Consider the following 41750-nt stretch of genomic DNA (forward strand, 5'->3'; position numbering starts at 1 on the left):
CAAGATCTCCGCAACTCCCCCGATGTTGCTGCCTCCGACACGCGGGAGACAGCAACATCCCTGATGTTGCTCGGATCTTGACGACGAACCCCGCCCCCGAGGAGACCGGACCCCGGTTTGGCCGCCCACTGCCACCAAGATCGCACTCGAACCAGGATGTAGTGGCCACGGAACGCCAGGAAGCCACTACAACCAGGATGTTGCGCGATCTTGCCGGCAACAGCGGGCGGACGGCGGCGCGGGCGGCCAGCGGCGCGGGCGGACGGCGGCACGGACGCACGGCGGCACGGACGCACGGCGGCACGGACGCACGGCGGCACGGACGCACGGACGCACGGACGCACGGACGCACGGACGCACGGACGCACGGACGCACGGACGCACGGACGCACGGACGCACGGCGGCACGGACGCACGGCGGCACGGACGCACGGCGGCACGGACGCACGGCGGCACGGACGCACGGCGGCACGGGCGGCAAGCGGCACCGGACACATGGAGGCCGGCGGCGCGGAGGCACGGCGGCGCGGGCGGCCGTCGGGGGGTTGCTCTTGTTGTGGGGGTCAGGTGGTGCGGGCCAGGTGGGTGGTGATCGCGGTGGCGAGGCGGTCGGGGGCTCCGTCCGCGTACCCGATGAAGAGCGACGGCTCGGTCAGCTCCAGCTCGACCAGAACCGGTTCGCCGTCCGGGCCGGGGATCAGGTCGACCCGGGCGTAGAGCAGCTGTCGGGTGCCGCCGGGCACCGTCGCGAGGGTCTGCTCGGCCACCGCCAGCTGTTCGGGGCGGGCGGTGCGGGGGGTGATCTCTTCGGCCTTGTAGAGCCCGTCGGTGCCGAGGTCCGGCCCGGACAGCATCGGACCCTTGCGGATCGCGTGGCTGAACGCGAGCCCGTCCGGGCCGGCCAGGAAGAGCAGGGCCGTCTCGCCCTCGGTGTCGACGGCCCGCAGGTACGGCTGGACCATGGTGACCCGGCCGGCCTCGGAGAGCCGGCGAACGTGTGCGGCGGCCAGGTCCCGGTGCTCCGGGTCGGCCAGGTCGTACCGGCCGGTGTCCTGGCTGCCGGCGCTGGCCGCGGGCTTGAGCACGTACTCGCCGGTCTCGGCGGGCAGCTGCCAGCTCTCCCCCGGCTCGATCCACGACGTCGGCACGGTTGGCACCCCGGCGGCGCTCAGTTCGGCGAGGTAGCGCTTGTCGGTGTTCCAGCGGACCACGTCCGCGGGGTTGACCAGCCTCGGCACTGTGGCCGCCCAGGACACGAACTCGTCGCGGCGTAGCGCGTAGTCCCAGGGTGAGCGGAGCACGACCAGGTCGTAGGACGACCAGTCGACGTCGGGGTCGTCCCAGACGACGGACTCGACGGCGACGCCACGGGCGGCGAGCGGGGCCAGGACCAGCCGGTCGTCCGGGTCGAGGTCGGCCAGGTCTGAGCAGGTGACGAGAGCGACCCGGGGTTCCCCCCGGGTCGACTGGTGATATGTGGTCAATTCAGCTGTCTGTTCAGCGGGCCATCGTGCGCCGGGCCATCGACCGCCAGAGGTCGTTGCTCGGACGCATCTGGTCCATCAGTTCACGCTCCCAGGCGTTCTCGACGGTGACTCCCGCCTTGGCGCACGCCTCCCGGGCGGTGACGGTGTCGTCGGCGAACTGGTCGCCCCACTCGCCGTCGGAACCCACCAGGACGATCCGCGCGCCACGCTTGCCGACGTACTCGATGACCGCCTTCGCGCCGCCGTGTCCGGCCGCGAACGCCTTGAGGCCCGCGACCAGGCCCTGGGGCGCCTGCTCGCCGGCGGTCTGCTCGGCCGTCAGCGTCGTATCGGAACCATCTGCCATGACGCGAAGCCTAAGCAGAGTTGCACCCTGTCGCGCGAGAACCATGAACCTTTTGTGATGCCAATTACCTACAGGTTTAAGGACGACCACAGGTTGACTGTCCGTTTATTTACCGACTTTTGCGCTCAAAGCACGTCGGGAAATCGCCTCCGAACCGACCCAGGTTGAGCCGATCCGACTCATGCTGAAAGTTACCCTGATGTGACATTAAACCCGGACAACTCATCCACGTCCATGATTAGTCAGTAGATCATCGGCGCCATTCCCCGCCGGGCAGGGCCACGGCGCGACAACTGACGCACGACGCGAGGGCCGCCGAGCCGCAGCGCGCAAGAAAGCCGCGGTGCCCCAGGGAGCCCGGTGCCCAAGAGAGCCCGATGCCAAGGAAGCCGCGGTGCCCAAAAGAACGCGGTGCCCAAGGGAGCCCGGCCCAGGGCGCCCGGTGCCCAAGGGAGCCGACAGCCAGCGGAAGACGGCGGGCGGAGACCACTGCCTTGGACGCGAAGGGGCACAGAGCCGGGCAGCGCGGGAGGGGTCAGATCAGCGCGTCGAGCGCGACGGCCACGAAGACGATCGTCAGGTACGTCGTCGACCAGTGGAACAGTCGCATCGGCTTGACCGCCTCGCCGCGCGTCGCGCGCCGGCAGAGTCGGTGTGCCTCGACCACGAAGATGGCACCCACCACCAGGGTCGGCACCCCGTAGATCGCGCTGAGCCCCAGCGGCCAGACGGCCAGGGAGGTGAGCACGGTGAGCCACGCGAAGATCAGGATCTCGGCGTTCACCCGGCGGATCGAGGCCACCACCGGCAGCATCGGGATGCCAGCCCGGGCGTAGTCGTCCTTGTACTTCATGGCGAGCGGGTAGAAGTGCGGCATCTGCCAGAAGAAGACCACCGCGAAGAGCCCCCAGGCGGCCGGCGCCAGCGAGCCGGTCACTGCCGCCCACCCGATCAGCACCGGTGCCGCCCCGCAGGCGCCGCCCCAGAAGGTGTTCGTCGGGGTGGAACGCTTGAGCCACAGGGTGTAGACGAGGTCGTAGTAGGCGATCGCGGCGAGGGTCAGCCCCGCGGCCAGCAGGTTGGTGAACGCCGCCATCAGGGCCACTGACACCGCCGCCAGCACCAGACCGAAGATCAGTGCGCTTCGCGGCGACACGGTGTGTGCCGGCAGCGGCCGACGCTTGGTGCGTCGCATCAGCTGGTCGATGTCGCGGTCGATGTAGCAGTTGAGGACGCTGGCCGCGCCGGCGGCGAGCGAGCCGCCGATCAGCACGATGGCCATCAGCCACAGCGACGGCAGCCCACCCTCGGCGAGCATCATCGCCGGGACGGTGGTGACCAGCAGCAACTCGACGATCCGCGGCTTGGTGAGCGCCACGTACGCCGAGAGGACTGCGCGTACGTCCCGCCGGGCCACCGGGCCCTCGGCCGCCCGCGCCGGGTGTGGCCCGGCCGGGTTGCTCGCGGGGCGCTCGGTGATCATGCTCACGGATTGCCACCTTCCGGCATCGGGCACGGGGAGATCGGATCGGTCGGGACCACTCGGGTCCGCATACCGCCCCACACACTACGCGTCGTCGTTTTGGCTGCCCGGCCGACCCGACAACGGTGCGGGCCGTCACACCACCGGGTTGAACCGAGCATCCGGATGGTCACGTAGCGCACACCATGCGCAGATCCCCGGGCGCACGTTTAGGGACGCTCGATAAGGTCATCGGTGAGGGTTCCGCCCATCTGCCGAGGAGCACAACCATCGTGGCTGTTAAACGACCCGAGCACTCCGCACTGAACTGGTCCGACCTCGATCGCCGGGCCGTAGACACCGTCCGCGTGCTGGCCATGGACGCCGTAGAGAAATCCGGCAACGGTCACCCGGGCACCGCGATGAGCCTCGCGCCCGCGGCGTACCTCCTCTTCAACCGCGTCATGCGGCACAACCCGGCCGACCCGAACTGGCCCGGCCGCGACCGGTTCGTGCTCTCCGCCGGGCACTCCAGCCTGACGCTCTACATCCAGCTGTTCCTCTCCGGTTACCCGCTGAGCCTGGACGACCTCAAGTCGCTGCGGCAGTGGGGCTCGCAGACGCCGGGGCACCCCGAGCACGGGCACACGCCAGGCGTGGAGACCACCACCGGCCCGCTCGGGCAGGGTCTGGGCAACGCGGTCGGCATGGCCATGGCGGCGCGCCGCGAGCGCGGCCTGTTCGACCCCGAGTCCGAGCTCGGTGCGTCCGTCTTCGACCACGACATCTGGTGCATCGTCTCCGACGGTGACATCGAGGAGGGCATCAGCCACGAGGCCAGCGCCCTCGCCGGGCACCAGCAGCTGGGCAACCTCACGGTGATCTACGACGACAACGAGATCTCCATCGAGGACGACACCCGGATCGCCAAGAGCGAGGACGTCGCCGCCCGCTACGAGGCGTACGGCTGGCACGTGCAGACCGTCGACTGGCGCAGCGGCGACGCCGACCAGGGCGACTACCACGAGGACGCCGAGGCGCTGTACGCGGCGCTGGTGGCCGCCAAGGCGGAGACCGGCCGCCCCTCCTTCATCGCGCTGCGCACCATCATCGGCTGGCCCGCGCCCAACAAGCAGAACACCGGCAAGATCCACGGCTCGGCGCTCGGCGCCGACGAGGTGAAGGCCACCAAGCGGATCCTCGACTTCGACCCGGAGCAGACCTTCCAGGTCGACGAGGAGGTGCTCAGCCACGCCCGCACGGTGATGGGCCGCGGCTCCGACGCCCAGCAGGAGTGGACCACCGCGTTCGACGCCTGGAAGAAGGCCAACCCGGAGCGCACCGCGCTCTACGAGCGGCTGGCTGGTCACGTACTCCCCGACGGCTGGACCGACGCGTTGCCGGTCTTTCCCGCGGACGCCAAGGGGGTGGCCACCCGGGCCGCCTCCGGCAAGGTGCTGGAGGCGCTCGCGCCGGTGCTCCCGGAGCTGTGGGGCGGCTCGGCCGACCTGGCCGAGAGCAACAACACCACCATGAAGGGCGAGCCGTCGTTCATTCCGGCCGCGCACGCCACCAAGGACTTCCCGGGCCACGAGTACGGCCGCACGCTGCACTTCGGCATCCGTGAGCACGCCATGGGCGCGATCCTCAACGGCATCGCCCTGCACGGTGGCACCCGCCCGTACGGCGGCACGTTCCTGGTCTTCAGCGACTACATGCGCCCGTCGGTGCGGCTGGCCGCGCTGATGAAGCTGCCGGTGACCTACGTCTGGACGCACGACTCGATCGGCCTCGGCGAGGACGGCCCGACCCACCAGCCGGTGGAGCACCTGACCGCGCTGCGCGCCATCCCGGGCCTGGACGTGGTCCGTCCGGCGGACGCCAACGAGACCGCCTGGGCCTGGCGGCAGGCGCTGGAGCACACCGACCGGCCGACCGCGCTGGCGCTGAGCCGTCAACCGCTGCCGACCATGGACCGCGACGTCCTGGGCGGCGCGGAGGGCGTGGCCAAGGGCGGCTACGTGCTGGCCGAGGCGTCCAACGGCAAGCCTCAGGTGATCATCGTCGGCACCGGTTCCGAGGTGCAGCTCTGCCTGACCGCCCGGGAGCGGCTGGAGGCCGACGGCACCCCGACCCGGGTCGTGTCGATGCCCTGCCAGGAATGGTTCTACGAGCAGGACGAGGCGTACCGGGAGTCGGTGCTCCCCCGCGGGGTAAAGGCACGGGTGAGCGTGGAGGCGGGCATCGCGATGTCCTGGCGCGGGATCGTCGGTGACCTGGGCGAGAGCGTGAGCCTGGAGCACTACGGAGCGAGCGCCCCGCACACCGTGCTCTTCGAGCAGTTCGGGTTCACCCCCGACCGGATCGTGGCGGCAGCGCACGCCTCGCTGGCCCGGGTGGGCGACATCACCGGTTTCACGACCGGCAACTGAGGGAGCGTGGATGGCATGACGGACAAGTTGAATGAGCTCACCGCCGCGGGTGTGGCGGTCTGGCTCGACGATCTTTCCCGGGTGCGTTTGAGCTCCGGCGGGCTGGACCAGCTGCGCCGCGAGAAGCACGTGGCCGGCGTCACCACCAACCCGACGATCTTCGCCAAGGCGCTGAGCGACGCCGACGAGTACAACTGGCAGCTGCACGACCTCGCCACCCGTGGCGTCGAGGTCGAGGAGTCGGTGCGCATGCTCACCACGTACGACGTGCGATGGGCCTGCGACGTGATGCGCCCGTCGTACGACGGCAGCGACGGTGTCGACGGCCGGGTCTCGATCGAGGTGGACCCCCGGCTGGCCCACGAGAGCGACCGGACGGTGGCCGAGGCCAAGGCCCTGTGGTGGCTGGTGGACCGCCCCAACCTCTACATCAAGATCCCGGCCACCGAGGCCGGCCTCCCGGCGATCACCGCCACCCTGGCCGAGGGGATCAGCGTCAACGTCACGCTGATCTTCGGCCTGGACCGCTACTCGGCGGTCATGGAGGCGTTCCTCGCCGGTCTGGAGCAGGCCAAGGCGAACGGCCACGACCTGTCCAAGATCGGCTCGGTGGCGTCGTTCTTCGTCTCCCGGGTCGACTCCGAGGTCGACAAGAGGCTCGAAAAGGTTGGCTCCGACCAGGCGAAGGCGCTGAAGGGCAAGGCCGCGGTCGCGAACGCCCAGCTGGCGTACGAGCGCTACACCGAGGTCTTCTCCTCCGACCGCTGGAAGGCGCTCGCCGCCGCCGGCGCGCACCCGCAGCGGCCGCTGTGGGCGTCCACCTCGACGAAGAACCCGGACTACCGGGACGTCATCTACGTCGAGGAGCTGATCGCCCCCGGCACTGTCAACACCATGCCCGAGTCGGTCATCCACGCGTACGCCGATCACGGCGAGACCCGAGGCGACACCATCACCGGCGCCTACGACGCGGCCCGGAAGGTCTTCGCCGACCTGGAGTCGGTCGGGGTGGACATGGACGACGTGATCGTCACCCTGGAGCGCGAGGGCGTGGAGAAGTTCGAGGCCAGCTGGCAGGAGCTGCTCGACGGGGTCCGCAAGTCGCTGGAGGCCGCGGCGAAGGGCAAGGGTGCCCCGAACAAGGCCGCCAAGGGCAACGCCAAGGCCGCCGAGAAGGCCGGTGGTAACGCATGAGCGAGCGCAGCGAGCGAATCAGCAAGCTCAGTGCGAAGGTGCCTCATGACGGCACGCAGCGAAGCGGAGTGACGGCATGAGCGACCTACTTAGTGGGCCGGTGGAGGCAGCCGCCGGGCTCGCCGTGTACGGCGCGGACGCGGTCGACAAGGCCGCGCCCGCCTCGACCCGGGACGCGCTGGTCAAGGCCGGCGTCCCGGGCAAGCTGGCGGGCAAGGACGCGAGTCTGTGGGGTCCGGACGCTGAGGCCGAGGCGAAGATCCGGCTGGGCTGGGTGGACACCCACCGGCGCAGCCGTGAGCTGCTCGTCCAGTTGGCCGAGCTGACCGCTGAGCTGGCCGACCTGGATCATGTGGTGCTCGCCGGCATGGGCGGCTCGTCGCTCGCGCCCGAGGTGATCACCCGGACGCTGGGTCGCCCGTTGACGGTGCTGGACACCACCGACCCGGGCCAGGTCCGGGCGGCGCTCGGTGACCGGCTGGAGCGCACCGTCGTGGTGGTGGCTAGCAAGTCCGGGTCGACGGTGGAGACCGACAGCCACCGGCGCGCGTACTGGCAGGCGTTCCTGGACGCCGGGATGACCGAGGCGGAGGCCGGCCGGCACTTCGTCATCGTCACCGACCCGGGTTCGCCGCTGGAGGCCACCGCGGTCGAGATGGGCGCGTTCACCGTGATCGCCGACCCGAACGTCGGCGGCCGGTACTCGGCGCTCACCGCGTTCGGTCTGGTGCCCTCGGCGCTGGCCGGGGTCGAGGTCGCGGAACTGCTCGACCAGGCCGACGCGCTGGCCACGTCGCTCGGCGCGGACCAGAACAACCCGGCGCTGGCGTTGGGCGCCGCCCTGGGCGCCGCGGCCACGCTGGCCCGGGACAAGGTCGCCCTGGTCTCCGACGGCACCGGCATCGACGGGCTCGGCGACTGGGCCGAGCAGCTGATCGCCGAGTCGACCGGCAAGGCCGGGGTGGGCATCCTCCCGGTGGTCGTGGAGTCTCCGCAGAGCCCCGGCGCCACCGGCGCGGACGTGCTGACCGTCAGCTACGGCGGCGCGCTGGCCCCCGGCGACATGCCGGGCGGCGGGGCCAACCCGGACGTGGCCGTCAACGGCCCGCTGGGCGCGCAGTTCCTGGCCTGGGAGTACGCCACCGCGGTGGCCGGCGTGGTGCTCGGCATCGACCCGTTCAACCAGCCGAACGTCACCGAGTCCAAGGAGAACACCAACAAGATCCTGGCCTCGGGCCTGCCGGCGGAGACGCCGTCGTTCACCGAGGGCGCGATCGAGGTGTACGCCCCGCAGGGCGCCCCCGGAGACCTGGCCGGTGCGCTGCGCTGGCTGCTCGACGGGCTGGGCGACGACGGTTACCTCGCGGTGATGGCGTACCTCGACCGGTTCGCCGACGCCGACACGGCCCAGCTGCGGTCGCTGCTGGCTCAGGCGAGCGGCCGACCGGTCACCTTCGGCTGGGGTCCGCGCTTCCTGCACTCGACGGGCCAGTACCACAAGGGCGGCCCGCAGGTGGGCAGCTACCTCCAGGTGACCGGCGCGGTCGCCGAGGACCTGGCGGTGCCGGGCAAGCCGTACACCTTCGGTGAGTTGCAGGCGGCGCAGGCCGCCGGTGACCGGCAGGCTCTCGCCGGTCGGGAGCGGCCGGTGCTGCGGTTGCACCTGACCGACCGGGCCGCCGGTGTCGCCCAACTACTGGACGCGGCCGGTGATCTGCGGGCGTGAGGATGGACGACGTGACTGAAGCGGAGCGAGGAGGCGGTTCGGTGAACCCGCTGCGCGACCCGCAGGACCGCCGGCTGCCCCGGATCCCGGAGCCCTGCGCTCTGGTGATCTTCGGGGTGACCGGCGACCTGGCCCGCAAGAAGCTGCTCCCCGCGGTCTACGACCTGGCCAACCGGGGGCTGTTGCCGCCGGGCTTCGTGGTGCTCGGTTTCGCGCGCCGCGACTGGGGTGACGGCGACTTCGAGACGTTGGCCTGCGAGGCTGCCCGCAAGCACGCCCGCACCCCGTGGCGCGACGAGGTGTGGGCGCGGCTGGCCGGCAACATCAAGTTCGTCGGCGGGTCGTTCGACGACGACGCCGCCTTCGACTCCCTCGCCTCGACGCTTGACGATCTGCGTCAGACCCACGGCATCACCGGCAACGCGGCGTTCTACTTCTCCATCCCGCCGGCCGCGTTCCCCGTCGTGCTCAAGCAGCTGGCCCGCACCGGGATGGCCGACAACGACAAGTCCGGCGGTTGGCGCCGGGTCGTCGTGGAGAAGCCGTTCGGCAACGACCTGCCCTCGGCGAAGGCGCTCAACGACCTCGTCGACGACGTGTTCACCCGGCAGGACGTCTTCCGGATCGACCACTACCTGGGCAAGGAGACGGTTCAGAACATCCTCGCCCTGCGGTTCGCCAACAACCTGTTCGAGCCGCTGTGGAACTCCAAGTACGTCGACTCGGTGCAGATCACGATGGCGGAGGACGTCGGCATCGGCACCCGCGCCGGCTTCTACGACACCGTCGGCACCGCCCGCGACGTGCTGCAGAACCACCTTCTCCAACTCCTCGCCCTGGTGGCGATGGAGGAGCCGACCAGCTTCGACGCCGACGAGATCCGGACCGAGAAGCTGAAGGTGCTCAAGGCCATCACCCTGCCCAAGGACGTCGCCCGGGACACCGTGCGCGGTCAGTACCTGCCGGGCTGGGTCGGCGGTGAACGCGCTGTCGGTTACCTGGATGAGCGGGACGTCCCCGCCGGCTCCACCACCGAGACGTACGTGGCGGTGCGGTTGGGCATCCAGAACCGCCGCTGGGCGGAGGTGCCGTTCTACATCCGGGCCGGCAAGCGGCTGCCCCGGCGGGTCACCGAGGTCGCCATCATCTTCAAGAAGGCGCCGCACCTGCCGTTCAACGACGCCGACATGGAGTCGCTGGGCAACAACCAGCTGGTCATCCGGGTGCAGCCGGACGAGGGCGTGGTGCTCAAGTTCGGTTCGAAGGTGCCGGGCACGACCATGGAGGTCCGCGACATCGCGATGGACTTCCAGTACGGCGAGGCGTTCACCGAGTCCAGCCCCGAGGCGTACGAGCGTCTGGTGCTGGACGTGCTGATCGGCGACCGCACCCTGTTCCCGGACGCGGCCGAGGTCGAGCAGAGCTGGCAGGTGATCGACCCCCTGGAGCACGCCTGGGAGGGCACCACCCCGGAGCCGTACCGGGCCGGAGAGTGGGGCCCCCGGGCCTCCGACGAGATGCTGGCCCGCGAGGGCCGCGCCTGGAGACGAGCATGATCGGGCTGTGGGACACCACCGGCAACGAGGTGGTCAAGGCGCTCGCCGCCGAGCGGCGCAGCGCCGGCGGGGTGGCCAGCGGCATGGCGCTCACCCTCATCGTGGTCGTGGACGAGAAGCGGGTCCGGGAGGCGGAGGCCGCGGCGACGATCGCCGCCGCCGCGCACCCGTGTCGGCTCGTGGTGGTGGTCCGCTCGGAGATCGAGCGGGACCGCAACCGACTGGACGCGGAGATCGTGGTCGGGGGCCGGCTCGGCCCGTGCGAGGCGGTGGTCACCCGGATGTACGGCCGGTTGTCCCTGCACGCCGAGTCGGTAGTGATGCCGCTGCTCGTTCCCGACGTACCGGTTGTCACCTGGTGGCACGGTGAGCCACCGGCGGAGATCGCCACCGACTTCCTCGGGGTGGTGGCCGACCGGAGGATCACCGACTCCGCGCAGGCCGCCGACCCGGTGGAGGCGCTGCGGCAGCGTGCCCGTGACTACGCCCCGGGCGACACCGACCTGGCGTGGACCCGGATCACCCCGTGGCGCACCCTGGTCGCCGGGGCGTTCGACACCACCAGCGCGAAGGTCACCGAGGCGACCATCGTCGCCCCTCCCACCGACCCGACGGCGGCGCTGATGGCCGGTTGGCTGTCCAGCCGGCTCGGCATCACCCCACGCCGGGTGGACAGCAACGAGTTCCCTCGGATGCGGGAGGTGCAGCTCAGCTGCGCCAACGGCGACCAGCTGACGCTGACCCGCGAGGACAGCCTGGCCGTGTTCCGGCGGACGGGCCAGGACGACCGGGCCCTGCCGCTGGTGCGCCGCCCGCTCGGCGACGAGCTGGCCGAGGAGCTGCGCCGGCTGGACGCCGACCAGGTGTACGCGGAGGCGCTGGGCGCGACGGTCGGGCTGCGAGGGCTGGAGCAGCGCCCCGCGCAGCGGGTCCACGTCTGGAAGGATCCGGCCACCGCGCAGCGCGCCGAGGCCGGCGTGACCGCGCACGTCGGCACGAGCGGCGAGGGCTGAGCCCAGCCGGGGCACAACGTCGGGCAGGGCCGGTACGCACCGGCCCTGCCCCGCAATCTCCGGGGTTTTCGCCCCACCACCTCGGGCACACCGCCCCGGGCACGACAGCGACCGCCTCGCGGTCGGGAAACGAAGGCGTAACCATGAGTGAGGCGAGTGTCGCCGTCCACGCCGACGCCGACCTGCTGGCGCAGGCCGTGGCGGCCCGGTTGCTGGTGAAGCTGCTTGACGCCCAGGCCGACCGGGGCGAAGCCTCGGTGGTGCTCACCGGAGGTCGGGTCGCTGCGGCCGTGTACCGGGCGGTGGCGACGCTGCCGGCCCGCGACGCGGTGGACTGGTCCCGGGTCGACGTGTGGTGGGGCGACGAACGGTTCCTGCCCGCCGGTGACCCGGACCGCAACGAGACGCAGGCGCGGGCCGCCCTGCTGGACGTGGTGCCACTGGATCCGGCCCGGGTACACGCGATGCCGGCCTCGGACGGCCCGGCCGGCAACGACCCCGAGGCGGCGGCTGCCGCGTACGCGGAGGAGCTGGTCCGCGCCGCCCGGCCCGGGCACGCCACCCTGCCGCACTTCGACGTGCTGATGCTGGGCGTCGGCGAGGACGGCCACGTGGCCTCGGTCTTCCCCGAGCACCCGGTGGGCTACGAGACCCGGCCGGTCAGCGCGGTGCGGGGCAGCCCCAAGCCGCCGCCGACGCGGACCACCCTCACCCTGGCGGCGATCAACACCGCCGAGGAGGTCTGGCTGGTGGCGGCTGGCGCAGACAAGGCTCGCGCGGTGGGTATGGCGTTGGCCGGCGCCGGCCCGGTGCAGTTGCCGGCGGCGGGCGTGCACGGCGTGAACCGCACCCGCTGGCTGCTGGACCGGGCGGCCGCAGCCGACGTACCTGTCCGACTGCGCAGCCTGCGTTGAGCGCGGGGAGGAGCCCGCTACTCGCCGCGTCGGCGGCGTAGTGCGGCGAGCGCCTCGGCGAGCAGGGCCTCCCCCTCCTCGGCGGTGCGCCGCTCCTTCACGTACGCCAGGTGGCTCTTGTACGGTTCGGCGCGGACCCGACCCGGCGGGTTCTGGGCGTCCCGACCGGCGGGTAGGCCACAGCGGGGGCAGTCCCACAGGGGTGGCGGTTCGACGTCCGCGGCGATCCGGATGTCGACCCGGTGGTCGTTACGGCACCAGTAGCTGACGTCCTGTCGGGGGGCGGGTTGGTGCCGCTCGTCCGGGCGCATCGGTGCGGACCCGACCCGGGCTCCCCGGATAACGTTGCCATTCGGCACGGCTGCTCGCTCCTGTCGTCGGAGGGGACCCGCCGTCTTCGGGGGTGGAGCGGCGGGCGACGCGGTGCAGCGGAGAAAAGCCTGCGCGCGGCCCGTCGAGTGACGAACCGCGCGCAGATTGTACGACTTACTGAGCCTGCTCAGGCGCCGCTGTTCATTTGGAGGCGCAGCCAAAGCCCGAGGCCGACGATCGCGGCGAACCAGACGACGCTCACCAGAACGGTGTAGCGGTCCAGGTTCTTCTCCGCGACCGAGGAGCCGGCGAGGCTGGAGCTGACGCCACCGCCGAACATGCTCGACAGACCGCCACCCTTGCCGCGGTGCAGCAGGATCAGCAGGGTGAGCAGAATGCTCGTGATGACCAGCAACACGATCAACGTGTATGCGAACCAGATCGGCATGGCTGGGGTCAGTTCCTCTCGTAGCGATCCTCGCCCGGTCTGATCGGGCACGGCGGCACCGACCGGCGGACGGGCGGTGTCAAGGATACCGAGCGATCAGCGGGCGAGGTGCTCCGGGAACCGGCAGATCTGAGCGAATTCCTCGGCGTCCAGGCTGGCGCCCCCCACCAGGCCCCCGTCCACGTCCGATTGGGCCATGATCGAGGCGATGTTGGACGCCTTGACCGAGCCGCCGTAGAGAACCCGAACCTGGTCGGCGGTCTCCTGGTCGAAGCGTTCCGCCAGTCGCTGACGCACCGCCCCGCAGACCTCCTGGGCGTCGTCCGGGGTCGCGGTCTTGCCCGTGCCGATCGCCCAGACCGGCTCGTACGCGATCACGACCTGCCGCACCTGCTCGGGGGTGAGCCCGGCGAGGCCTCCGTCGAGCTGGTCGGAGCAGTGCGCCACGTGGGTGCCCTGCTCGCGGACGTCCAGCCCCTCCCCCACGCACAGGATCGGCGTCAGGCCGTGCGTCAGCGCCGCCTTGACCTTGGCGTTGACCAGCACGTCGTCCTCGTGGTGGTAGGCCCGCCGCTCGGAGTGCCCGACCACCACGTACGTGCAGCCGAGCTTGGCCAGCAGCGGCCCGGAGATGTCCCCGGTGTACGCGCCGGACGCGTGCGGGGACAGGTCCTGTGCGCCGTAGCCGATCAGCAGCTTGTCCCCGTCCACCGCGGTCTGCACGGTGCGCAGGTCGGTGAAGGGCGGCAGCACGACCGTCTCGACGTCGGTGAGCTGCTTCTCGGTGAGGCTCGCCGCCAGCTTCTGCACCAGCAGGTTGGCCTCGAGGTGGTTGAGGTTCATCTTCCAGTTGCCGGCCATCAGCGGCCGGCGGGTGGTGCTCGACATTCAGTTCTCCAGGGCCGCGATGCCGGGGAGGGTCTTGCCCTCGAGGTATTCCAGGGAGGCGCCACCACCGGTGGAGATGTGCCCGAAGGACGACTCGTCCAGCCCCAACGCACGGACCGCGGCTGCACTGTCACCGCCGCCGACGACGCTGAACGCGTCGGCCTTGGTGATCGCCTCGGCGATCCCCCGGGTGCCCGCCGCGAAGGCCGGCATCTCGAACACGCCCATCGGACCGTTCCAGAAGATCGTCTTCGCCTGGGACAGCGCGGCGCTGAAGCCGGCCACCGTCTCCGGGCCGACATCCAGGCCGAGCCGGTGGCTCGGGATGCCGTCGACCCGCACCGTGTCGTGCGCCGCGTCCGGAGCGAACGCGTCCGCGACCACCACGTCGACCGGCAGCATGATCTTGCCGCCGGACCGCTCCAGCAGGTTGCGGCAGGTGTCGACCATGTCCTTCTCCAGCAGCGAGGTGCCCACCTCCAGGCCCTGGGCCTTGAGGAAGGTGAAGCACATCCCGCCACCGATGAGCAGCCGGTCGACAGTGGGCAGCAGAGCCTCGATCACGGCAAGCTTGTCGGACACCTTCGACCCACCGAGCACCACCACGTACGGGCGTTCGGGGTCACCGGTGAGCTTGGAAAGCACCTCGACCTCACGCAGCACCAGCCGGCCCGCGACGTGCGGCAACCGGGCCGGCACGTCGAAGACACTGGCGTGCTTGCGGTGCACGGCACCGAACGCGTCGTCCACGTACGCGTCGCCGAACGCGGCCAGCTGGTCGGCGAAGGCACCCCGCTCGGCCTCGTCCTTGCTGGTCTCACCGGCGTTGAAACGCAGGTTCTCCAGAAGGGCGACCTGACCGTCGGCCAGGTCGGCGACTGTGGAGCGGGCGGAATCACCGACGGTGTCGGTGGCGAAGTGCACCGGCGCGCCGAGCAGCTCACCGAGCCGCCCGGCGACCGGACCCAGGCTGAACTGCGGGTCCGGAGCGCCCTTCGGGCGGCCCAGGTGCGAGCAGACGACCACCTTCGCGCCGGCCTCGACCAGCGCGCCGAGAGTCGGCAGCACCGCGCGGATCCGGCCGTCATCCGTGATGGCACCGGTCTGCTTGTCGAGCGGGACGTTCAGGTCGGCGCGCACCAGCACGCGCCGACCCGACACCCTCTCGGCGAGCAGGTCGTCGAGGGTCCGGATGCTCACAGCGACGAACCGACCAGCTTGACGAGGTCGACCAGGCGGTTGGAGTAGCCCCACTCGTTGTCGTACCAGCCGACGACCTTGACCTGGTTGCCGACAACCTTGGTCAGCGGCGCGTCGAAGATGCACGACGCCGGGTCGGTCACGATGTCGGTGGAGACGATCGGGTCCTCGTTGTAGACCAGGATGCCCTTGAGCGGGCCGTCCGCGGCGGCCTTCAGCGCGGCGTTGACCTCGTCCACGGTGGTCTCGCGACCAACGTTGACGGTGAGGTCGGTGACCGAGCCGGTCGGGATCGGCACCCGCAGGGCGTACCCGTCGAGCTTGCCCTTGAGGTCCGGCAGGACCAGGCCGATCGCCTTGGCGGCGCCGGTCGAGGTCGGCACGATGTTCAGCGCGGCGGCCCGGGCACGACGCAGGTCCGAGTGCGGCGCGTCCTGAAGGTTCTGGTCCTGGGTGTACGCGTGGATCGTCGTCATCAGACCGTGCTGGATGCCGAACGTGTCGTGCAGGACCTTCGCCATCGGGGCGAGGCAGTTGGTGGTGCACGAGGCGTTGGAGATGATGGTGTGCTTCGCCGGGTCGTAGGTGTCGTGGTTGACACCCATGACGACGGTGACGTCCTCGTTCTTCGCCGGGGCGGAGATGATGACCTTCTTGGCCCCACCGTCGACGTGCGCCTTGGCCTTGGTGGCGTCGGTGAAGAAGCCGGTCGACTCGATGACGACGTCGGCGCCGACCTCGCCCCACGGCAGCTTCGACGGGTCCTTCTCGGCGTACGCCTTGATGGTCCTGCCACCGACGGTGATCTCGTCGGCGGTGGCCTTGACCTCGTACGGCAGGCGACCGAGGATGCTGTCGTACTTGAGCAGGTGGGCAAGCGTGGCGTTGTCGGTCAGGTCGTTCACCGCCACGACCTCGATGTCGGCGTCAGACGCCAGCACTGCCCGGAAGAAGTTACGGCCGATTCGGCCGAAGCCGTTGATGCCAACCCGGATGGTCACAGGTCCCATCTCCTCGCGTTCTGGTCCGCCGGCTTCAGACAACGGGCCGGCGGGAATGGTGTGCGCCGACCGTTGGAGCCGGCCGTCGACGGTTCATCTCGGCCACCCCGCCGCGCGGTCTGAGGACCTGACCGCCCGAGGCGGTGGGGCACGACGAGGAGTGCCGGTGTCGGCCCCCTTGCCGTACGCAGCGACCCTATCCGAGCGTGCGAGACCACGCTGCGCCGGGTCGTGCTCCCGGGCGCACCGTGCGGCCCCACCGTCCTATCAGACCACGAGCATGTCGGGCGTGACGGCTGCTTCCGTATCCGGGATGCCAAGATCGCGGGCCCGCTTGTCGGCCAGCGCCAGGAGCCGGCGGATCCGCCCCGCGATGGCGTCCTTGGTCAGCGGGGGGTCGGCCAGGGCCCCCAACTCCTCCAGCGACGCCTGCCGGTGCTCCAGACGCAGCCGACCGGCGTCGGTCAGGTGGTTGGGCGCCTCGTCGGCGAGGATCTCCAGCGCACGGGTGACCCGGGCGGCCGCGGCGACCGCCGCCCGCGCCGAGCGGCGCAGGTTGGCGTCGTCGAAGTTGGCGAGCCGGTTGGCGGTGGCCCGCACCTCACGGCGTACCCGACGCTCCTCCCAGGCCAGCACGCTGGAGTGCGCGCCGATCCGGGTGAGCAGCGCGGCGATCGCGTCACCGTCCTTGACGACCACCCGGTCCACCCCGCGTACCTCACGGTTCTTCGCGGTGATGCCGATCCGGCGGGCCGCGCCGACCAGCGCCAGCGCCGACTCCGGCCCCGGGCAGGTGATCTCCAGCGCGCTGGAGCGGCCCGGCTCGGTGAGCGAACCGTGGGCCATGAACGCGCCCCGCCACGCGGCGACCGCGCAGCAGACGTTGGCCGCCACCACGTGCGGGGGCAGCCCACGCACCGGGCGACCCCGCACGTCGAGCAGGCCGGTCTGCCGTGCCAGGGCCTCGCCGTCCTTGACCACCCGCACGATGAAGTGGCTGCCCTTGCGCAGCCCACCGGAGGCCAGCACGTGGATCTCGCTGGGGTAGCCGTAGACCTCGGCGATCTCCCGGCGTAGCCGCCGAGCCACCGCCCCGGTGTCCAGTTCAGCCTCCACCACCACGCGGCCGGAGACGATGTGCAGCCCGCCGGCGAAGCGCAGCAGCGCGGCCATCTCCGCCCGCCGGCAGCAGGGCTTGGGCACGTCGACCCGACTCAGCTCGTCCTTGACCGCGGCCGTCATCGCCATTGTGCGTCCCCTCACGGACCTGTTCCGGCGTGTCGCCGGAGATTACGTACGTGTCTAACGATCGGCGCCCAGGACAGGCACCAGCGCGGCGCCCAGGGCAGCCGGATCATGGCGGGGAGTCCCGTCGACAACGGCGACGGGGGCGAGGACCAGGCGGGCACCCAGCGATTCTGCCGCACGTTCGACCGGTTCGGGGTCACCCACCGCCTTGGCATCGGCGAGCACAAGATCGACCTTGAGTTCGGGCAGGTACCAGTGCAGCGCCGCGAGATGATCGGCGACGGAGAGCCCGAGGGTCTCCTTCTCGGCGGCGAGGTTCAGCGTGACCAGCCGCCGGGCCGAGGTGGACACGATCGCGTCGGCCAACTGCGGCACCAGCAGGTGCGGAAGCACACTCGTGTACCAGCTGCCCGGCCCGAAGATCAACCAATCGGCCGCCCGGATCGCCTCGATGGCCTCGGCGCACGCCGGTGGGGCACTCGGGGTGAGGCGCAACGACTCGACCCGGCCGGTGGTGACGGCCACCTGGTGCTGGCCACTGACCGTGTGCACCTCGTCCGGGGCGGCCGGGTCGGCACCGCGTACCCGCGCCTCGATGCCGACCGGTTGGCGGGACATCGGCAACACCCGGCCCACCGCGCCGAGCATCGCGCCGGCGTGCTCCAGCGCGGCCACCGGGTCGCCGAGCAGCTCCATCAGGCCGCAGAGCACCAGGTTGCCCACCGCGTGCCCGGTCAGACCGTCGGTCCCGGCCGACGCCCCGTCGGTGCCGTGCGGGGCTGTGTCGGTGCCGTGCGGGGCCGCATCGGTGCCGCCCTGGGCTGTGTCCGTGCCGCGCGGGGCCGCGCCGTCCCGGTCCGGGTCGTCGCCCGCCGCCGGGCCCGGGCGGGTCGCGCCGGATCCGGCTACGCCCACCGGTACGGCGGCGAAGCGGTGCTGGAACAGCCCGGCGCTGCGCCGGGTGGCCGGGTGGTCCCCGGCCAACGCCACCAGCGCCTGGCGCAGATCTCCCGGCGGCAGGCCACCCCGCTCGGCCCGCAGCCGGCCACTGGAGCCGCCGTCGTCACCCACCGTGACCACCGCGGTGATATCGAGGTCGAGTTCGGGAGCGCAGTGGCGCAGCGCACGCAACGAGGCGGACAGGCCATGCCCGCCGCCGAACGCCACCACCCGCCGGGCCGTCATTCCCGCCCCAGGTCGCGGTGCTGGGCGTTCGCCGCCAACCCGGAGTGACGCAGTCGGCTGGCCAACTCCTCGGCGATGGCCACGCTGCGGTGCTTGCCGCCGGTGCAGCCCACGGCGACCGTGAGGTACCGCTTGCCCTCCCGCTCGAAGCCGGTCGTGGTGGCGTTGACCAGGTCGGCGTACGAGGCGACGAAGGCGTCCGCGCCCTCCTGACCCAGCACGTACGCGCTGACCGCCTCCTCCCGCCCGGTGTGCTCACGCAGCTCCGGAACCCAGTACGGGTTGGGCAGGAAACGGGCGTCCAACACGAAATCGGCGTCCGGTGGCAGGCCGTACTTGAAGCCGAACGACAACACAGTGACCCGCAGCCGGCGGGCGTCCTCGCCGCCGAACAGCTCCTCGATGCGGCGCCGGAGCTGGTTGACGTTCAGGTGGCTGGTGTCGATGATCACGTCGGCCTGGTCACGGGCCTCCTCCAGCAGGCCGCGCTCCACGGCGATGCCGTCGGCCAGCCGGCCGTCACCCTGCAACGGATGCGAACGCCGAACGCTCTCGAACCGCCGGATCAGCACCTCGTCGTCGGCGTCGACGAAGACCACCCGGGGCGAGAATCCGCGCTCCTTGAGCTCCCGGATCGCCCCGGCCAGGTCCGTGGAGAAGGCCCGCGACCGCACGTCCAGCACCATTGCGGTACGCCGGGCCGCTCCGCCCGCCTTGAACGCCAGCTCGGCCATGTCCAGCATCAGGGCCTGCGGCAGGTTGTCCACGACGTAGTAGCCGACGTTCTCCAACGCCCGGGCCACAGTGCTGCGGCCACCTCCGGAGAGGCCGGTGACCACCACGAGGGTGGTCTCCGACTCAGCCGCCATCTGCTCGTCACCGGCATCCGGGCCGTCGATCCGGTCACCGGCTGTGCGCGCCTCGCTCACCCGTACCCCCAAGCCGTGGCGCCGCGGCCGCCCTCGGCCGCGATTGGTCAATCAGCGACTCTATCCCGCCGCCGGGTCGCGGCCCGGCACCCGTGGCCGGGCGGCGGCCGCGGACCGCTTCGAGGTCGCCCTCCCGACATCCCGCACGCTTGATGACGATCAGTAGTTGTCAATATGCTCAACGTGATCGTCGCAGGTCAGACCGACATCTGGAGGGTGCGATGCACGACCTGGCGGACAAGAACAAGTACGTCGGCTTCCTGTTCATGCGAATCAGCCCCGAGTACTTCGCCCTCGGCCGCGAGGGCATCCACGAGATCTCCGCCGAGCACGCCCGCGACCTGGGCCGCTTCGCCAAGCAGCTCACCCACGTCGTCTGCACCGGGGTGAACGGCAAGTACGACCAGGTCACCATGGTCGAGGCCGACACCCTCGAGGAGATCAACGCGGCGGCCACCGCCTTCCGCATGGGCAACAAGGCCCGCTACATCGAGATCGTCGACATCGTGGTCGGGATGAAGGCCCCGCCGCGCGGCCTGGCCAACCGGTCCAGCCAGCCCGGCTGACCGCGTCGCCCGTCCGGTCCACCCGACCCGGGTGCGCCGGACGGGCGCCGTCGGGGTTGGCTCGTAGACTCCCCGGATGGCTTCTCCCACCGACCTGCGTACCGCCTCCGACGCCCTGGCCGTGCTGGGCCGGGTCTTCGGCTACGACGCGTTCCGTGGTTTCCAGCAGGACGTGATCGACCATGTGGTCGCCGGCGGCGACGCGCTGGTGCTGATGCCCACCGGTGGTGGCAAGTCCCTGTGCTACCAGATCCCGGCCCTGGTCCGCGACGGGGTCGCCGTCGTCGTGTCCCCACTGATCGCGCTCATGCAGGACCAGGTGGACGCCCTCACCGCGGTCGGCGTACGCGCCGGGTTCCTCAACTCGACCCAGACCCTGGACGCCCGGCGACGGGTGGAGGCCGCCTTCGTCGCCGGCGAACTGGACCTGCTCTACCTGGCCCCGGAGGCGCTCGGCGTCCGATCCACCCTCGCCCTGCTCGACCGGGGTCGCATCTCCCTGTTCGCGATCGACGAGGCGCACTGCGTGTCCCAGTGGGGGCACGACTTCCGCCCCGACTACCTCGCGCTCTCGATGCTGCACGAGCGCTGGCCGCAGGTGCCCCGCATCGCCCTGACCGCCACCGCGACCAGCGCCACCCGCACCGAGATCGCGACCCGGCTCAAACTCGACGACGCCCGGCACTTCGTGGCCAGCTTCGACCGGCCCAACATCCAGTACCGGATCGTGCCCAAGCGGGAGCCCCGCAAGCAGCTGCTGACCCTGCTGCGCGACGAGCACCCCGGCGACGCCGGCATCGTCTACTGCCTGTCCCGGGCCTCAGTCGACAAGACGGCGGAGTTCCTCACCGCCAACGGAGTCGCCGCGCTGCCGTACCACGCGGGGCTGGACGCGGGCACCCGTGCTCGCAACCAGCAGCGCTTCCTGCGGGAAGACGGCCTGGTCATGGTGGCCACCATCGCCTTCGGCATGGGCATCGACAAGCCCGACGTCCGGTTCGTCGCCCACCTCGACCTGCCCAAGTCCGTCGAGGGCTACTACCAGGAGACCGGCCGCGCCGGCCGTGACGGCCTGCCGTCCACCGCCTGGCTGGCGTACGGGCTTCAGGACGTGGTCCAGCAACGCAAGATGATCGAGACGTCCGACGGCGACCTCGCCCACCGCCGCAACCTGGCCGCGCACCTGGACGCGATGCTCGCCCTCTGCGAGACGGTGCGGTGCCGGCGGGTCCAACTGCTCGAATACTTCGGCGAGACGACGACGGCCGCCTGCGGCAACTGCGACACCTGCCTCACCCCACCAGAGTCCTGGGACGGCACCGTCGCCGCCCAGAAGTTGCTCTCCGCCGTCTTCCGCCTCGACCGCGAACGCAACCAGCGCTTCGGCGCCGGGCACTGCATCGACATCCTGCTCGGCAAGCAGAACGACAAGATCAGCCAGTACGGTCACGACTCGCTGACCGTCTTCGGCATCGGCTCCGAGCTCAGCGAGGCCGAGTGGCGGGGCGTGGTCCGGCAACTGCTCGCCGAAGGGCTCCTCGCGGTGGAGGGCGACTACGGCACGCTGGCGCTGACCGAGGCGAGCGCCGACGTCCTCGCTCGCCGCCGTACGGTCACCATGCGCCGCGAGCCGGAGAAGCCGGCATCGAGCCGCTCATCGAAGCCGCGCGGCTCGTCCACCGTCGTGGCCGAGCTGACCCCGGCCGCCGCATCGCTGTTCGAGCGGCTGCGCGCCTGGCGCGCGACCACCGCCAAGGAGCAGGGCGTCCCGGCGTACGTCATCTTCCACGACGCCACGCTGCGACAGATCGCCAGCGACGCGCCCAGCACCCTGGCCGACCTGTCCCGGGTCAGCGGAGTCGGCGAGAACAAACTCGCCAAGTACGGCGAGCAGATCCTGACCGTCCTCGCCACTGACTGAGGTCATGCCGAAGGGCCGGGCCCCGTGGTGGGGTCCGGCCCTTCGGTGTGTGCGGGTGGTGTGTGGGTCAGCTGGTGGCGTAGCCGCGGGTGGCGATCCAGTCGGCGAGGTGCTCGACGGTGACCTCGTAGGAGGCGGTGTTCGCATCGGCGGAGTCGGCGATCTTCACCACGTTCCCGCCGTCGCGGTAACCCACGACGCTGATGTAGTGCCCGCCCTCGAAGGAGTGCACGCCGCCGTCGGTGTCGACGCTGGTGCCGGCGATGTTCGCCACCACGGCCCGGCCGTCGTCCACGGTCTTGACGATGTCAGCGCGCAGCCGGTCGGTCTGCTTACCGTCAGCGTTGGGGCTGGAGATCTCCACGCTGTGGTAGGCGTCGTTCTTACCGGTCTCCTTGTTCAGCACGGGGGTGATGTCGTTGATGGAGTTCGTGCCGGCCTCGGTGGTGCCCATCTCCTTGGCCATGGCGTCCACGCTGATCTCCTTGCCCTGCACCGACAGGGCGTTACGCGTGGCGGCCGGGCCGCAGTAGTAGAAGTTCGGCTGCGCCTCGTAGCGCACACCGAGCTGACGCTCACCGGCGGGCTTACGGTCGCTCTGCGTCTGGGAGGCCGGCTTGGCATCCGACGCGGCATACGCGGCGGTCACCGGCCCGGCGATAGCCCCACCGGTGAACGCGAGGCCAGCAGCGGTCAGAGCGGTCTTACGGATCAGATCGGTACGCATGATGGCGTGCTCCTCTGCATCGGGGGTGCCCGCACGGCAGTACAGGGGGGTGCGTGCCGTGCGGGGGAAGCTTTTGCCCGGTGACCCGCAACGAGGGGGTCGGCGTCGGGACAGGGTGTAACCGTTCGCGGTGGCAGGTCATTCCGCCTACCCGCGGGGGTCGGCCGTTGTGGTGCTCGGCCGTTCGGGGGGTGTAACCGGGGCGGCCCGGCCGGTGTTCCCGGCGGCTGCCCTGCCCGACCGTTGTGCTGCTCGGGCGTCCGGGGGATGTAACCGGGGCGGCCTGGCGGGTGTTCCCGGCGGGGCCGGCCCGCCATGACCCGGGCTGTTGCGGTGGTCTGCCAGGTATAACGACCCGGCCCGGCCGCCGGTTCCGCCGCCGGGGTGGCCCCGACCACCCGACAGCCGACACCAAACCCGGCAAATCACCCACCTTGCCCGGGCCGGTGACCCGACACGGCGGTCACGGCGGCGTGATCCACTCGGGTTCCTGAAAGTCGCGGTGTCCGGGCGGCGGGGATGCCCCAACTTCATGAAAGCCGAGTGGATCATGCCGATCTGCGCCGTTCGCGCGCCCCGAACCGGGCCGGACTCGGGGTCAGGACGGCGCGGATCGGTTCAGCCTGAGGTTGGTGCGCGGTGCGGACCGGCCCGACTCGGGGCAGGGCCGCGCGGGATCGACCCGACGCAGGTCAGCGCTCCTGCGAACCCGGCATCGCGGCCATGGCGGCGTGATCGACTCGGGTTCACGGAAATCGTGGCGTCCTGGCGCCGGGGACACCCCGACATCATGATAGCCGAGTGGGATCACGCCCGTATGCCCCGTTTGTCCGCTCCGGGCTCGCCGAGGCGGGGGCAGCGCGCGGTGCGAACCGCCGCTAGATCGTGCTCGATCCAGGAAACAGGCCCCTCCCCGCGCCACGAGGCCACTACATCCAGGAACGAGCACGATCATGGGGGCACGACCGCCCATCAAGGGGCGAGCAAGGACAGCCAGCGTGAGCCGATCGGCTGGGCGAGCGGGCACGATGCTCAGGTGCCGGGCTTCGCCTCGGCGCCGTCGCCAGCCTTCGTGTCCTTGTCGAGAGCGGCCAGGATCGCCTCGGCGGTGCGCCGCCCCACCCCTGGCACCTCGGTGATCTCTTCGACCGTCGCGGCCGAAAGTCGCTTGAGCGAGCCGAAGTGCCGCAGCAGCGCCTTGCGACGCACCTCGCCCAGGCCGGGTACGTGGTCCAGCGCCGACTCGGTCATCCGCTTGGAGCGGCGCTGCCGATGGAAGGTGATGGCGAACCGGTGCGCCTCGTCACGCACCCGTTGCAGCAGGTAGAGCCCTTCCGAGGTGCGCGGGAGGATGACCGGGAACTCGTCGTCCGGGAGCCACACCTCCTCCAGCCGCTTGGCCAGCCCGCACAGGGCCACGTCGTCGATGCCCAGGTCGGCGAGGGCCTGCGCGGCGGCCGCGACCTGTGGGGCGCCGCCGTCGACGACCACCAGCTGCGGCGGGTACGCGAATTTTCGGGGCCGGCCGGTGGTCGGATCGATCAGGACGCCGACCTGCGGTTCGACCGCGTCCTGGGGGGCGGCCGGATCGTCGGCCGACTCCACGCCCACCTCGCCCGTCTCGGACCTCGCGTCCAGGTAGCGGGCGAAGCGGCGACGGAGCACCTCGGACATCGCGGAGAGGTCGTCGGTGGCGCCCCGGACGATGAACCGCCGGTACTCGCTCTTGCGGGGCAGCCCGTCCTCGAAGACCACCATGCTGGCGACCACGTCGGTGCCCTGGATCTGGGAGATGTCGAAACACTCGATGCGCAGCGGCGACGTGCTCATGCCCAGCGCCTCGCTGATCTCGTCCAGTGCCTTGCCCCGGGTGGTCAGGTCACCGGAGCGCTTGAGCTTGTGTCGGGCCAGCGCGTCTTTGGCGTTGCGCTCCACGGTCTCCATCAGTGAGCGTTTGTCGCCACGCTGCGGCACCCGCAGCGACACCCGACTGCCGCGGTGATTGGAGAGCCACTCGGCCAGCGCGTCGGCGTCGGCGGGCAACTCGGGGACCAGCAGTTCGCGAGGCACGTCGGCCTCGCCGTGCTCGCCGCCGTACACCTGGGTGCAGAAGTGGTGCACCAGGTCCCCGGTGGTCAGATCCTCGGTCTTCTCCACCACCCAACCGCGCTGGCCGCGGACCCGGCCGTCGCGGACGTGGAAGACCTGCACAGCCGCCTCGAGTGGGTCGTCGGCGAACGCGACGACGTCCGCGTCGGTGCCGTCGCCGAGCACCACGGTCTGCTTCTCCATGGCCCGGCGCAGCGCGGCCACGTCGTCGCGCAGCCGGGCGGCCCGCTCGAACTCCAGCTGCTCGCTCGCCTCGGTCATCTCACGTTCGATCTTGCGGACCATGGTGTCGGTGCGCCCGGCCATGAAGTCGCAGAACCCGTCGACGATGGCCCGGTGCTCCTCGGCGGAGACGGTGCCGACGCACGGCGCCGAGCACTTGCCGATGTAGCCCAGCAGGCAGGGACGACCGACCTGGCCGGCCCGCTTGAACACCCCGGCGGAGCACGTCCGCGCGGGGAAGACCCGCAGCAGCAGGTCGAGGGTCTCCCGGATGGCCCAGGCATGCGAATAGGGACCGAAGTAGCGCACGCCCTTGCGCTTGGCGCCGCGCATCACCTGCAGCCGGGGGTACTCCTCGTCGAGGGTGACAGCGAGATAGGGGTACGACTTGTCGTCGCGGTAGCGGACGTTGAACCGAGGGTCGTACTGCTTGATCCAGGTGAACTCCTGCTGGAGGGCCTCGACCTCGGTGCCGACGGTGATCCAGTCCACCGACTCGGCAGTGGTGACCATCTGCCGGGTGCGCTCGTGCAGGTTCCAGACGTCGCCGAAGTAGGAGTTGAGTCGGCTGCGCAGATTTCGCGCCTTGCCGACGTAGATCACCCGGCCGGTGCCGTCGCGAAAGCGGTAGACCCCCGGTAGCTCCGGGATGGTGCCGGGTGCGGGGCGGTAGGTCGAGGGGTCAGCCACGCCGACAAGCCTAGTCCGCAGCACCGACAGCCCACCGCAAGCGTGATCCACTCCGCGTCTCGGAAGTCGGGGTGTCGGCACACCGCCAACACCCCGACTTCCTGAAACGCGAGTCGATCCTGCGACACCGGGTCGGCCGGCCGGTCAGCGTGCGGTGGCCGGGCCAGCCCGCCGGCCCCGGGTCGGATCAGGCCAACGAGATCTGGTCGCCGGTGACCTTGATGTTCTTCGGCGGCAGCGGCTTGGTGGCCGGGCCGGCCTTCACCGAGCCGTCCTCGATCGAGAACTTGCTGCCGTGGCAGGTGCAGTTGATGGTGCCGCCGTCGACGTTCGTCACCGGGCAGTTCTGGTGCGTACAGATCGGGCTGAAGCCCTTGAACTGGCCCGCCGTGGGCTGGGTGATGACCACACCGTCGGTGGCGAGGACCTTGCCGCCTCCGACCGGGATGTCGGCGGTGGTGGCCAACGACTGGGCGTTCTGCCGGTCTCCGCCGCCGGCGTCGCCGGTGCTGGGCACGGCGGGGCCACCACTGGTGGGTGCGTCACTGCCGCTGCCGTTGCCGCCGTCGTCGCTGCCGCAGGCAGCCAGGACGACGGCCGCGCCGACCGCCCCGACGCCGGTGAGCAGGGTACGACGTGTCTGCGTACCCGGACCGGTCAGCGCCTGATCGTCACTCATGCCTCGCCTCTCTCTAGCCCGCTGCCGGTCGAAAGCCGGCCACACTTCTCCACACGGGCAACTGTGCCGGATGGTTCATCGCGGTACTCGTCCGACCCGGCAAATGGGGCGGGGCGGGTCGTCAACCGACCCGCCCCGCCCCGCGTACACGCACAGAGAGGTCAGCGCGCGGCGGCTGGCACCTTACGGCTGGCCCGCGCCTTGGTCACGCCGTTGGCCTTGGCGGCCCGGGTGGTGGCGGCAGCCGCACCCTTGGCCTTGCCGTCGAGCTTGAGCACCTGGCGCAGGAACTCGCCGGTGTGGCTCTCGGCCACCTCGGCGACCTCCTCGGGGGTGCCGGTGGCGAGCACGGTGCCGCCCCGGTGGCCGCCCTCGGGACCCATGTCGATCAGCCAGTCCGCGGTCTTGATCACGTCGAGGTTGTGCTCGATGGTGATCACCGTGTTGCCCTTGTCGACAAGCCCTTCCAGCACCATCAGCAGCTTGCGGATGTCCTCGAAGTGCAGACCGGTGGTCGGCTCGTCGAGCACGTAGACCGTCCGCCCGGTGGAGCGCTTCTGCAGCTCGGAGGCGAGCTTGACCCGCTGCGCCTCACCGCCGGAGAGGGTCGGCGCCGGCTGACCGAGGCGGACGTAGCCCAGGCCGACGTCGACCAGGGTCTTCAGGTGCCGGTGGATGGCCGGGATGGCGGAGAAGAACTCCGCAGCCTCCTCGATCGGCATCTCCAGCACGTCCGACACGGTCTTGCCCTTGTAGTGCACCTCCAGGGTCTCCCGGTTGTACCGGGCGCCCTTGCAGACCTCGCAGGGGACGTACACGTCGGGAAGGAAGTTCATCTCGATCTTGATCGTGCCGTCACCCGAGCACGCCTCGCAGCGCCCGCCCTTGACGTTGAAGGAGAACCGACCCGGGCCGTACCCGCGCACCTTCGCCTCGGTGGTCTCGGCGAAGAGCTTGCGGACGTGGTCCCAGACGCCGGTGTAGGTGGCCGGGTTGGAGCGCGGCGTCCGGCCGATCGGCGACTGGTCCACGCCGACGACCTTGTCCACGTGCTCCAGCCCGGAGACGCGGGTGTGCCGGCCGGGCACCAGCCGGGCGCCGTTGATCTGGTTGGCCAGCACCGCGTACAGGATGTCGTTGACCAGCGTCGACTTGCCCGAGCCGCTGACCCCGGTGACCGCGATCAGCTGGCCCAGCGGGAACGAGACGGTCAGGTTGCGCAGGTTGTGCTCCCGCGCGCCGTGCACCACCAGCTCGCGGGCCGGATCCTGCGGGCGGCGGCCCGTCGGTGTCGGGATCGACCGACGACCGGACAGGTACGCCCCGGTGATCGATTCCTTGTTCTTCAGCAACGCCGGCACTGAGCCGCTGTGCACGATCTTGCCGCCGTGCTCACCCGCGCCGGGCCCGATGTCGACGATCCAGTCGGCGGTGCGGATGGTGTCCTCGTCGTGCTCGACCACGATCAGCGTGTTGCCGAGCCCGCGCAGCCGGATCAGGGTCTCGATCAGCCGGTGGTTGTCGCGCTGGTGCAGCCCGATCGACGGCTCGTCGAGCACGTAGAGCACGCCCACCAGGCCGGAGCCGATCTGGGTGGCCAGCCGGATGCGCTGTGCCTCACCGCCGGAGAGCGTGCCGGCCGGGCGGTCCAGGGAGAGGTAGTCCAGGCCGACGTCGAGCAGGAACCGCAGCCGGGCGTTGATCTCCTTGAGGACCCGCTCGGCGATCATCTTCTGCCGGTCGGTCAGCTCGATGCCGGCGAGCAGGTCGGCGCACTCCCCCACGGACAGGTTGCAGACCTCGGCGATGCTCTTGCCGGCCAACGTGACAGCGAGCACCTCGGGCTTGAGCCGGGCACCGCCGCATGCCGCGCACGGCACGTCGCGCATGTAGCCCTCGTACTTGTCGCGGGACCACTCGGACTCGGTGTCGGAGTGCCGGCGCTCGATCCACTGCACCACGCCCTCGAAGCCGGTGTAGTAGGAGCGCTCACGCCCGTACTTGTTGCGGTAGCGCACGTGCACCTGGTCGTCGGAGCCGTGCAGGATCGTCTTCTGTGCCCGCGCCGGCAACGCCCGCCACGGGGTGTCGATGTCGAAGTGCTGGGCCTCGCCGAGCGCCTCCAGCAGGCGCAGGAAGTATTCCAGGTTGTGCCCGGTGGACCAGGGCTGGATGGCGCCCTCACGCAGGCTGCGCTCCGGGTCGGGGACCAGCAGCTCGGGGTCGACCTCCTTCTTGGTGCCCAGGCCGGTGCACTCCGGGCAGGCGCCGTAGGGCGCGTTGAAGGAGAAGACCCGCGGCTCAAGATCCTCGATGGCGAGCGGGTGGTCGTTGGGGCAGGCCAGGTGCTCGGAGTAGCGGCGCTCGCGGTCCGGGTCGTCCTCGGGGAGGTCGACGAAGTCGAGCAGGACCAGGCCGCTGGACAGGCCCAGGGCGGCCTCGACCGAGTCGGTGAGCCGCTGCTTGGCGCTCGGCTTGACGGTGAGGCGGTCGATCACCACCTCGATGGTGTGCTTCTCCTGCTTCTTGAGCTTCGGCGGCTCGGTCAGCGGGTGCACCACGCCGTCGACCCGGGCCCGGGCGTAGCCCTTGGCCTGCAGCTCGGCGAAGAGGTCGACATATTCGCCCTTGCGGCCGCGGATCACCGGGGCGAGCACCATGAACTTGGTGCCCTCGGCCATCGCGAGGACCCGGTCGACGATCTGTTGCGGGCTCTGCCGGGAGATGCGCTCACCACAGACCGGGCAGTGCGGCTCACCGATGCGGGCGTAGAGCAGACGCAGGTAGTCGTAGACCTCGGTGATGGTGCCGACGGTCGAGCGCGGGTTACGCGAGGTGGATTTCTGGTCGATCGAGACGGCCGGGCTCAGGCCCTCGATGAAGTCGACGTCTGGCTTGTCCATCTGGCCGAGGAACTGCCGGGCGTACGACGAGAGCGACTCGACGTAGCGGCGCTGCCCCTCGGCGAAGATCGTGTCGAAGGCCAGGCTCGACTTGCCCGACCCGGACAGCCCGGTGAACACGATGAGTGCGTCCCGGGGCAGGTCGAGACTGACGTCACGCAGGTTGTGCTCGCGCGCGCCACGGATGATCAGTCGGTCGGCCACTGTGCGTGTACTCCCGGGAGAAGATGAAGCGAAGGATCTGTCCCGCTCTGGGTGGTCTTGAGCGGTCGTGCGGGCGCGGAAAACACGCCTCGGCAACTCTAGCCCCGAGGTATGACAGTTTCCCTCGCCCGCACATTCCCCCAGCTCAGCCCGGTCGGCCGCGCCACCCGGAAGCCCGTGCCACCCGAAAACGCGCGCTGCCCGTAAATCCGGGCTTCCGCGCGTCGGCGGGCGCCTGGTCAGTAGCCGCCGGGCGTCGGCGGACGCGCGGCCCGACGCCGGGCCGAACGCCACCCGCCGCGTCGCTCCGCCGCCACCCGGGCCTCCCGCCGTCGGCTCTCGTGGGCCACCTCACCCTGCAGCCGCCGCCAGCTCTCCCACCGACGGGTCGAGAGCTCGCCGGTGTGCAGCGCCTCCCGGACCGCGCAGGCCGGCTCGCCGTCGTGGCCGCAGTCGGCGTACCGGCAACCCTCGGCCAGCCCGGCGATGTCGGCGAACGCCCGGTCGAGCCCGACCGCGCCGTCCAGCAGGCCGACCGCCCGGACACCGGGCGTGTCGATCACCGCACCGCCACCGGGGACGGGTACGAGGGCCCGCCAGGTGGTGGTGTGCCGACCCTTGCCGTCGACCCGCCGGATCGCCTGGGTGGGCATCATCACCGCCCCGACGAGGGCGTTGACCAGGCTCGACTTGCCAGCACCGGACGGGCCGAGCAGGCCGAGCGTGCGGCCGGGCGTCACCTCGGCGCGCAGCGGTTCCAGCCCGAGGCCACGTTCGGCGCTGACCGGCAGCACCGGCACCCCGGGGGCGACCGCGGCCAGCTGGCGGGCCAGCGCGGCCGGGTCGGCCGCGAGGTCCGCCTTGGTCAGTACGACAAGTGGCCGGGCACCGGACTCGTGGGCCAGGGAGAGCAGCCGCTCGATCCGGCCCACGTCCGGCTCGGGGTGCACCGGCTCCACCACGGCGGCGGCGTCGAGGTTGGCGGCCAGCACCTGACCGCTGGCGTCCTTGCCGGCGGTACGCCGGATCAGCGCGCCTCGCCGCGGCAGCATAACCTCCACTGTGATGCGGCGGTCCGGCCAGTGGGTGAGCAGCACCCAGTCCCCGGCGCAGGGCAGCGCGGACGGGTCCCGCGCGGCGACGGTCAGCACCGCCCCACCCAGGCTGGCCCGGACCGGGCCGACTGCGGTGAGCACCGTGCAGACCCCCCGGTCCACCCGGGCCACCCGACCCGGCTGGTGCTCGCCGCGGCGCGCGGCGTACGCCGTCCGCTCGGCGTCCCAGCCGAGGGCGGTCAGATCGATCGTCATGTCATCCTCATCGGTGTCGAAGCTGGTGATGGCGGAACACGCGTGCCACGTCCGGCATGATCACCACCTCCGTCCGATGTCCCGGTGCCGCGTCTGCCGCTGACGGTAGGTCCCGCGCCGACGCGCCGAAAGCGATTTCCCCGACGACGGCGCGACGGCGGACCGCTAGGGTCGACGGGTGACCACGGATCCGCTGTTGCTGATGGGCGAGGTGGACGCGGCCACCAGCCGACTACTGCGTACCGCCGCTTCTTTCGACACCGCGGACCTGGCCGCGGCGTCGCTGCTGCCGGGCTGGACACGCGGCCACGTGCTGGCGCACGTGGCGCGCAACGCCGACGGCTTCGTCAACCTGCTCACCGCGGCCCGCACCGGGGCGGCGCTGCCGATGTACGCCTCGCTGGACGCCCGCACCGCGGATATCGAAGCCGGTTCGGGCCGGCCACCGGCCGCGCACCTGGACGACCTGCGACGCACCGCGGACCTGTTCTCCGAGGCGGTCGCGGCGATGCCGGCCGACGCCTGGGCGGCGACTGTGCAGGCGCGTAAGGGCCCGTGGCCGGCGGCGCTGCTGGTGTGGGGTCGGCTGCGGGAGATCGAGGTGCACCACCTCGATCTGGCCGCCGACTACCGGGCCGCGGACTGGTCGGAGACGTTCGCCCACCGTCTGCTGCGAGAGGCGGCCAGTCATCACGCCACGGGGCCGACGCCACCGTCGATCGTGCTGCGCCTCGACGGCAGCGAGCATGAGGTGGTGATCGGGGAGCGCGTGGACGCCCCGATCGTCGCCGGCCCCGCCCCCGACGTCGCCGCCTGGCTGATCGGCCGGGCCGACGGCGCCCTGCTCTCCGTCACCCCTGACGGTCCCCTGCCTACTCCACCGGAATGGATATAGAAACGTCATGACATACAGCGGAGACGTCACGCACGGCGGCGCACCGGCGGTTCGGGAGCTGGACGGGCTGACCATCAGCAAGCTGTCGGTGGGTCCGATGGACAACAACGCCTACCTGCTGCGCTGCACGGGCACCGGTGACCAGGTGCTGATCGACGCCGCCAACGAGGCGCCCCGGCTGCTCGAACTGATCGGTGACGGTGGGCTCACCGCCGTGGTGACGACCCACCAGCACATGGATCACTGGGTGGCGTTGGAGGAGGTCGTCGCCAAGACCGGCGCCCGGGCGCTGGTGCACGCCGAGGACGCGTCGGGGTTGCCGATCGAGTCGGAGCGGCTGACCGACGGCGACACAGTGGCGGTCGGCGACTGCGCGCTGGAGGTCATCCACATCAAGGGGCACACCCCGGGTTCCATCGCGCTGCTCTACCGCGACCCGGCCGGCAGCCCGCACCTGTTCACCGGCGACAGTCTCTTCCCCGGTGGGGTGGGTAACACCGACAAGGACCCGGAGCGCTTCGCGGCGCTGATCGGTGACGTCGAGCACAAGCTGTTCGAGCAGCTCCCGGACGACACCTGGTTCTACCCGGGCCACGGCAAGGACAGCACCCTGGGCGCCGAGCGCCCCGCCCTCCCCCAGTGGAAAGCCAGAGGCTGGTAAACAGCCGACCCCACCACCGAACAGAAGACCCGACGTCGACCAGGAACCACCAAGATCAAACCACACCGACGGCGGCGGCACCCCCGCCCCCACCCACCGCAACCCGGCCCCAGAGCCGGGCACGGCGCGGGCCCCAGCCCCCACCCACCCGCAACCCGGCTCCAAGCGCCCCCACACCCCCGTGCCCCCCGGCACGAAGACAACTCAGCCAACGACGGAGAACAACCGCCGCCGCGCCCCCAGCAACGCGACGGAAGCCAGCACCAGCCCGACCCCCATCGTGACCAGCAGCGGGCTGGGGTCGCCCGGCAGCAACCCGGCCACCGACCGTGACGCAGTGCCCAGGGCGAGGTAGAGACCGGCCCAGGCGGCCGCGCCGATCGTCGCGCAGCCGAGAAATCGGCGGTACGACATCCGCAGGCCGCCGGCGGCCAGTGGCAGCAGCGCGTTGAAGACCGGCAGGAACGGCGCGACCATCATCATCCGGCCGCCGCCGCGACGCAGGATTCCTTCGGCCGCTGTCCAGCGGGCTTCGCCGATCCAGCCACCGACGCGGCTGTCGCGCAGTCGGTCGGAGTAGCGACGGCCGACCAGGAAGCTCAGCGACCAGCCGGCCAGGCAGCCGATCAGCACCGCGGTGAAGGTGGCCAGCCCGGTGCTCGGGCGGCCGACGCCGACGGCGGCGAGGATCGCGACGTCGCCGGGGACCAGGACACCCAGCAGGGGTACGGCGTCGAAGAGCATGACGAGCCCGAGCGCACCCATCAGCAGCAGGATCGGTAGTTCTCCGATCTGGGCCAGCCATTGCGTCATGCCTTGACGCTATGGCCGTAGCGCCACTTCGGACATCGGGTCGTAGCCCCCAGTGACCCCTGGTATCCGCCTCGGGGTCGCCCCTGAGTCGGGGTCCGCCTCAGGCGGGGCGAAGCACCTGCACGTGGCGTAGCGACGAGTCGACCGACGGTTCGGTGGTGGGCACCGGGTAGTCGGCCAGCACGGTCAGGCGGTCCGTCGGTAGGTGCCCGCGGCCGGGGTCGCCGACCAGCACGTCGGCACCTGCGGCGGCGGCCCGCTGCAGGAAGGGCAGCATCCGGTCGGCCATCGCGCGGTCGTAGAAGACGTCTCCGGCGACGACGAGGTCGACCTTCGCTTCGGTGCTGTCGAGCAGGTCGTCCCCGGTGGCGTCGACGGCGACGTGGTTGGCCCGCGCGTTGAGGTTGACGGCGGCGACGGCGTACGGGTCGATGTCGTTGGCAATCACCTCCGCGGCGCCGGCGAGCGCGGCGGCGATGGCCACCAGTCCGGACCCGGCGGCGAGGTCGAGCACCCGGCGGCCGGCGACCAGCTCCGGGTGGTCCAGGAGGTGGCGGGCCAGGGCTTGTCCTCCGGCCCAGGCGGACGCCCAGTACGGCGCCGGCAGCGCGTGCCCGGCGGCGGCCTCCATCCGGGCCCACCAGACGATCGCGTCCTCGGCCAGGTGCAACCGCACCTCGGGGACGAACGGGGTGGGCATCAACCGGAGCCGGTCCAGACCGGCGCCGGGTGCGTGGATCTCGCGTTCCAGCTCGGTCAGCGCGTCGGCTGCGGCATCCCTCATCGGCGCAAGCATGCCCCAGCGGCGGTTGGTCGGGGCGCGTTTCGCATGCCGCCGCGCAGAGTTCACCCGAGTTCAGTCAAATACCTACGGCACTTCGGCCAGCGGATCGGGGTTTTGCCCGTTACTGTCGAACAGGTACGGGCGATCATCGGCCAGAGGCCGAGGGTCAGCCGCTTTGAACAGGGAGAGATGCATGGCAACCGGCACGGTTAAGTGGTTCAACTCGGAAAAGGGCTTCGGCTTCATCGAGCAGGACGGTGGAGGGCCGGACGTGTTCGTCCACTACTCCGCCATCGCTTCGAGCGGCTACCGGGAGCTCAACGAGGGCCAGAAGGTCGAGTTCGAGGTGACCCAGGGGCAGAAGGGTCCGCAGGCGGACAACGTCCGCCCGATGTAGCTCCGTGCCGGTGACGGCGGCCGGTCTCCGGCCGCCGTCGCAGCGCACTCAAGACGCCGCCGGGGCGGCGGGCAGGTCCCGCCGCCTCCGGATTGGCCCTACCAGCAGAATCAACGGGGTGAACGCCAGCCAGGCGGTCATCACGACAATTGCCGTCTGGACGCCGTAACGCGCGCCGATGGCACCGGCCAGCACGGCCGCCAACGGGATCGTGCCGTAGTTGAGCAGATGCATGCTCACCGTCACCCGGCCCAGCAGGTGGTGCGGCGTGTAGGTCTGCCGGAAGGCACCCTTGACCACGTTGCCGATGGCCACCCCGAGACCGATCAGCAGGCCGCCGAGGGCTGGCCAGGCCAGCCCGACGCCGGGTGCGGCGAGCGGGATGAGCAGCGCGGGCGGGCCGGTGAGCGCCGCCGCGATCAGCAGCGCCCGTGCGGTGCCGCAGCGCCGGGCCACAGTGGTGGCGAGTAGCGCGCCGATGATCCCGCCGGCGCTCATCACCCCGACGAGGCCACCCACCAGGCCCGGTTCGAGCCGCAGTTCACGGACCAGGAAGACCACCAGGACGGCCTGGTAGCCGGTCAGCCCGATGTTGCTGGCCGCGCCGAAGAGCGTGAGCACCCGCAGGTACGGGTCCCTGATGACGAAGCGCAGCCCCTCGGTGATGTCCCGGCGCAGCGATCGGGACCGCTCCGAGGGGCGTACGCGTGGTTCGCGGGTGCGGATGCGCAGTAGGAACACCGCGGAGAGCAGGAATGTGAGCGCGTCCAGCAGCAGCGCGGCGACGGCGCCGGTGAGCTGGGCGATCAGACCGGCGAGGCCGGGTCCGACGACGTAGCTCACAGTCTGGGTCGCCTGGAGCTTGGCGTTGCCCTCCGGCAGTTGCCCGGGTCGCAGCAGCACCGGCAGGTAGACCTGGTCGGCGGTTTCGAAGAAGACCCGGGCGGCGCCGGCGCTGAGGGCGACCACCAGCAGCTGCACGACGGTGAGCCGGCCCAGCAGTGCGGCGAGCGGCACGCTGAGGAAGGCCACCGCGCAGAGCAGGTCGCAGATCACCATCACCGGTCGGCGGGGCAGCCGGTCGACCCACGCGCCGGCCGGCAGGCCGATCAGCAACCAGGGCAGCCAGGCCGCGGCGGTGAGCACCGCCACCTGGAAGGTGCCGGCGTCGAGGACGGCGACCGCGACCAGTGGCAGCGCGACAGTGGTGACGTTGCTGCCGACGCTGCTGACCGCCTGGCCGGCCCAGAGCAGCCGGAAGTCGCGGTGCCGCAGCAGCCCGCCGGGCGGCCGGACGTCGGTGGTGGCGCCGCGGGTGGCGGTGGTCACGGTCGGGCCGGTACGCCGTGGACGAACACGAAGACCGGCCTGCGGTCGGCGTCGTCGTCGGGTAGCTCCCGGTCGGCCCAGCGCGCGAGGACGTCGATCATCTCGCGGCTCAGCTCGGCCAGTTCCTCGGGTGTGAGGCGTAGCCAGTGGTCGGTGGAGAACGGCGCGTCGTTCCAGGTGGCCTGGGTGCTCTCGTCGGCGGCGTGCCAGGCCCGGGCCAGGGCGACGTGCCGGTCCAGGTTGAGCGAGGTGGCGGCGTCGGCGACCGCTCGGGAGGCCGGGTCGGCGTCGAAGTCGGCGTTGGACCAGCGCAGCCCTCGGGTGACCAGGCGCCACCACCGCTCGCGCCGGTCCCGGGCCAACTCGGGCGCCTCGGTGACCAGGTCGGCGGCGGCGAGGACCTTGAGGTGGTGGCTGACGTTCGCGGGGGCCTGGTCGGTGCGCTCGGCGAGCAGCCCGACGGTGGAGGGCCCGTGGACCTTGAACACGTCCATCAGCCGGCGGCGCAGCGGGTGGGACATGGCGGCCAGCACCCGGGAGTCGGTGATCTGGCGTACGTCAGAGCTGTCCATGCCGACAGGATGACATTCGCAACAACTCTTGCGCAATGTCTATTGCCCAACAGTCGTTGCGGAATGCCACCAAGAGGGACGGCCCGGCGGCCTCGGGCCGCCCCTCGCTCAGGCGACCAGCCGGCGGGCCAGCTCGTCGGCGACCTGCTTGGCCATGGTGGGCGGGATGGCTGCGGCGATCTTCTCCGGCGTCAGCGAGGCCAGGACGCCCTGGACGATCGCCGGCTCATCGGTGAAGTCCCGGTTGGACAGCGCGGTCAGCGCCGCCTGCAACGCGCTCACCTGGGCGGCGAGCGACGTCAGCGTCGGGTGCGCCGAGACGAAGTTCGGGACGGTGGCATCCTCACCCATCGCCATCCGGGTGTAGATCTGCCCGATCGGGTTGCGGCCGTCCAGCACGGTGAGGTTCTTGTGGACGGTGGCCAGCCAGTTGTGTTCTTCGGGGGTCATGTCGTCGTCCTCCAGGAGTCCGATGGAGCTGAGGTAGCGGCGGAACAGGGGCCGCTGGTCGCGGCCCGCCTTGATGGCGTCGCGGAAGAAGCTGAAGTGGGTGTGCCAGCGGTGGGAGCTGTCGCCGGTGGTGCGCTTGCCGAGGCGGTCCCACCGTCTGACCGTGGTGCCGTCGGGGCTGTAGATGATCTCCCGGATGTCCCGGGTGTCGGCCGCGTTCGCGGCGCACTGCGCGACGCACCAGACCGAGAAGCTGGGCAGCGTGTTCGTACGACCACCGGAGCGGACGTTGAACTGGCCGACGTCCAGCGCCGCCGCGTCGAGGGTCAGCCCGGCCCGGTCGCGGGGCGACTCGACCACTGAGTAGTCGTTGGTGACAACCCGGTCCGATCCGCAGTGGTAGCCGCCCCGGTGGGCCGAGTCGCCGACGATGCCGACCTCGCCCGGGTCCAGGTCGTCCGGCCCAGGGGCGTTGTCGAGGTGAGTGAGAAGGAGGCTTCGGACGGCCAGAAGATTAGCCGGGGCCCGGGTCATGGGGTCCCCCTTTCCGAGAGGCGGGGACCGGGCACGACGTCACACCGCGTACGCGGTGCTGGGCTTCGGGCGAGCCCGGCCTACTGGTGCACGGCGCCGGGCGTTGGCTCAACCATAGCCCGCAGTTTCGCTAAACGCCCAGCTCAGAAGGGGTCTGTTCAGATTGGAGGTTGCGACGGGGCAGAGTGGACGACCGGCAGCAGCAGCGCCGAGGGGTGCGCCGGGTCGTGCAGAACCTGCCGCCAGCCGGCACGCAGCGTCACCGCCTTGCCGAGCGGCTCCCCGGTGCCGGGGTTGCGCGCCCACCGTGGATGGGCGCCGCCGGAGACCTGCACACGCAGTCGGTGCCCGGCGGCGAAGCGGTACGCGGTCGGCCAGAGCGGCACCGGAATCCGCAGCGCCCCGGAAGGGTCGGCCGGGAAGCGCTCGGGCGTGACCCGCACCAGGCCGTCGCACACGTTCCACGAGCGACCCCGGCGGTCCACGTCGCACAGACGAACGAAGACGTCCAGGTACGGCAGATCGCTGCGGACGTGGATCTCGGCGCGGACCGGGCCGATCACCTCGACCGGCGCGGTCAGTGCCGCGCTGGTGTAGGTCAGCACGTCAGCGCGGGCCTCGACACGCCGGTTGTCGACCGGGCCGGCCCGTTGGGCGACGAGCAGTGGACCGCCCAGCGACGGGGTGGGGTCGGCGGGGTCGTAGCGGAGTGCGTCCGGTGTCGACGCGACAGGTGGGCGTGCCGCCAGCTCGCCACCGGGTTGCAGGTGCCAGGCGGTCTCGACCGCCGGGGGTGGCCAGTCCGGCAGGTCCCGCCAACCGCCGCCGGCGCCGCTGACGTGGATGCGCACGGGCGGCCGGGCTGGTCCCGCCGCGACGGGCGATCGCGGCGCGGCCGGTAGGTGCTCGTCGAGCCAGGCCAACCCCTCGCGCAGCGCGGCCACGAACAGTCCGGGGCTGCCGTGCGTCCACGGGCCGATCACCAGGCGCGGCGGTGTGCCGGCGGCGCGCAGCACGGCGTGATCGTCGAGCTGGGCGGGCAGGAAGATGTCGTGCCAACCGGTGACCATGACCACCGGTGCCCGCACCTTCGCGACCTGGTCCGCGAAGACCCGCGTTCGCCAGTACGCGGCCTGCGGTGTGTGGTGGCGCAGCCACTCCTGGAAGAACGGGATGGTCACGCCGGTGGCCACCCGGTCGGCGTCGGCCAGGGGGAGGTGCTCCAGCGCGGCGGCCAGCCGGGGTTGCCCGCGCTTGAGTTCCCACTGCCGGGCCAGCCACGGCACGGTCTGCGCGTGCAGCAGCTCCGCCCAGGTCAGCACGGTGTCCAGGGCGAAGGACTCCCCCGCGTACGTCGAGTCGCGGGTGGCCGAGGCGGTCACCACGGCGACCATCGCGCGCAGCTCCTCGCCGGCGTCGGCGGCCAGTGCCCACTGGGCGAAGCCCTGGTAGCTGACCCCGAACATGCCGAGTTGCCCGGACCACCAGGGCTGACGACGCAGCCAGTCCAGCGTGTCCGCGCCGTCGTCGCGCTCGTGCACCAGCGGGGCGAACGTTCCACCGGAGCCGCCGGTGCCCCGGCACGACTGGATCACCGCGTGTCGACCCCGGGCGGCGAGCAGCCGACCGAGCAGCCGCAGCGGTCCGCCCCGCCCGTAGGGGGTGCGGATCAGCACTGTCGGCGCGCCGCGGGCGGCCGGGGCGTAGTGGTCGGTGCGCAGCACCACACCGTCGCGGGCCCGCACCGGGAGGTCACGGCTGACCCGCACCGGACCGGGCCGGGTCGGTGGCAGGCGCAGCGCGGCGCTGGCGAGGCGGGTGACGAGGTCCGGCACCGGTCAGCCCGTCGGGCGGCGGGGTGACTCCGGCCGGGCGGCGCGGACCGCGTCGCGGTGCCCCCGCAGCGACTCGCTCATCTCCGCCATGAACCGGTGCACCAACTCCAGCTCGTCCTCGCTGAAGCGGGCCATCACCGTGTCGGTACGGGCGCCCAGCGGCCGGAAGAACTCCATGGCCAGGGCGGCGCCCTGGTCGGCGTAGTGCAGCAGCACCTTGCGCCGGTCGACGGTGTCCCGGTCGCGGCGGATGTGCCCGGCCCGTTCCAGCCGGTCGATCAGGGCCGTGACCGAGCCGGAGGAGAGGTTCAGCTGCTCGCCGAGCCGGCCGGGGGTGATCGGGTCACCGAGCAGCTCGGCGTCCATCACCGCGATCAACGCCTGCAGGTCGGTCGGGTTGAGACCGTGCAGGTTGGCGAAGGCGTGGCCGACCTGCTGGGCGTCCACCGCGTACCGCCGGAGGTTGTTGGTGATCTCCGCGACCAGCTGCTCGCGGCGCGTGTCGCGCCGTCGGTACATGCCGTGAGTCGCCACCTCGCGCCGCTCTTCCCATCGTCGGTCCCCCGGGTTGCAGCATAGAACAGCCGCAGATAATCTCGGTTATCAAGATACTCGGCTTTCGAAGGACCTTGAGGTCACCTGATGTCTGTGTTCACCAGAGTCGCTCGTGGCCGGCTGGCCGCCTGGCTCACCGTGGCCGCCGCGATCGTCGTGGGCGCGGCCGTCTTCGGGACACCCCAGCCGGACAACCCGGCTCCGGTCTCCGCCACCGGCCTGTCAGTGCAGTGGCAGTCGACCCAGGTGCAACGTCTCCAGGATCAGCTGCCGTCGCGCGACGTGCAGCCGGCCATCGTGGTGATCAGTCGTGGTGACGGCGGCGCGCTGAGCGAGACCGACCGGGCGACCGTCGGCGCTCGCGCCGACGACCTGCGCCGCTTCGCGGTGGGTGGGCAGGTCAGCCCCGCCCAGGTCTCCCCGGACGGCGCGGTGGCCCTGGTCGCCGTGCCGCTGGACACCGCCGGCGGGCAGGAGGTCGTCACCGACACGGTGACCCAACTACGCGCCACCCTCGCGGACCTTCCCGACGGGCTGACCGCCGAGGTGACCGGCGCCCCGGCGTTCACCGCCGACCTCTCCTCGGTGTTCGACGGCGCCGACGTCACCCTGCTCGTGGTGACCGCCGCCGTGGTCGCGCTGCTCCTGCTGATCACCTACCGCAGCCCGTTCCTGTGGATCGTGCCGCTGGTCGTGGTCGCCGCCACCGAGCAGCTCACCCTGCGCGCGGTGGACGTCATCGTGCCGGGCGTCGGCATCAACCTCCAACAGGGTCAGGTCACCGGCATCGCCAGCGTGCTGGTCTTCGGTGCCGCCACCGACTACGCGCTGCTGCTCATCGCCCGCTACCGGGAGGAGCTGCGCCGCGAGGAGGACCGGTTCGCGGCGATGCGCGCCGCGCTGCGCCGCACCGCGGAGCCCATCCTCGCCAGCGGCGGCACCGTCGTGCTCGGCGTCCTCACCCTGCTGCTCAGCGAGCAGGAGACCAACCGGGCGCTGGCCGTGGCGTGCGCCACGGGTGTGGTCTTCGCCATGCTCTCGGCCCTGTTCGTGCTCCCCGCCGTGCTGGTGCTCTTCGGTCGCGGCCTGTTCTGGCCGTTCGTACCCCGGGTCGGCGGCCCGGTGCGCGAGGGTCGGCTCTGGGGTCGACTCGGCGCCGCCGTGCAACGCCGCCCGGTGGTGGTCGCGACGCTGGCCACAGTGCTGCTCGGCGGCCTGGCACTGGGTGGGCTCGGGATCCGTACCGGCCTGTCCGAGACCGAACAGTTCCGGGCCGAGCCCGAGGCGGTGACCGGGGCACAGACCCTGGCCAGGGCCTTCCCCGCCGGCAGCACCCAGCCCGTCGCCGTGATCACCACGCCGGCGGCGGTGCGGGCGGTCACCGACGCCGCCACCGCCGTACCCGGTGTCGCCTCGGCGCGCCCCGGCGACGCCGGCGCGGCCGTCGCCCAGGTCGACGTGGTCCTCGACGCCGAACCCGGCACCACCGCCTCGGACCGCGCGATCGAGGCGCTGCGGGCGGCGGTCGCCGCCGTCCCCGACTCCGCGCCGCCGGCCGCCGCCGGCGCCGACGCCCCGTCCGGGGCGATCGTCGGTGGCTCCGTGGCCGCCACGTACGACTCCGACGAGGCCAACGACCGGGATCTGCGGCTCATCCTGCCGATCATCCTGTTGCTGGTCGGCGCCGTGCTCGTGCTGCTGCTACGCGGTCTGCTCGCGCCGCTGCTGTTGGTGCTCACCGTGATCGCGTCGTACTTCGCCAGCCTCGGCGCGGCCTGGCTGCTCTTCGACCACGTGCTGGGCTTCCCGGCCCTGGACAGCGGTGTGCTGCTGCTCGCCTTCGTGTTCCTGGTGGCGCTCGGGGTGGACTACAACATCTTCCTGGTCACCCGGGCCCGGGAGGACGCCCGCAGCGCCGGCACCCGCGCCGGGATGCTCTCCGCCCTGCGGGTCACCGGCGGTGTGATCACCAGCGCCGGAGTGCTGCTCGCCGCGGTCTTCGCCGTGCTCGGTGTGCTGCCGCTGATCACCCTGACCCAGATCGGGATCATCGTCTGCATCGGTGTCCTGCTCGACACCTTGCTGGTCCGTACGGTCCTGGTGCCGGCGCTGGCGTTCCTGCTCGGCGACCGCTTCTGGTGGCCCGGCCGCATCACGCGCGACCCGGTGCAGGCCGCCCCGAGCTCGCCCGAGCCGGTCGCCGCGCACGACTGACCGCCTCGTCGGGGCGGTGGCGGATCCGCCACCGCCCCG

35 protein-coding genes are annotated in these 41750 nt (G+C 71.4%); 12 read left to right on the forward strand and 23 right to left on the reverse strand.

Annotation, left to right across the window (positions count from 1 at the left end; translation table 11 throughout):
* Positions 1-563: 563 nt before the first annotated feature.
* The 3 genes from MED15_RS24450 to MED15_RS24460 form a co-directional block, all read right to left on the reverse strand.
* Positions 564-1484 carry an ATP-grasp domain-containing protein gene (locus MED15_RS24450; protein WP_112737070.1) on the reverse strand — a complete coding sequence of 307 codons (921 nt, stop codon included), beginning with the start codon at positions 1482-1484 and terminating at the stop codon, positions 564-566.
* 13 nt (positions 1485-1497) lie between these two features.
* The gene (locus tag MED15_RS24455; RefSeq protein ID WP_091403682.1) at positions 1498-1833 is read right to left on the reverse strand and encodes a hypothetical protein; all 336 of its coding nucleotides are present in this window, start codon (positions 1831-1833) and stop codon (positions 1498-1500) included.
* Between the two features lie 535 nt (positions 1834-2368).
* On the reverse strand, positions 2369-3322 hold the full coding sequence (locus MED15_RS24460; RefSeq protein ID WP_091403680.1) for a heme o synthase: 954 nt from the start codon (positions 3320-3322) through the stop codon (positions 2369-2371).
* A gap of 266 nt (positions 3323-3588) precedes the next feature.
* Between MED15_RS24460 and tkt the strand changes: the two genes are divergently transcribed.
* From tkt to pgl, 6 genes are all read left to right on the forward strand, one after another.
* Complete coding sequence (gene tkt / locus MED15_RS24465) at positions 3589-5727, forward strand: transketolase (RefSeq protein WP_112588338.1); 2139 nt, start codon at positions 3589-3591, stop codon at positions 5725-5727.
* Positions 5728-5742: 15 nt separating this feature from the next.
* Entirely contained in the window at positions 5743-6921 is a 1179-nt protein-coding gene (gene tal, locus MED15_RS24470; RefSeq protein WP_112606085.1) for a transaldolase, read from the forward strand.
* A 76-nt stretch (positions 6922-6997) separates the two neighbouring features.
* The gene (locus tag MED15_RS24475) at positions 6998-8647 is read left to right on the forward strand and encodes a glucose-6-phosphate isomerase (protein WP_112588342.1); all 1650 of its coding nucleotides are present in this window, start codon (positions 6998-7000) and stop codon (positions 8645-8647) included.
* Positions 8648-8649: 2 nt separating this feature from the next.
* Positions 8650-10203: a glucose-6-phosphate dehydrogenase gene (zwf, locus tag MED15_RS24480; RefSeq protein ID WP_112588343.1), complete on the forward strand. Its 1554-nt coding sequence runs from the start codon at positions 8650-8652 to the stop codon at positions 10201-10203.
* Entirely contained in the window at positions 10200-11216 is a 1017-nt protein-coding gene (locus tag MED15_RS24485) for a glucose-6-phosphate dehydrogenase assembly protein OpcA (protein WP_112588345.1), read from the forward strand. The genes zwf and MED15_RS24485 overlap by 4 nt, the downstream gene beginning before the upstream one ends.
* A gap of 143 nt (positions 11217-11359) precedes the next feature.
* Complete coding sequence (gene pgl, locus MED15_RS24490; RefSeq protein ID WP_112588347.1) at positions 11360-12130, forward strand: 6-phosphogluconolactonase; 771 nt, start codon at positions 11360-11362, stop codon at positions 12128-12130.
* A 17-nt stretch (positions 12131-12147) separates the two neighbouring features.
* Here the strand turns inward: pgl and MED15_RS24495 are convergent, their stop codons facing one another.
* From MED15_RS24495 to rapZ, 8 genes are all read right to left on the reverse strand, one after another.
* Positions 12148-12489, reverse strand: a complete 342-nt coding sequence (locus tag MED15_RS24495) for an RNA polymerase-binding protein RbpA (RefSeq protein ID WP_091403668.1) — start codon at positions 12487-12489, stop codon at positions 12148-12150.
* A gap of 140 nt (positions 12490-12629) precedes the next feature.
* Entirely contained in the window at positions 12630-12890 is a 261-nt protein-coding gene (gene secG / locus MED15_RS24500) for a preprotein translocase subunit SecG (protein ID WP_030337344.1), read from the reverse strand.
* Between the two features lie 96 nt (positions 12891-12986).
* Positions 12987-13778: a triose-phosphate isomerase gene (tpiA, locus tag MED15_RS24505; protein WP_112588351.1), complete on the reverse strand. Its 792-nt coding sequence runs from the start codon at positions 13776-13778 to the stop codon at positions 12987-12989.
* A complete protein-coding gene (locus MED15_RS24510) occupies positions 13779-14978 on the reverse strand; it encodes a phosphoglycerate kinase (RefSeq protein ID WP_112737071.1) in 1200 nt (399 codons plus the stop codon). It lies immediately after the preceding gene.
* Entirely contained in the window at positions 14975-15979 is a 1005-nt protein-coding gene (gene gap, locus MED15_RS24515) for a type I glyceraldehyde-3-phosphate dehydrogenase (RefSeq protein ID WP_091403662.1), read from the reverse strand. Before gap ends, MED15_RS24510 begins: the two co-directional genes overlap by 4 nt.
* A gap of 267 nt (positions 15980-16246) precedes the next feature.
* Positions 16247-17227 (reverse strand): DNA-binding protein WhiA, encoded by a 981-nt coding sequence (gene whiA, locus MED15_RS24520; protein WP_091403660.1) that lies wholly within the window; start codon positions 17225-17227, stop codon positions 16247-16249.
* Between the two features lie 54 nt (positions 17228-17281).
* Entirely contained in the window at positions 17282-18412 is a 1131-nt protein-coding gene (locus MED15_RS24525; protein ID WP_112737072.1) for a gluconeogenesis factor YvcK family protein, read from the reverse strand.
* Positions 18409-19281 carry an RNase adapter RapZ gene (gene rapZ / locus MED15_RS24530; protein WP_112588408.1) on the reverse strand — a complete coding sequence of 291 codons (873 nt, stop codon included), beginning with the start codon at positions 19279-19281 and terminating at the stop codon, positions 18409-18411. Before rapZ ends, MED15_RS24525 begins: the two co-directional genes overlap by 4 nt.
* 281 nt (positions 19282-19562) lie before the next feature.
* Here rapZ and MED15_RS24535 point away from each other — a divergent pair, with 281 nt between their 5' ends.
* Both MED15_RS24535 and recQ read left to right on the forward strand, forming a co-directional pair.
* A complete protein-coding gene (locus MED15_RS24535; protein ID WP_091403656.1) occupies positions 19563-19907 on the forward strand; it encodes a hypothetical protein in 345 nt (114 codons plus the stop codon).
* Between the two features lie 76 nt (positions 19908-19983).
* Positions 19984-21828, forward strand: a complete 1845-nt coding sequence (gene recQ, locus MED15_RS24540; protein ID WP_112700332.1) for a DNA helicase RecQ — start codon at positions 19984-19986, stop codon at positions 21826-21828.
* 67 nt (positions 21829-21895) lie between these two features.
* Here the strand turns inward: recQ and MED15_RS24545 are convergent, their stop codons facing one another.
* The 5 genes from MED15_RS24545 to rsgA form a co-directional block, all read right to left on the reverse strand.
* Positions 21896-22555, reverse strand: a complete 660-nt coding sequence (locus MED15_RS24545; protein WP_112726833.1) for a C39 family peptidase — start codon at positions 22553-22555, stop codon at positions 21896-21898.
* A gap of 1032 nt (positions 22556-23587) precedes the next feature.
* Positions 23588-25576 (reverse strand): excinuclease ABC subunit UvrC, encoded by a 1989-nt coding sequence (uvrC, locus tag MED15_RS24550; protein ID WP_112588361.1) that lies wholly within the window; start codon positions 25574-25576, stop codon positions 23588-23590.
* Between the two features lie 187 nt (positions 25577-25763).
* Positions 25764-26255 carry a Rieske (2Fe-2S) protein gene (locus tag MED15_RS24555; protein WP_112588362.1) on the reverse strand — a complete coding sequence of 164 codons (492 nt, stop codon included), beginning with the start codon at positions 26253-26255 and terminating at the stop codon, positions 25764-25766.
* Positions 26256-26416: 161 nt separating this feature from the next.
* A complete protein-coding gene (gene uvrA, locus MED15_RS24560; protein ID WP_091408018.1) occupies positions 26417-29362 on the reverse strand; it encodes an excinuclease ABC subunit UvrA in 2946 nt (981 codons plus the stop codon).
* Positions 29363-29601: 239 nt separating this feature from the next.
* Complete coding sequence (gene rsgA, locus MED15_RS24565; protein ID WP_112737073.1) at positions 29602-30672, reverse strand: ribosome small subunit-dependent GTPase A; 1071 nt, start codon at positions 30670-30672, stop codon at positions 29602-29604.
* A 178-nt stretch (positions 30673-30850) separates the two neighbouring features.
* Between rsgA and MED15_RS24570 the strand changes: the two genes are divergently transcribed.
* Positions 30851-31567 carry a maleylpyruvate isomerase family mycothiol-dependent enzyme gene (locus MED15_RS24570; RefSeq protein ID WP_112603541.1) on the forward strand — a complete coding sequence of 239 codons (717 nt, stop codon included), beginning with the start codon at positions 30851-30853 and terminating at the stop codon, positions 31565-31567.
* A gap of 7 nt (positions 31568-31574) precedes the next feature.
* The gene (locus MED15_RS24575) at positions 31575-32228 is read left to right on the forward strand and encodes an MBL fold metallo-hydrolase (protein ID WP_112700147.1); all 654 of its coding nucleotides are present in this window, start codon (positions 31575-31577) and stop codon (positions 32226-32228) included.
* 204 nt (positions 32229-32432) lie between these two features.
* On the opposite strand, the gene MED15_RS24580 is transcribed toward MED15_RS24575, so the two are convergent.
* Together MED15_RS24580 and MED15_RS24585 are read right to left on the reverse strand one after the other, a co-directional pair.
* Complete coding sequence (locus MED15_RS24580; protein ID WP_112588370.1) at positions 32433-33041, reverse strand: DedA family protein; 609 nt, start codon at positions 33039-33041, stop codon at positions 32433-32435.
* A 100-nt stretch (positions 33042-33141) separates the two neighbouring features.
* Positions 33142-33825 carry a class I SAM-dependent methyltransferase gene (locus MED15_RS24585; protein WP_309251467.1) on the reverse strand — a complete coding sequence of 228 codons (684 nt, stop codon included), beginning with the start codon at positions 33823-33825 and terminating at the stop codon, positions 33142-33144.
* Positions 33826-34018: 193 nt separating this feature from the next.
* Here MED15_RS24585 and MED15_RS24590 point away from each other — a divergent pair, with 193 nt between their 5' ends.
* Positions 34019-34222 carry a cold-shock protein gene (locus tag MED15_RS24590; RefSeq protein ID WP_007462771.1) on the forward strand — a complete coding sequence of 68 codons (204 nt, stop codon included), beginning with the start codon at positions 34019-34021 and terminating at the stop codon, positions 34220-34222.
* A gap of 48 nt (positions 34223-34270) precedes the next feature.
* Here the strand turns inward: MED15_RS24590 and MED15_RS24595 are convergent, their stop codons facing one another.
* From MED15_RS24595 to MED15_RS24615, 5 genes are all read right to left on the reverse strand, one after another.
* Positions 34271-35551: an MFS transporter gene (locus tag MED15_RS24595; protein ID WP_112700148.1), complete on the reverse strand. Its 1281-nt coding sequence runs from the start codon at positions 35549-35551 to the stop codon at positions 34271-34273.
* Entirely contained in the window at positions 35548-36123 is a 576-nt protein-coding gene (locus tag MED15_RS24600; protein ID WP_112588376.1) for an ArsR/SmtB family transcription factor, read from the reverse strand. The genes MED15_RS24595 and MED15_RS24600 overlap by 4 nt, the downstream gene beginning before the upstream one ends.
* A 108-nt stretch (positions 36124-36231) precedes the next feature.
* A complete protein-coding gene (locus tag MED15_RS24605; RefSeq protein WP_112588378.1) occupies positions 36232-37107 on the reverse strand; it encodes a hypothetical protein in 876 nt (291 codons plus the stop codon).
* A 158-nt stretch (positions 37108-37265) separates the two neighbouring features.
* Positions 37266-38942: a CocE/NonD family hydrolase gene (locus tag MED15_RS24610; RefSeq protein ID WP_112588380.1), complete on the reverse strand. Its 1677-nt coding sequence runs from the start codon at positions 38940-38942 to the stop codon at positions 37266-37268.
* A gap of 3 nt (positions 38943-38945) precedes the next feature.
* The gene (locus tag MED15_RS24615) at positions 38946-39461 is read right to left on the reverse strand and encodes a MarR family winged helix-turn-helix transcriptional regulator (protein WP_112588382.1); all 516 of its coding nucleotides are present in this window, start codon (positions 39459-39461) and stop codon (positions 38946-38948) included.
* 123 nt (positions 39462-39584) lie between these two features.
* Here MED15_RS24615 and MED15_RS24620 point away from each other — a divergent pair, with 123 nt between their 5' ends.
* Positions 39585-41711 carry an MMPL family transporter gene (locus MED15_RS24620; RefSeq protein ID WP_112737074.1) on the forward strand — a complete coding sequence of 709 codons (2127 nt, stop codon included), beginning with the start codon at positions 39585-39587 and terminating at the stop codon, positions 41709-41711.
* Positions 41712-41750: the final 39 nt, after the last annotated feature.

This window comes from Micromonospora noduli (assembly GCF_003264475.1).
In the GTDB taxonomy this organism is placed as follows: domain Bacteria; phylum Actinomycetota; class Actinomycetes; order Mycobacteriales; family Micromonosporaceae; genus Micromonospora; species Micromonospora noduli.

Coding starts and splice junctions, on each gene's coding strand:
- MED15_RS24605 (WP_112588378.1), bottom strand. CDS start 37,107: ATGACCCGGGCCCCGGCTAATCTTCTGGCCGTCCGAAGCCTCCTTCTC.
- pgl (WP_112588347.1), top strand. CDS start 11,360: ATGAGTGAGGCGAGTGTCGCCGTCCACGCCGACGCCGACCTGCTGGCG.
- MED15_RS24580 (WP_112588370.1), bottom strand. CDS start 33,041: ATGACGCAATGGCTGGCCCAGATCGGAGAACTACCGATCCTGCTGCTG.
- tpiA (WP_112588351.1), bottom strand. CDS start 13,778: ATGTCGAGCACCACCCGCCGGCCGCTGATGGCCGGCAACTGGAAGATG.
- MED15_RS24475 (WP_112588342.1), top strand. CDS start 6,998: ATGAGCGACCTACTTAGTGGGCCGGTGGAGGCAGCCGCCGGGCTCGCC.
- MED15_RS24555 (WP_112588362.1), bottom strand. CDS start 26,255: ATGAGTGACGATCAGGCGCTGACCGGTCCGGGTACGCAGACACGTCGT.
- rsgA (WP_112737073.1), bottom strand. CDS start 30,672: ATGACGATCGATCTGACCGCCCTCGGCTGGGACGCCGAGCGGACGGCG.
- secG (WP_030337344.1), bottom strand. CDS start 12,890: ATGCCGATCTGGTTCGCATACACGTTGATCGTGTTGCTGGTCATCACG.
- recQ (WP_112700332.1), top strand. CDS start 19,984: ATGGCTTCTCCCACCGACCTGCGTACCGCCTCCGACGCCCTGGCCGTG.
- MED15_RS24600 (WP_112588376.1), bottom strand. CDS start 36,123: ATGGACAGCTCTGACGTACGCCAGATCACCGACTCCCGGGTGCTGGCC.
- whiA (WP_091403660.1), bottom strand. CDS start 17,227: ATGGCGATGACGGCCGCGGTCAAGGACGAGCTGAGTCGGGTCGACGTG.
- MED15_RS24455 (WP_091403682.1), bottom strand. CDS start 1,833: ATGGCAGATGGTTCCGATACGACGCTGACGGCCGAGCAGACCGCCGGC.
- tal (WP_112606085.1), top strand. CDS start 5,743: ATGACGGACAAGTTGAATGAGCTCACCGCCGCGGGTGTGGCGGTCTGG.
- MED15_RS24575 (WP_112700147.1), top strand. CDS start 31,575: ATGACATACAGCGGAGACGTCACGCACGGCGGCGCACCGGCGGTTCGG.
- MED15_RS24620 (WP_112737074.1), top strand. CDS start 39,585: ATGTCTGTGTTCACCAGAGTCGCTCGTGGCCGGCTGGCCGCCTGGCTC.
- MED15_RS24545 (WP_112726833.1), bottom strand. CDS start 22,555: ATGCGTACCGATCTGATCCGTAAGACCGCTCTGACCGCTGCTGGCCTC.
- MED15_RS24615 (WP_112588382.1), bottom strand. CDS start 39,461: ATGTACCGACGGCGCGACACGCGCCGCGAGCAGCTGGTCGCGGAGATC.
- zwf (WP_112588343.1), top strand. CDS start 8,650: ATGGACGACGTGACTGAAGCGGAGCGAGGAGGCGGTTCGGTGAACCCG.
- MED15_RS24535 (WP_091403656.1), top strand. CDS start 19,563: ATGCACGACCTGGCGGACAAGAACAAGTACGTCGGCTTCCTGTTCATG.
- MED15_RS24590 (WP_007462771.1), top strand. CDS start 34,019: ATGGCAACCGGCACGGTTAAGTGGTTCAACTCGGAAAAGGGCTTCGGC.
- MED15_RS24585 (WP_309251467.1), bottom strand. CDS start 33,825: ATGAGGGATGCCGCAGCCGACGCGCTGACCGAGCTGGAACGCGAGATC.
- rapZ (WP_112588408.1), bottom strand. CDS start 19,281: ATGGCGGCTGAGTCGGAGACCACCCTCGTGGTGGTCACCGGCCTCTCC.
- MED15_RS24485 (WP_112588345.1), top strand. CDS start 10,200: ATGATCGGGCTGTGGGACACCACCGGCAACGAGGTGGTCAAGGCGCTC.
- MED15_RS24525 (WP_112737072.1), bottom strand. CDS start 18,412: ATGACGGCCCGGCGGGTGGTGGCGTTCGGCGGCGGGCATGGCCTGTCC.